Genomic DNA, 55,998 nt, shown 5'->3' on the forward strand with positions numbered 1-55,998 from the left:
CGGTGGTCCGATGATCGCCGCGAACACTGAGGAAGCCACCGCCGATCTCCGCGCCGACGCGCAGTTCCGCACGCTGTTCCAGACCTGGAAGAAGCTCGACGCGACGCAGCAGGGCGTGATCGCGATCCCTTCGGTTCAGCCGGTCCACTCGCTCTCGTTCACCAGCAATTTCGGCATCCGCTCCGATCCGTTCCGCGGCACCGCGGCAATGCATGCCGGCGTTGATATTCCCGGTCCGATCGGCACACCGATCTACGCCACAGCCGACGGCATCATCGCACACGCCGGTCGCCAGGGCGGCTACGGCAACATGGTCGAGATCAGCCACGGCAAGGGCATCGCGACGCGCTACGGCCATCTGTCGAAGATCCTCGTCGGCGATAACGCCCGCGTCGTTCGCGGCCAGCTGATCGCGCTGATGGGCTCGACCGGCCGCTCGACCGGCTCGCATCTTCATTACGAAGTCCGCATCGACGGCCATGCGGTCAACCCGGTACCGTTCTTGACGACCGCGGATTATCTCCTCGCCGCACAGGACCGCTCGGTAAACGCGATCCCGGTTTCGACTAGCGGCCCCGCCGCGCAGGACTGATCAACCCCAAGGTTGCCGCCGCTACTGCAACCTCCTATCTCCAGCGCATGGCAACGCTGGTCCAAGACATCATCCTCACCCCCTCCGCCGCGGCGCGCGTAGCGGCGATCGCCGTCAAGCAGGGGAAGCCGGCGATCCTGCGACTCTCGGTCGACGGCGGTGGCTGTTCCGGGTTCCAGTACAAGTTCGGGTTCGCTGATTCGGTCGAGTCCGACGACGTGATCGCCGAGCATGACGGCGTGAAGCTCGTCGTCGACAGCGTCAGCATCGATCTTGTGCGAGGTTGCGCGGTCGATTACGTCGAGTCGCTTGCCGGTGCCGCATTCAAGGTCGAGAACCCCAATGCCGCATCGGGTTGCGGCTGCGGCTCCAGCTTCTCGGTCTGAGACTGCCATGAAAATCGTCACGTACAACGTCAACGGCATCAAGGCGCGGTTGCCGCGGCTGATCGAGTATCTCACCGAAGACCAGCCCGACATCGTCTGTCTCCAGGAATTGAAGTCGAGCGACGACACCTTCCCGATCGCCGACATCGAGGCCGCCGGCTACGGCGCGGTCTGGCACGGCCAGAAGGCCTGGAACGGTGTCGCGATCCTCGCCAAGAGCGGTACGCCCGTCGTCCGCCAGCGCGGTCTCGAAGGCGAACCCGAGGACGAGCACAGCCGCTACATCGAAGCGGAGATCGACGGCCTGATTGTCGCCGCGCTTTATCTGCCCAACGGCAACCCGCAGCCCGGCCCGAAGTTCGACTACAAGCTCCGCTGGATGGACCGTCTCGCGGCCCGCGCGCGCGTCCTGCTCGCGGAGGAAAAGCCGGCCATCCTCGCGGGCGACTACAACGTCATCGCCAACGACGACGACACCTTCTCGGTCCGCGCGATGCAGGACGACGCGCTGATGCAGCCCGAAAGTCGCGAGCACTACCGCGCGCTCGTCGCACAGGGCTGGACCGATGCGCTGCGGACGCAATTCCCCAAGGGCGGCGTCTGGACGTTCTGGGATTACCAGGCCGGCGCGTGGCAGCGCGACGCCGGGTTCCGAATCGACCATCTGCTGCTCAGCCCGCAGGCGGCCGACCGGATGATCGATGCCGGCGTCGACAAGGCCTATCGCGGGCGCGAAAAGGCGAGCGATCACGCGCCGACCTGGGTCCGCCTGCGATGAGGCGGCTGCTTCTTGGTATCGCGTTGGCGAGCCTGTCCGGCACTGCAATGGCGCAGGACCGCGAATATTGCCCCGATCGTCCTGGCATCGATACGCCCGCCTGCACGATCGCGCCCGGAAAGATTTCGGTCGAGACGTCGATTGCGGACTGGACGCGCGACGACCAGCCGGGCTCGCGCGAGGACAATATCCTGTTCGGCGATACGCTGGTTCGCGTCGGCGTCAGCGACTCGATCGAGGCGCGGATCGGCTGGACGCCGTTCGGGCACGACCGGATGCGTGATTCGACCGGCGTGGATTCGGTCAACGGGGTCGGTGACGTGTCGCTCGGGATGAAGGCGAACCTCCACAATCCCGACGGCGCCGGCTTGTCGGTATCGGTGCTGCCGTTCGTGACGCTGCCGGTCGGGCGCTCGTCGATCGGCGCCGGCGATTGGGGCGCAGGGTTCCTCGTTCCCGTCACGTACGAGATATCCGACACGGTCTCGCTCGATCTGACTCCGGAGATCGATGCGGCGGTCGATCAGGACAGCAATGGTCGGCATCTCGCGTACAGTTCGACGGCTGGCCTCGCGGTGAAGCTCGACAAGGCTTTCACGCTGACCGGCGAGATGCAGGCGCTCCGCGACGACGATCCGCAGGAGCATGAGACGCAGGCGGTCGCGGCGCTGTCGCTGGCATGGATGGCGAACGATAATCTCCAGTTCGACGTATTCGGTGCGGCGGGGTTGAACGCGAACACGCCTGATGCGCGGGTATACGCCGGCATTTCCCGGCGGTTCTAGATGCTGGCCGGTCTGCTCCTGCTCCAAGCGGTAGCCGGGCCGCCGCTTCCACCCGAATTGCGCAAGCGGCCTGTTCGGTCGACGATGCCGTGTCCGGTCCAGACCGACCCCGATGGCGAGATCGTCGTCTGCGCGCGTTCGACCGAGCAGAGGCTGGCGACGCTTCCCGAACCGGTCCAGCCGCCGCGGGGGGACCCGCTGTCGTTCCGGCTGCCGGGTGGCGGCACGGGCAACGTCCACGCGATCCGAACGCAGCTACCCGGTGCGAGCGGGCAGGGGGCTGCGGTCACCCTCAAGCTTCCGTTTGGCAATGGGAAACGGGAGTAGGGCGGCGCGACAATGCCGAGCAGTCCTCGCCTCCTTGTTCTCCCGCAAAGGCGGGAGCCCAGACTGGGCCCCCGCCTTCGCGGGGGAACACGCTATCTCAGGCCGATAACGCTTCCCGCTCTTACCTAAAGCACCCGTTCGTACACCTGGTACACCTTGTTCACCCGGCTCTCGATCGTCTCGGCGATCGACCGCATCCCCTGGTTGTCATCCAGGATCCAGCCGATCTCAGCCCGCTGCGCACCGTAATTCTCGACCGACGCGCGGCGGATATATTCGATCATCATGAAGGCCAGCTGGCTCGCCATCCGCGACGCCTGCAACTCCTTCACCACCCCCATCAGCGGCACGCGCACCGTCCGCACCTTGGGCTTGCGCAACCACCACAACAGCTTCGCCCAACCGAACGGCAGCAGGCTCCCGTTGAGCGGCTTGATCGCCTCGTTGAGGTCCGGCAGCGTGATCATGAACGCGACCGGCTTGCCGTCCAGCTCGGCAATCCGGATCAGGTCGTTGAACACGATCGGCTTCAGCTTCACGCCCACGTCCTTGATCTCCGGCGGGGTCAAAGGCACGAACCCCCAATTGTCGCGCCACGCGTCGTTGAGGATCGACAGGATGATCGCCGCCTCCTCCTCGAACTTGGTCTTGTCGACGTTGCGGACGCTGATCCGCGGGTTCTTCTCGCCGGACTTGATGATGCGCTGGACGATCGGCGGGAACTGCTTCGTGACGTCGACCTCATAGGTCATCAGCTGCTTGATCGGACGGTACTGCGCCCACTCGATCCAGCCGCGATATTCGCGCTTGGCGTGGCCCATCATGATCGTCGGCGGATGGTCGTATCCGTCGATCAGCAGGCCCGGCTCCTCCCAGATCGACATGCTGATCGGCCCCAGCGCGCGCGTCATGCCCTGCTCGCGCAGCCATGCCTCGGCGCGCTCCAGTAGCGCCTGGAACACGTCCTGCCGCTCCGCTTCCATCAGGCCCCATTGGCCGACGCCGGGCCCGAACCCCTGCTCGGGCGGCATCGTCAGCGCGAGCGTATCGATATGCGCCGAAATGCGCCCGACGACGCGGCCGTCCTCCTCGGCCAGGAACAACTGCGCCTTGGCATGGCTGAACCAGCCGTTCTTCTCGGGCGTGATCAGTCCCAGCGCTTCCGACTTCAAAGGCGGTACCCAATTGGGATCGTCGGCATAGAGACGAAACGGCAGATCGATGAAGATCTTGCGGTCCTTCTTGGTCTCGACCGGTCGAATGATGAGCTTTGCCATGTCGGGTTCCCAAATACGCAGTTGCGCGTGTCTACCCAGCGAAGCGAATAAAGGCGAGTGACACGTGCGTCATCGCAAGACCCTGTCAGAGTGATCGGGTTTCCTCCGGCACGGCGGCATCCGTGCGGCCTGTAAATGCCACGGTACCGCCACTATCTTCGGGCAATGGATATGCCCATGGACACATCGCTCAGCCTCGCTCGCGGCACGGCCGCTCCAGCTTCCACTCCCGCGGGTTCGCCCCGTGTCGGAGGGATGGAGCGCGTTGCCGACGACAAGGCGATGCTGCGTGCAGCCGCAGACCTGACGCGCGATCTCGTGAAGCCGCGCCCGGCGATTTACTGGGCCGACCTGATCGCATCGATGGTGGTCGGCTACGGTGCACTGGCAGTGGCGGCCACCTCGACGTCGACGCCAGTGGTGATCGTAGCCGGCATCGTGGCGATGCTAGGGCTCTACCGTGGTTTGAGCTTCATCCACGAAGTCAGCCACATGAAGCATGCGTCCGTCCCGAACTTCCGGCTCGGCTGGAACGTGCTGGTCGGCATTCCGCTGTTGACCCCGTCCTTCATGTACGAGGGCGTCCACAACCTCCATCACGCCAAGACCCGCTACGGCACGGTCGAGGATCCGGAATATCTGCCGCTCGCGCTCATGAAGCCGTGGACGCTGCCGCTGTTCATCGTCGTATCGGCGCTGGCACCGATCGCGCTGCTGATCCGGTTCGCGATCCTGTCGCCGATCTCGCTGCTGTCGCCCAAGCTGCGGACGATGATCGTCGAGCGCTATTCGGCCCTTGCGATCAACCCGCAGTTCCGCCGCCGCGCCCCCGAAGGTGAGGCAAAGGCGTATTGGGACCGCTTGGAGATTGCCGCGAGCCTGTGGGCGATCACGCTGATCGCGATCACCGTGACCGGCGTACTACCGCTCCGTGCGTTCGTGACGATCTTCGCGGTCGCCTCGGCGTTCGCGGTACTCAACCAGGTCCGTACGCTCGTTGCGCATCTGTGGGAGAATGACGGCGAGCCGATGACGGTAACCGCGCAGTACCTTGATACGGTCAACGTCCCGCCGCCGGCGTTGCTGCCCGCGCTCTGGGCACCTGTGGGTCTGCGCTACCACGCGCTGCATCACCTGTTGCCGGGTCTACCCTACCACGCACTGGGCGAGGCTCACCGGCGGATCACCGCCGAACTCGACGCGCTCTCGCCGTATCACAAGGCGAGCTATCCTGGTCTGCCCGGTCTGGTGAGCAAGATCGCACGCAGCACGATGGTTCGACGCTGATATCCCGATCGGGCCGGTCGTTAACGACTGGCCCAGCATTCCGGATTATTTCGCAGCGTCGAACTGCCTGAGCGCCATAACCGCGTTGCGTCCGACATCGGTCGTCGGCGACAATTTCGCAGCCGTTCCCCATGCCTCCCGCGCAGCCGCTTCGTCGCCAGCCGACGCCGCGATGTTCCCCGCTTCCAGCTGAACCGACGCATCGTCGGCCGAGCGCTTCAAGGCCTGTGCGATATCTGCTTTGGCGCGCGGAATGTTGCCCATCCGACGGGCTAGCGTCGCCGACAACAGCCACGCAAGCGGATCGGCGCCGGCGGTGGTCAGCGCTAGATCGAGATCGCTCCGCGCCGCATCTAGCTCTCCCGCCGCGACCAGCGCGCGCGCATGATCCAGTTGCGCTTCACCCAGCGGCAGTCCGGTCAGCGATCCCGCGGTAAGCGCCGAATCGAGCGCGACACGCGCCTTGGCGGGCTGCCCCGAGGCGAGCCATGCATTGCCCGCCTGTGCCCAATAATTGGCTGCTCGCGTGTCCTTCGCGATCTGAGCCTCCCGCGCCGCTTCCTCGAATTCGGCTGCTGCCGACGGCCAGTTCTTTTCGGCGGCGAAGGCGAGCCCGGCGCATTGCCGCGCGAAATACCGTCCCCCGCTAATTCGCCAGCGACCCGCTTCGGCGCGTGCGGCGGCGGGGTCGCTTTGCGTCAGGGCGGCGCAGCGAGCGAACCGACCACCCTGCACATCGACGGGTCCGGCAGCAGGGGCGGCGGCTGGACTGGGGGCGGCGGCCTGCGCAGCGGCAAGCAACACTATCAGGATCATAAAGCGGCGATCACATCCTCCACCGCCCGGATGATGAGGGAGATGTCGCTGTCACGCGACAGGCGGTGGTCGCCGTCCTTGACCAGCCACGTCTGCACGTCGGCTGAACGCAACAGCTCGGCAAGGCGCGCGGTACGATGCCACGGCACGTCCGGATCGCGCTGCCCCTGGACCAGCCGGACCGGGCCGTCGAACGCAATCTCGCCGAACATCAGCCGGTTGGCCTCGCCCGACGACCAGAAGGGACGCGTATAGACCGTCGGCTCGGGGCCATAGGGGTTCTTGCGCTCGATCCGGCCGTTGCTGAGCAGCGCCATCTTCTCGTCGGTGGTAAAGCCCCAGTCGGTGAAGTCGGGCGCCGGCGCGATCCCGACCAGCCCCTTCACCAGATCGGGCCGCATCTTCGCCGCCAGCAGCATCAGCCAGCCGCCCATCGACGATCCGACGAGGATCGCCGAATCCTCCACCAGCGCATCGATCATCGCCAAAGCGTCGTCGCGCCAGTCGACCAAAGTCTGGTCCTCGAACGCGCCTTCGCTCTGCCCGCACCCACCATAGTCGAACCGCAGGAACGCGCGCCCCTCGGACTTCGCCCACGCCTCCAGCGTTACCGCCTTGGTCCCCATCATGTCGGACGCATAGCCCGACAGGAACACGATCGTCGGTCCCGTCACGCCCTCGGCCGCGGGCGTGTGATGATAGGCGAGGCGAGGGCGCTCCTTGGCCGGAGGCGTCGGTGCAGGCGGCGTGGCGGTATCGGTCATGCCGACACCTTAGCCGCGCCTCAGCGCTGGAGAAAGGCGTCGAGTGCAGCCTGGAACGCGGCAGGCTGGTCGAGCATCACGAAATGCGCGGCATCGCCGATGTCGACCAAGGTCACGTGTGGCGCCGTCGCGTAAGCCTTCCGATAGAGCGCGTCGGCAGCGGGCTTGGTCGGCCCCACCGCGTTCCACGGATAGACCAAGGTGATCGGCGCGGCGATCGACGCCATGTCGGGACGCAGGTCGGTCGTCAGGTCCTCGTACATCGCCTGCGCCGAGACTCGCGCATCCGCCTTCGCCGCCCAGCCGGCAACCGCCACGCGTGAGTCCGGCTTCAGTGCCATGCGCGCGGCAAGCGCCTCGTTCGCCGCGGGGTTCGCCGGCTTCCCGTACGCCGCGGCCATCCCGGCGCGCATCGCGCTGGCCTGCGGTTCGAGCGCCGCCACCGTCGCGCCGGGTGCGAAGATCTCGCCGATATACGGCAGCGAATCGACGATCATCAGCTTGCCGACGTCCTCCGGATGCGCCTTCGCCAGCATCAGCGCGACCAGCCCGCCCATCGAATGCCCGACGATCGCCGGCTTGCCGAGTTTCGACTGGGCGATCAGCGTGTGCAGGTCGCCGACGATCCCATCGAGGATGCCGGGCGACAGGTTCGCACGCGGATCGTCGCCGCCGAAGCCGTTGACCTGCACCACGTACACGCGGTGTGACTTGGCGAGCGTGGGCACGACGCCCGCCCACACCGCGCGGGGAGACGACAACCCTGGAACGAGGATCACGGGCGTGCCCTTGCCGATCGTCTGCACCGAGATGTGCGGCATTTGCGTCTCGACCGCATCGACCTTCGGCGCGGCGGCCGTCGCAGCCTGCGAGTGGCCCGCCGCCGGATTCAGGACGATCATCAGCGTTACGGCGGTAGCGGCGAGACGGGCTTTGAACTGCGAAATCATGTCACGACTCCTTCGACGGGCTAGTGAAAATGTCTTCGATGCTGAGGTCGAACAGTTCGGCGATCTTGAACGCGAGCGGCAGCGACGGATCATAGCGCCCCGTCTCGATCGCATTCACGCTCTGCCGCGAGACTCCGAGACGGTCGGCCAGGTCGCCCTGATTCCAGTCCCGCTCGGCACGCAGCACCTTGAGGCGGTTCTTCATGAGCGGCCGGTCCGCACCGCGAAGATATTGACACAACCGCCCAGCATTAGTCCGGCAAACCACAGGATACCGGCCGCATAGGCGGGGATGTGCACAGCCAAGCCGAAGCTTTCTAGAAATCCCCAGATCGTCGTCGCCGAAAGCATGAAGCCAGTCGCGATCAGCGTCTGTCGGATCGTGAGCATTCGGATATATTCGTCCGGCTCGTCAGTGAGATAGCGACCCCAGGCCAGAAAAATTCCGACCAGTGGCAGCGCCGGCAGGATGGCGGCGGCATACGCGAGGGCCCCGTGGGGCGGACGGGTCCTGAACAGAGCAACGATGCCAAACAGCGCGCCCATGTAAGCGAGGCTGAGGCCCAACACAGTGTAATTGTAACGGCGGAGAGCGGGACTCTTATGCATGGTCAAGTGTCCTTTCGAATCAGTAAAGGAAACTTGTCATGTCATGACGAGCGAGTCAACGTCGCTTTACAGGCCACCTCGATCTTTCCCCGCCAGGGGGAGGTGGCACCGAAGGTGACGGAGGGGAAGGACGCGGACCAGCCGTGGCTGCAAACGCGCCCTGGGTGTGACCTTATCCTAACCTTTGGAAGCCGGCGGGCTTCCTAAAGATCGTCAGATGATGAATTCGACCGTTTTCATCTGCGTCTGATCGGCCGCAACCGCGCCGCGCTTCAGCACCATCTGGCGGTGCAGTTCGGCGACCGTGTCGCTCCCGCGGGTCTTGCACAGCGCCGGCACGAACGCGTGGACCAGCGCGCCGAGGCCGCCCTTGATCATCGTCATGCCGAACCGTCCGGCGACGCCGAAATGCTCGGCATAGCTCTCCCCGACGGTGGCGGGGTGGTCGAGGAACAGGCGGCGGAACATGGGCGGTCTCCTGTCTTGCTCTGTATCAGGTAGCGGCCAAGGCGTCGACCATTCCCGCCGCCAGCACGCTCAGCGTGTCGTCGCGCGCGCCCATCACCACGATCCGGTCGCCTGGCCGCGCCTCCGCGACCAGCGCCGCGGCAGCCTCGGCACGGTCGGCGATGTACCGCGCGACCCGACCACCCTCGACGATCTGCCCGACGATGTCGGCGCTGGTGACCTCCCGCGCGACCGTCCCGCCGTAATAGGCGGGGTCGGGCAGGACGAGCACGTCGTCCTCCGCCATTCGCTCGACGAACGTAGCGACCAACTCGCGCCCCATGACCTTCAACGGCCCATAGCCATGCGGCTGGAAGAACAGGAGCAAGCGTCCCGGAAACGCGTGGAGCGTGTCGAGCGTCGCCGCGATCTTATCCGGGTTGTGCCCGAAATCGTCGATCACTGCGACCCCGCGAGCTTCTCCCACGAGGTCGAAGCGACGACGCAGCCCAGTGAACCCAGCAATCGCCTTGACCGCATCGGTCAACGACACGTCCGCCGCCATCGCCGCCCCGATCGCAGCCAGCGCATTCGACACGTTATGCCGCCCCGGCACGGCCAGCTTCACCGGCGTCCGAACGCCACGCGAGACGATATCGAAGCGGATAGCGAACGGCTCCGGCTTGAGGTTCTCGGCACGTAGATCCGCCGACGCATCGATCGCAAAGGTGGTGATCTGACCGCGCGGCAGCCGCGAGGCGAGTGCCGCCGCATCGGGATCGTTCGCGTTCACCACCGCCGTCTCGGCCGTCGCGACGAAGTCCCCGAACAGCACGCGCAGTTCCTCCAACGACTTGTGGTCGAGGCTGACATTGTTGAGCACCGCGATCTTCGGCGCATAGCCGGCAATCGACCCGTCGCTCTCATCCACTTCGCTGACGAAAGCCTCACCCTCTCCGACCAGCGCGCTGGCGAACGGGGAGTCGGGCGTGGCAAAGTTCTTCATCACCGCGCCGTTCATCACCGTCGGATCGCGCCCGACGGCGTGCAGGATCCAGCCGATCATCCCGGTGACGGTCGACTTGCCGCTCGTCCCCGCCACCCCGATCGGTAGCCGGCTATCGTTGAACAGCGACGCCAGCATGGCCGCGCGGGTCGAGCGGGTGCAGCCGAACGCATCCGCCGCGATCATGTCCGGCACGGTCGCCTCGATCGCCGCGGAAGCGATGACAAGCTGGTCCGCCGAGACGATCCCGCTGCCGTCCTGCGGGAACAGCGCGACGCCCTTCGCCGCGAGGTCGTCGAACTTGGCAGGCACGCGGCCTTGGTCGAGGTTGCGGTCCGAGCCGGCAACAGTCGCGCCGCGGCCCGCGAGGATCATCGCGAGCGGCATCATGCCGCTGCCGCCGATGCCGACGAAGAAACAGGGTTTGCTGATATCCATCGGCCCGCGATATGGGCGGTTTGGAAACGGGGCAAGGTCGGGAACACGAACAATGCGCATCGGTGTCCTCGCCGCGTCGAGCCGGACCAATCCCGCGGCGATCGCCAAGATCACCGCCTACGTAGCCACCGCGTTCCCGGGGGTCGAACTCGTCTTCCACCCGCAGTGCCTGGAGACCGACGGCCACTTCGCCGGTTCCGATTTCCGCAGGGCGGCGGCGTTCCTCGAATACGCCAACGATCCGGCGTTCGACGCGATCTGGTTCCTCCGTGGTGGCTATGGCGCGAACCGCATCCTCGCGATGGTCATGCCCGAACTCGGCCGCGCAGCGCGGCACAAGACCTATCTCGGCTATTCCGACGTCGGCTTCCTGCTCGGTGCGCTCTATGCCCGGCGGATCGGGCGGCCGGTGCACGGCCCGATGGTCAGCGACGTCAACCGTCATGACGGAGAAGCGACGGTCGCGCGATCGCTCGGCTGGATGGTGCGCGGCGATCGGGCCGCGCTGGAGCCGGGACTGAACGGGCAACCGTCGGCCGCCTTCAACCTGAGCATCCTCACCTCGCTGATCGGTACGCCGTGGCTGCCCGACCTGACCGACCACGTCTTGATCGTCGAGGAGGTGTCCGAGCCCATGTACGCGATCGACCGCATGCTCTTCAAAGTCGCCAACGCCACGCAGTTGAAGGGCATCGCCGGCCTGCGCCTCGGTGCGGTGACGGCGGTGCAGGAGAACGATCCACCCTGGGGCGAGACACTCGATTACATGATGGTGCGGTGGAGCCGCGACATGGGCGTGCCGTATCTCGGTCGCGCGGAAGTCGGCCACACGCAGGCAAACCATGTCGTCCCGTTCGGGGTGGCGTGACGTTCGACCCCGGCTTGCCTATATAGGGTGTGCGACGGCATAAGCCGCGGCTCTTCCAACACCAGAAAGTCCTCCATGTCCGTCATGTTCCGAATCACGCTGCCCGACGGTTCCGTCCGCGAGGTTGCGCCCGGGACTACCCCCGCGGACGTCGCCGCCGCGATCGGCCCCGGTCTCGCTAAGGCCGCGCTCGCCGCGCGCATCGACGGGCAGGTGCGCGATCTCAACCGGCCGTTCGAGGGCGACACCGCGCTCGCGCTGGTGACCGCGCGCGACGAGGCGGATGCGCTGGAGCTCGTCCGCCACGATCTTGCGCACGTCATGGCCGAAGCGGTGCAGCACCTCTTCCCCGGCACGCAGATCACTTTTGGCCCTGCGACCGACGATGGCTTCTATTACGACTTCGCGCCGAAGGACCGCCCCTTCACCGAGGAGGACCTGCCCGCGATCGAAGCCGAGATGCGCGCGATCATCGCCCGGAACGAGCCGTTCCTGCGCGAGGTTTGGTCGCGCCAGCAGCTGATGGACCGCTGGACGCAGCAGGGCGAGAGCTTCAAGGCCGAATGGGCCGCCGAACTGCCCGAGGGCGAGGAACTGACGATCTACCGCCAGGGCGAGTGGCTCGACATGTGCCGCGGGCCGCACATGGCCTCGACCGGGAAGCTCGACCCCGCCGCGTTCAAGCTCACGCGCGTCAGCGGTGCGTATTGGCGCGGCGACCAGAAGAACGCGATGCTGTCACGCATCTACGGCACCGGCTGGCTCAACAAGAAACAGCTCGACCAGCATCTCTTCCGCCTCGAGGAAGCCGCCAAGCGCGATCACCGCAAGATCGGCGCGGAGATGGACCTGTTCCACCTCCAGTCCGAGGCGCAGGGGTCGGTGTTCTGGCACCCCAACGGCTTCGTGCTCTGGCGCCAGCTGGAAGCGTATATGCGCCGTCGCCTCGACGCTGCCGACTATGCCGAGGTCAAGACCCCGCAGCTGATGGACGCCAAGCAGTGGGAGCAGTCGGGCCACTGGGGCAAGTACCGCGAGAACATGTTCGTCGTCCCCGACGAGATCCCGAACGGCGAGGATGAGGGCGCAGTCCTGTCCGGCAAGGGAGAGCTGATGGCACTCAAGCCGATGAACTGCCCCGCGCACGTGCTGATCTTCAAGCAGGGGATCAAGTCGTATCGCGACCTGCCGATCCGGATGGCCGAGTTCGGCTGCTGCCACCGCAACGAGCCGCACGGCGCACTTCACGGCATCATGCGCGTCCGCCAGTTCACGCAGGACGACGCGCACATCTTCGTCCGCGAGGATCAGCTGGTCGAAGAAGTACGCAAGTTCTGCGAGCTGCTCAACAGCGTCTACAAGGACCTGGGCTTCGAAGACTATGCGGTGAAGCTCGCGCTGCGCCCCGAGAAGCGGTTCGGCGACGACGCGATGTGGGACAAGGCCGAGGCGGAATTGCGCGAGGCGGTGATGCAGTCCGGCCTGAGCGATACGATCAAGGCGAACTTCGAGGAACTGCCGGGTGAGGGCGCCTTCTATGCCCCGAAGCTCGAATTCCATTTGACCGACGCGATCGGCCGGACGTGGCAGGTCGGCACGATCCAGTCGGACCGCGTGCTGCCCGAACGACTCGACGCATCTTATGTCGGCGCGGACGGCGAGCGGCATCGCCCGGTGATGCTCCACCGCGCGATCCTCGGTACGTTCGAGCGTTTCATCGGCATCCTGATTGAGCATCATGCCGGCCGCTTCCCGCTCTGGCTCGCGCCGGTGCAGGCGGTCGTGGCAACGATCGTGTCGGATGCCGACGACTATGCACTTGAGGTTGCGGCTAAGCTGAAGGCGGCGGGCATTCGCGTCGAAACGGATCTGCGCAACGAGAAGATCAACTACAAGGTGCGCGAGCATTCGCTGGCGAAGGTGCCGAACCTGCTGGTCGTCGGCAAGCGCGAGGCCGAGGAGGGCAAGGTCGCGCTGCGCACGCTCGGCAGCCAGGCCCAGACCATCCTGACGCTCGACGAAGCGATCGCGCGTCTTGCAGACGAGGCACGCGCACCCGATATGTGATCCAACGGGGCCGGCTTTCCGAGCGCGGGTTTCTGCGCTATACGCCGGCCCAAATATTGTCAGAAACTTCAGGAGCAAACCCCATACGTCCTCCCACGATGCGCCGGCCGATGCAGACGCCCGCAATGAACGGCCCACGATTCAACGAATTCATCCAGAGCCAGAAGGTCCGCGTGATCGATCACGAGGGCGAGAATCTGGGCGTGATGTACACGCGCGAAGCGATTGAGCAGGCAGCCGAGCATGGCCTCGACCTGGTCGAAGTGTCGCCTAATGCCGATCCGCCCGTCGCCAAGTTCCTCGATGTCGGCAAGTTCAAGTACGAGGCGCAGAAGAAGGCGAACCTCGCACGCAAGTCGCAGAAGACGCAGGAAATCAAGGAGATCAAGATGCGTCCGAACATCGACGACCATGACTACGACACGAAGATGAAGAAGGTGAACGACTTCATCGGCGAGGGCGACAAGGTCAAGATCACGCTGCGCTTTCGCGGTCGCGAGCTCAGTCACGGCCAGCTCGGCATGAACCTGTTGAAGCGCGTTCAGGACGACGTCGCGGAGATCGCCAAGATCGAGGCGTATCCCCGCATGGAAGGCCGCCAGATGCTGATGGTGCTCGCACCGAAGTGATGGCGTAGCGGCTTAGGCCGCTACCACGAGATTTGAGGCTGGTCAGTCCTGATGGACTGGCCAGCCTTTTTTGTTTGTCGGTACTGGGTGTCTGGTTGCTCGCATCTAGCGCCCGACTTCCGGCTCCTGTGAGATTCCGGGGCCGTATGCATTGGTTCAAACGGGATGTGCGGGCTTCCCTCCTACCGGTGAGGCGGGTTGCCGGACGCGCAACCTGAGAAGCCTCGTTCGATAGGCCGGAATTGGTCAGACTCCCTTTCCAAGTAGCCGACGGATAGTTCGTATTCACGGCCGGTGCTCAGAATGCAGCGCAATTTTCTGTCTTGCAGCCGAACCCAGCACTCCCGGGTCGCGCGGCTCCACGGCAACCAAGTTGCAATTTGAAACTAGGGTTTGCTGTTTGTACTATGTGGCGGTTTGGAGACACAATGTTCAAAAATAGATTTCCGTATGCGGAAATCAGTAGACGTGAAGGGTGGAATATCTCTACCTAACGGCCAAACCATAAGTTCGAAAACATTCGAACACGTCAGGGAGAGAATGCCGATGCGTATGACCGCATATCTGTTGTCCGCCGTCGCGACTGCGGCCATCGTCACGCCGGCATTCGCGCAACAGGCGACGTCCACCGTCGAAGCGCAGGCGTCGCCCTCGCAGGGTACCGCCAACGCATCGGTTGCGGGCCAGACCAACGCTGCAACGGACGCCGACACCACGCGCGCGGCAAGTGCCAACGCCGGGATTCAGGGTAACGCCAGCGACATCGTCATCACCGCGACGCGCCGTTCCGAACGTCTGTCGAACGTGCCAATCGCGGTTTCGGCAGTCGGTCAGGAAGCGCTGCAGAATTCGGGCGGCAGCGACATTCGCTCGCTCAACCAGCTTGCGCCGTCGTTGCTGATCTCGTCGACCGGTAACGAATCGAACGCGTCCGCGCGTATTCGCGGAATCGGTACGGTCGGCGACAATCCCGGCCTCGAAAGCTCGGTCGCGGTCTTTATCGACGGTGTCTATCGCAGCCGCACGGGCGTCGGTCTCAACGAACTGGGCGAGATCGACCGCGTCGAGGTTCTGCGCGGCCCGCAGGGCACGCTGTTCGGTCGCAATGCCTCCGCGGGCCTCATCAACATCATCACACGGTCGCCTGAGTTCGACTGGCATGGCAACGCCGAGGCGACCTATGGCAATTACGACCAGAAGCGGCTTGCGGGCGGCGTCACCGGTCCGCTGATCGCCGACAAGCTCGCCTTCCGGGTCGACGGCGTCTACGTGAACCGCAACGGCTTCTACAAGAACGTCACGGCAGCCAACGGCAGCGAGAGCCGCGTCAACGACCGCGATCGGTATTTCGTCCGCGGCCAGTTGCTGTTCAAGCCGACCGATACCTTGAGCTTCCGCCTGATCGGCGACTATTCGCACCGCAAGGAAAGCTGCTGCGGCGCGGTCTATTACAACCAGGTCGAGACGACCGATCCCACCCCGAACGCAGCCGGCGTTGCGCCGTTCTTCGCCACCGTCAACACCGATGGCGCGGTCACGAACAACACGACGAACCGCATCGTCGACATCCTGCGTCGCCAGGGTGCGGTGTTCCCGCTGGCCGGCAACACGCCTGATCCGTTCAGCCGCGACGTCGCGATCACGCCCGGTCAGACCTTCCGGAATACCACCAAGGATTACGGCGGCTCGCTGCAGGCCGACTGGGATCTCGGTGGCGCGACGTTGACGTCGATCACTGCGTATCGCCAGTACAAGTCGGGCAACGCGGGAGATGTCGACTATACCAACATCGATCTCACGCACCGCGCGGCGGACGGCAATGCCTACCGCCAGTTCAAGACCTTCACGCAGGAAGCGCGCCTCCAGGGTTCGCTGTTCAACGACAAGCTCGACTGGCTGGTCGGCGGCTTCTACTCGAACGAGAAGCTCAAGCTGGTCGATAACGTCGTCTTCGGCGCGCAATACGGGCAGTTCGCGGCCTGCCGGCTCGTCGCCACAGTCAGCCCGAACGCCGTGCTGCAGAACCAGAACAACCCAGGCTGCATGAGCGCGGCCGGACGCGCGACAATCGCCGGCGCCTTTGGCCCGGCTGGCGGCCTGATCACGTCGGCGCTCGACCGCCTGACCGGTGGGGTCGGTCTCGGTGGCGGGGTCAACAACGTCGGCGACTCCGGCTCGATCTACCGCCAGAAGAGCGAGAACTACGCGTTCTTCACACACAACATCTTGCATCTGACCGACACGTTGTCGCTGACCGGCGGTCTTCGCTACACGCACGAAACGAAGAAGTTCAACGCGAAGTTCAACAACAACAACACGGTCTGCCCGATCCAGCAGGCGGCACTCGCGCCCCTCACGCAGTCGCAGAGCGGCGCCACGGCGTTCGCGCAGGGCATCGTGACCTTGACCTGCACCGGCAACTCCAGCCCGGCGTTGAACGCGCTGAACCTCAACGACAGCTTCGGCGACGGCGAGTTCACCGGCACGGCGGTCCTGTCGTGGAAGCCGTTCACCAAGCTGCTGACCTACGCGTCGTTCGCCAAGGGCTACAAGGCGGGCGGCTACAACCTCGACCGTTCGGATCTGGGCGGGGTAAACGGCGTGCTGACGCCGCGGACCAATGCCGATGCACCGGGCCTGCGCTTCAACGCCGAGAAGGTGAACAATTACGAACTCGGTGCGAAGTTCAACACGCGTGGCTTCACGTTCAATGTCGCCGCGTTCCGCGAGGAGTTCACCGACTTCCAGCTCAACACCTTCAACGGCTCGATCTTCGTCGTGCAGAACATCGAAGCGTGCAAGGACAGCCTGGGCGGCCTCGATAGCGACAACGGGTTCAATCCGGTCACTGGTGCGCAGACCGGAGGGTGCCCGACCAACCGTTCGAAGAAGCCGGGCGTGATCTCGCAGGGCGTCGAGCTGGAAGCGACGATGTCGCCGATCAAGCAGGTCACGTTCACGGCGGGCTATACCTATGCGGATACCCATTTCCGCAAGAACCTGATCGGCAGCTCGACCACCGGCGAGCCGCTCGACCGCGCACTCTTCCTGCTGCCGGGCAGCCAGTTGTCGAACGCCCCCAAGAACGTCGTCACGACGTCGTTCGCCTGGACGCCGGATCTCGGCTCGAACGGTATGTCGGGGCTGATCTATGTCGATAGCCGCCTGTCGTCGGACTATAATACCGGTTCCGATCTGGCGCCGGAGAAGAAGCAGGACGGCTTCGCCGTGGTGAATGCCCGCGTTGGCCTGCGCGGCAAGGACCAGGCTTGGGCGCTCGAGTTCTGGGCACAGAATGTGTTCAACAAGAACTACATCCAGGTCGCGTTCAACACGCCGTTCCAGGGTGCCGGGTCTTCGGCAAACGTCGCAGCCTATGGTGGCACCGGCAACGCGCTCTACTCGGCATTCCTCGCCGAGCCACGCACCTACGGCCTGACGCTGCGCTCGCGCTTCTGATCGTGTGACTGAATGAAAAGCCGGCGCGCAGTTCGCTGCGGGCCGGCTTTTTCGTGCTCGTGCTCCCTGAAAACCCCGGTTCTCCTGCGAACGCAGGAGCCCAGGATTACAGGCGCTACGCTCTGTTACCCGGGGCTCCCGCCTTCGCGGGAGAACCGGAAGCGCGCTAAGCGGCCAGATCGATCTCTTCGCCTGCCGCCGCCGCCAGCAGGCGCCGCTCCAGCGTCCTCAACCGCGCGGGCTGGGTGATCCGATCGCCGGTCAGGTCGGTGACGTAGAAGGTATCCACGGCCCGCTCGCCGTAGGTCGCGACGTGCGCGGAGTGGATCGTCACTTTCGACTGGAACAGCGCGTTGGCGAGCTGGTTGAGCAATGCCGGCCGATCGCGCGCATTGACCTCGACAACGGTGAACCGGTTCGACGCCTTGTTGTCGACCAGCGCATTCGGCACGATGTCGAACGCCTCTGCACGCGTGCGGGGGAGCGGTTTCGCGACGAGGCGGTCGGCAAGCTTGCCGCGGTTGGCAAGCGCGTCCTCGATTGCGGTCTTTAGGCGCGAGAGCTGACCGGACTCGTCGAACGGCCGCCCGAACGGATCTTGCACGAGGAAGTTGTCGACGGCCATTCCATCCCGCGTTGTATGAATGCGCGCGTCGATGATGTTGCCGCCGGCGACGTGGATCGCGCCTGCGATGCGGTAGAACAACCCGGGATGATCGGCGGCGTAGATCGTCACCAATGTCGCCCCGCGCCCGGGATAGACATGCGCGTCGATGGCGAGCTGCGCGTCGCCCGTGGTCGCCAGGAAGCGGGCGTTGTGCGCCAGCACGTCTTCGGGTTCGGCAATCCAATAGGCTTCGGGGAGCCGGTGAACGAGTGTCGCGAACGACTCCTCGCTCCAGCCTAGCGCGTCCCGCAGATGCTGCTGCTTGGCCGCAATCCGCTCGGCGCGACCCTTTTGCTTATGGCCCAACCGCAGGACTTCCTCGGCCGATTCGTAGAGGTCGCCGAGCAACTGGCGCTTCCAGCCGTTCCACACGCCCGGCCCGACCGCGCGGATGTCGACGATCGTTAGCGTGAGCAGCAGGCGGAGGCGCTCGGGGCTCTGCACCACGTCGCAGAAATCGAGGATCGTCTTGAAATCGCTGAGGTCGCGCTTGAACGCGGTGGCGGACATCAGCAGGTGCCAGCGCACCAGCCAGGCGACGGTCTCGGTTTCGGCGGGCGTCAGGCCGAAGCGTGGGCACAGGCGCTGCGCCACCTCCGCCCCGAGGATCGAATGATCGCCGCCGCGGCCCTTGGCGATGTCGTGAAGCAAGACCGCAACGTACAGCGCGCGCCGCGACACGATCTGTTCGAAGATCGCACTGGCGAGCGGATGGTCCTCCTTGAGCGTGCCGTTCTCGATCCGCGCGAGCAGGCCAATGGCGCGGATGGTGTGTTCGTCGACGGTGTAATGGTGATACATGTCGAACTGCATCTGCGCGACGACGCGCGCGAAATCGGGCACGAAGCGGCCGAACACGCCCGCCTCATTCATCCAGCGCAGCACCAGTTCGGGATCGCGGGGCGAGGTCAGCACGTCGAGGAACAGCGCGTTCGCCGTCGGGCTGGTGCGGACGTCGTCGACCAGCTTGGCGTCCCGCGCCGCGGCGCGCATCGCGAGCGGGTGGATCTCGACGCCGTGCTTGTCGGCGAGCTGGAAGATCTCGATCAGTCGTTCGGGATCGAGCCGGAAGAAGTCATCGCTGGGCAGTGCCAGCCGACCGCGATCGAGCACGAACCCGTTGAGCTTGCGCGGAGAGCGTCGGATCGTCGGCAGGCCGAAACGCCGGCCGCGCGCCGCGAACTTCTCGTCGAGATGCGCGAGGAAGACGCCGCTGAGCGTGCCGACGGTCTTTGCCTGCAGGAAATAGAACTGCATGAACCGCTCGACCTTCGACTTGCCGGGGCGGTCGGAGAACCGCATCCGGTCGGCGATCTCGCGTTGCAGGTCGAAGGTGAGGCGGTCCTCGGCGCGGCCGGTGATGCTGTGAAGGTGGCAGCGCACCGCCTGGAAGAAATTGTCGGCGCGGTGGAACAGGCGGTATTCGGCCTTGGTGAACAGCCCGACCTCGACCAGTTCGGCGGCGCGCTGAACGTCGTAGATGTATTTGCCGATCCAGAACAACGCGTGGAGATCGCGCAGGCCGCCCTTGCCCTCCTTGACGTTGGGTTCGACGACATAGCGCGTGTCGCCCATCTTCCGATGTCGCGCGTCGCGTTCGGCGAGCTTGTCGGCGATGAAGGTGCGCGCGGTGTCGGCCTGGACTTCCGTCTTGAAGCGGTGTGAGGCCTGTTCGTAAAGTTCGGTATCGCCGCACACGTAGCGCGCCTCGAGCAACGCGGTGCGGACGGTGACGTCGCTCTTGGCCTGGCGGACCATTTCGTCGAGCGAGCGGCTGGACTGGCCGAGCTTCAGCCCGAGATCCCACAGCGCGTAGAGCATCGATTCGATCACGCGCTCGGCCCAGGGCGTCTGCTTGCCGGGGGTCAGGAAGCCGATATCGACGTCCGAATGCGGCGCCATTTCCGCGCGGCCGTAACCGCCGACGGCGATCAGCGTGAGGCGCTCGCCCGCGGTGGGATTGGGCAGGGGGTAGAGCCGCTGCGTCGTGAAATCGAACAGGATGCGGAGCAGCGCGTCGATCAGATATGCCTGCGCACTCGATGCTTCCAATCCGCGCGATGGGTGTTCGACGAGGCGACGTTCGACCTCGACGCGACCCTTTTCCAGCGCCGCCTTCAGCAACGCGGTCGCGTCGCGGCGGAGCGCGGTCGGGTCGACGCCCTCCAACGCGGCGATGGTTTCGGCGACGGCGCGGCGATCGATGATCGTGCGACGGTTGGGGAGGTGATCGAAGCGGCCGGACATTGCGCCCAGATAGGGCGCGCAACCCCGTGCGTCATCAGGATTGCGCAAAACGTCCGCGAAACGTAACCGGACGCGTGAGTGGAGGACGAAAATGAGCGAACCATTGCGCGTGGCCCTTGCGGGCCTGGGGACCGTTGGCGGCGGGGTTATCCGATTGCTGGATGCGAACCGCGAGTTGATTGCGCGGCGGGCCGGGCGCGCGATCGAGGTCGTCGCGGTTTCGGCACGTGATCGGGGCAAGGATCGCGGCGTCGATCTGTCGCGGTTCGCGTGGGTCGACGATACGACCGCGCTGGCAAAGCAGCCGGGGGCGGATGTCGTGGTCGAGTTGATCGGGGGTTCCGATGGTCCGGCGCTGACGCTCGCGCGGAGCACGCTGGGGGCGGGGCGGAGTTTCGTCACGGCGAACAAGGCGATGATCGCGCATCACGGGCTGGAACTCGCGCGGGCGGCCGAAGGGGCAGGCGTTGCCCTGAAGTTCGAGGCGGCGGTCGCGGGCGGCATTCCGGTCATCAAGGGGCTGCGGGAAGGTGCTGCGGCGAACGAGATCGCGCGTGTTTATGGGATCCTGAACGGTACCTGCAATTTCATACTTTCGAAGATGGAATCCGAAGGTCGCGACTTTGCCGAGGTGCTGGCGGAAGCGCAGGCGCTTGGGTTTGCCGAGTCCGATCCGAGCTTCGACATCGACGGCGTCGATGCAGCGCACAAGCTGTCGATCCTGGCGGCGGTCGCGTTCGGGACGCAGCCGGCGTTCGACGACGTCGCGATCAGCGGCATCCGGCATCTGCTGGGGGCGGACATCGCCGAGGCAGCGGCTTTGGGGTATCGCGTGCGGCTGCTCGGGCTGGCGGAAGCTGGGGCGGACGGACTGTTCCAGCGCGTCCATCCGCATCTGGTGCCGATCGATCACCCGTTGGCGCACGTCACCGGCTCGCTGAACGCGGTGGTGGCGGAAGGTAATTTCGTCGGCCGCCTGTTGTTCCAGGGTGCGGGTGCGGGCGATGGTCCGACCGCGAGCGCGGTGGTGGCCGACCTGATCGACATCGCGCGCGGCGAGTTCGGGCCGCCGTTCGCGATGCCGGTGGTGTCGCTTACGGCAGCGCCCAAGGCGGACAGCGGCGAGCGGCGGGGGCGTGCGTATCTGCGCTTCACCGTTGCGGACCGGGTCGGGGTGCTGGCGGAGATCGCGGCGGCGATGCGCGACGCGGGCGTCTCGATCGAGAGCCTGATCCAGCGCGGCGCGATCGCGGATGGCAGCGTGCTGGTGGCGATCGTGACGCATGAAAGCCCGGAACGCTCGATTGCGCAGGCGCTGGAGAAACTGCGGGGGTCGCAAAGTCTCGTGGGGCAGCCGATGTGGATGCATATTCTGGATTGATGGTCCGCCAGTCCTTGAGCACCACCACCCCGACGGAGGCCGGGCCCAATTGGAGAGGTTGCAGTAACGATATGCGCGCTTCGTTAGCGCCATCCCCCAATTGGGCCCCGGCCTTCGCCGGGGTGGTGGACAGCAAAGCTACCTCCCCCTTGTTCTCCCGCGAAGGCGGGAGCCCAGACTGGGTCCCCGCCTTCGCGGGGAAACATGTACGGGCGATGACCTCGAAGTTACGTACTAAACTGTTTTACTTCACCGGCTCATGCCGTCTAGTTCACTGAGCCGACGGGGCCATCGAGATCGATCGGTACGCGGCTGCGCTTGTCGGGTTTCTTCGCCAGCGCGCTCTTGATCAATCCTACTGCAGCCTTGGCGATCGGGGCGATCGGTGGGCCGAAGCCGACCTGGCATCCTCCCTGTCGCGCCGCACACGGTGTATCCGACAATTCCAGAGCGCGGACGGCGCTGAGGTTGGGGTTGGAGGCAATCGCGTGATCGGACGGGCCGCGATCGTCGCGCATCGGCAGGCGTGGGGTGGTCGTCGCGGATTTGCCGCAGACGACGACTTCGTTTCCGTCCTTCGTCTGCGTGGCGCAGGGGTCGACGAGGATCGAGAAGCGCTCCGGCACCGGCGGTGCCGCAGGCGCAGAGGTAGTGGCGGACGCCTGGAGCAGCGCGGACAGGATTATGGCAAACATGATCAGGTCCTTACGGCGCGGGCTTGCGGAACGACGTGCCGCCTTCGCCGCCGACCGTCATGGTGACGCCCGCCATCCCGCCGCCGACCTGGAACGGGCTGAGATCAGCCAGCGGGGAGGTGCGATTGAGCAGGCGGGTACGCTCGTTGCGGACGCTCTCGTGCTTTGGGTCGCCCGCTTCATGGAGGACGAGCGGCACGCGGAACCGATCGGCGGTGCGCATACCGCAGACGGTAATGTCGGTCTCGTCCGCGCTCTGGATACAGGGTTGCTCGGCGGCCATGCGGGCCCTGGCGGTTGCCATCAGCGGGTCTTCGATCAGTATCGACAGCAGCATCGCGAGCATCGGCGCCTCCCGGACAGACACGCAGACTGGCCGCGATCGCCGGGGAGGGCAAGCGTCATTGCTCGATCTTGGCGACCCCGAGCCGGGGAATGTCGATCGCCGGGCAGCGGTCCATCACGACTTGGAGGCCGGCGGCTTCGGCGCGTGCCGCGGCCTCTTCGTTGACCACGCCTAGCTGCATCCAGACGGCCTTCGCCCCTGCTGCGATCGCCTGATCGACCGCTTCGCCAGCAGCAGCCGAGTTGCGGAAGATGTCGACGATGTCGATCGGGTCGCCGAGTTGCGACAGGTCTCGGAAGACGAACTCGCCGTGGACGTGCTCACCGGTGATCTGAGGGTTTACCGGGATCACGCGGTAGCCGTGTGCCTGAAGCTTCGCCATCACGCCGTAGGAAGGACGATCGGGGCGGTCCGAGGCGCCGATCATCGCGATCGTGCGGGCGTTTTCGAGCAAAGACTTGATGTCGGCATCGGCGGTCAACGGCATCGATGCCTCCTGCAAGAAGAAACCTGGTCCGCTCGTACCGCGACTCTACGCGTCGGGTACGACCGGTAATAACACAACGTGGATCAGGCCTGCGGGTTTCACAGTTTTCCGAGCCATGCGACGACCTGAGCCGCGATCGGCATGAAAATCGTATCGTCCGGGTTCGAGGCGGGCGGCGTGCCGGCATCGGACGCGGTGCGGATCGAGATCGTCAGCGGCACGCGACCGAGGAACGGGATGCCGAGCTCGCGCGCGGCCGCCTCCGCGCCGCCGTTGCCGAACGGGTCAGATGCCTCGCCGCAATGCGGGCAGATATAGCCCGCCATGTTCTCGACCAGACCAATTATCGGGATGCCCGCTTTCTCGAACAGGTCGATCGCGCGGCGGGCGTCGATCAGCGCGAGATCCTGCGGGGTCGAGACGATCACCGCGCCCGCGGGGCGGTATTTCTGGACCATCGTCAGCTGGACGTCGCCGGTCCCGGGCGGCAGGTCGAGCACCAGCGTATCGGTCACGCCCCAGTCCGCCTCGACCAGCTGGCCGAGTGCGCCCGCTGCCATCGGCCCACGCCAAGCGATCGCCTTGCCGGGCTCGACCAGCTGCCCCATCGACAGCAGCGGCACGCCGTACGGGGTCGGGACGGGGTCGAGCACCTTGTCCTTGGCGGTCGGGCGGGTACCCTCGACGTTCATGAGACGCGGCTGCGACGGTCCGTAGATATCGGCGTCGACCAGCCCGACGCGGCGGCCCGCACGCGACATCGCAATAGCGAGATTGGCGGCGAGCGTCGACTTGCCGACACCGCCCTTGCCGCTGGCGACCGCGATCAGCCGGCGGGTCGAGCGTTCCGCGGTGACCGCGATCCGCACCTCGGTCACGCCGGGCTGGGTCGCGGCCATCCGCACGGTCGCTTCCAGCGCATCGCGCGCCTGCGGGTCGAGCCCGGTCGCATCGATGATGATGCCCGCTCGGGTCCCTTCGAGCCGGACGGTCGCCCGCTTGCCCGCTACCGCAGCAACCGCCGCCTTTACGCCTTCGATGTCGATCATCCGCGCCAGATAGGACCGCTAAGGCCGCTTGGCACTGTTTTTCCGCCAGCGCACACCTATAAAGGTTGGTATGACGATCTTCTCGCGCTGGTTCCGGCGCCCCGATATCCTCGCCACCGAAACACCGAAAGGCCCTTGGGGCGGCTCGGGCGACGACGGTAACAGCGGCCCGCGTAATCCCTGGGCGCAACCTCCAGGTGGCCGCAAGCCTGCCGCCAAGCCGACCGCGCTCGACGAGTTCCTGCGTAAAGCGCGCGGCTCGGGCGGCGGCGGTGGCGGCACGGGCGGCTTCGGCGGCCTGCCCTCGGGCGCTAACGCCCGCGCACTCTGGGCGATCGGCGTCGCGATCATCGCGGTCGTCTGGATCCTGTTCACCTCGGTCCACCAGATCGGTCCGCAGCAGCGCGGCGTCGTCACCTATTTCGGCAAATACGCCGGTACGCTCGATCCGGGCGTTCGCCTGACGATGCCCGCGCCGATCGCCGACGTGACGGTGGTCGACGTGCAGAAGATCCGTACCGACAATTTTCCCGTCGGTGACGGCGAGAACCTGACGCTGACGGGCGACCAGAACATCATCGACCTGGCGTATTCGGTCCGTTGGGACATCTCGGATCCTCGCGATTACGTGTTCCAGCTCGCCGAGCCGAACGACACCGTCCGCGCTGCTGCCGAGAGCGCGATGCGCGCGGTGGTCGCCACGACGACGCTAGACCAGGCGATCGGCACTGGCCGTACCGTCATCGAGCAGCGCGTCGCCGAACTTACGCAGCAGATTCTCAACGACTATAAGTCGGGTGTCCGCATCCAAGGCGTTGCGATCAAGCAGGCTGCCGCGCCTGCGCGGATCGTCGAGGACTTCAACGCGGTCACCGCCGCGCAGCAGGAGGCGATCGCCAACCTCAACCAGTCGCGCTCGTACGCGCAGCAGGTCGTGGCCCGCGCGCAGGGTGAGGCCGCGTCGTTCGACAAGGTGTACGAGCAGTACAAGCTCGCGCCTGAAGTGACGCGTCGCCGGATGTATTACGAGACAATGGAGGCGGTGCTCGCCAAGAGCGATAAGACGATCGTCGAGACGCCGGGCGGGGTGGTGCCGTATCTGCCGCTGTCCAACGCCAAGCGTCTGCCGAACCCGGAGGCTGTCCAGTCGACCCCAGCGCCAGCCGCGGCAGCGGCTGCCCCCCAGCCTGGAGCTGCCCAGTGAACGCCGTGAGTTTCCGCAACCCGATCGTCGCCGGCATCATCGCGCTGCTGCTGGTGATCCTCGCGGCATCGACCTTCGCGATCGTCCCCGAGACCAAGCAGGCGGTGATCCTGCGCTTCGGCCAGCCGATCCGCACCGTCAACGCATGGCAGCCCAATACGCCGTTCGGCCAGACCGGCGCGGGCTTGATCGCCCGCATCCCGTTCGTCGATCGGATCGTCTGGATCGATAAGCGCGTGCAGGATCTGGAGCTGGACAACACGCTGGTGCTGTCGACCGACCAGCTTCGGCTCGAGGTCGATGCCTATGCGCGTTACCGGATCGTCGATCCGCGCAAGATGCGCAATGCGGTCGGCAGCGAGGACCGGATCCCCGATCAGCTTCGTCCGATCCTCGGTTCGGCATTGCGTAACGAACTTGGCAAGCGGCGCTTCGTCGAACTGCTCAGCCCCGAGCGCTCGGAGTTGATGGACAACATTCAGAAGGGTCTCCAGCGCGTCGCCAGCCAGTACGGCGTCGAGATCGTTGACGTCCGTATCAAGCAGGCGAACCTCCCAGTCGGCCTGCCACTCGAAAGCGCGCTCAAGCGTATGTCGAGCGCGCGCCAGCAGGAGGCGATCACGATCCGCGCCGAAGGTCAGAAGCAGGCGCAGATCGTCCGTGCGCAGGCGGATGCGGATTCCGCGAAAATCTACGCCGAGAGCTTCGGCAAGGACGCCGATTTCTACGACTTCTACCGCGCGATGCAGTCGTATCGGCACACGTTTGGTGCCGACGGTGGCCCGGCACCGGAAGGATCGACCTCGATCATTCTGTCGCCGAACAACAGTTATCTGAGGGAATTCGAGGGCCGCGGGCGTTGAGCCTGCGGAACCTTTGAACCCCCGTTCATATTCAAGCATCATTCAGGACGGCGTCCCTACGGGGTACCTGTTTCGATTGATGAAACGAGAGGACAACATCTAGTGCGTTACGCCTACGCCATTACCAGTGCTCTTCTCCTCGGCGGTGCGACCGCGACGCTCGCGCTCCAGCCGAGCGGCGCGCAGGTCGCGCAGAACGAACCCGGCGCGATCCAAGCCGTCTCGCCAAAACCCGGCGCGCCGATGAGCTTCGCCGACATGGTCGCTCGGCTCCAGCCTGCGGTCGTCAACATCTCGACTAAGCAGACGATCGTCCAGAAGCAGCAGGCCAATCCGTTCGCGGGCACGCCGTTCGGCGACCTGTTCGGCGGCATGGGCGGCGGCGGCCAGGGTGGCGCGCCGGTGAAGCGCGAAGGCGCCTCGCTCGGCTCGGGCTTCCTGATCTCGCCGGACGGCTATGTCGTCACGAACAACCACGTGATCTCGCCAGGTGCGCAGGGTGCGACGGTCGATTCGATCACCGTGACGCTCAGCGACAAGAAGGAATATGTCGCCAAGGTCATCGGCAAGGATCAGGAATCCGATCTCGCGCTGCTGAAGATCGATGCGGCAAACCTGCCGTTCGTGAAGTTCGGCGATTCGAACGGCGCGCGCGTCGGCGACTGGGTCGTCGCGATCGGCGAGCCGTTCGGTCTCGGCGGCACCGTCACCGCGGGCATCGTTTCGGCGATCAACCGCGTCACCGGCCAAGGCGGCGCGTATGACCGCTTCATCCAGACCGACGCGTCGATCAACCAGGGCAATTCCGGCGGCCCGATGTTCGATCTCAACGGCAACGTGATCGGCGTGAACTCGCAGATCTTCAGCCAGTCGGGCGGCAACATCGGCATCGGCTTCGCGATCCCCGCGGCCGTAGCCAAGCCGATCATCGCTACCTTCATGAAGGGCGGTACGATCGAGCGCGGCTATATCGGCGTCCAGCTCCAGCCGGGCGGCACGATCAACGAGGATACCGCCGCGGCACTCGGCATCGCCAAGAACCAGGGTGAGCTGATCAACGACGTGACGGCCGGCGGCCCGGCGGCGAAGGCCGGCGTGCGCGCGGGCGACGTCGTGACCAAGGTGAACGGTCAGGCCGTGACGGTCGACCAGTCGCTGTCCTACCTCGTCTCGAACGTGAAGCCGGGTGCGACGGCTCGCCTCGACATCCTGCGCAACGGCAAGCCGGTAGTCGCCAATGTGGTCGTTGTGCCGCGTCCAAGTGCGGACAAGCTGGCGGCGGTGGTCGGCGGTGATGCCCAGGGCTTCGGCAGCGACGACGGCGATGACGGCGACGATTCGGCTACTCCCGCTGCACCGACCGCGGGCGCGGCGCTCGGCATCGGCGTGCAGCCGCTGACCCCGGCGATCGCGCAGGCGGTCGGCGTCGAGGCCAGCACGCAGGGCGTCGTCATCGCCGTGGTCGCGCAGACCAGCGATGCGTATGGCAAGCTCAAGCGCGGCGACGTCATCATCTCGGTCAACGGCACGCCCGTCCGCACCGCGGTCGACGTCCAGAACGCGGTCAATGTCGCCAAGGCAGCCGGTCGCCCTCAGGTCCTGTTGCAGGTCAAGCGCGGCCGCAGCCCGGCGACGTTCCTGCCGGTCAAGATCAAGTAATCCACGACCGACACGACTGACTTTCAAGGATCGTCGCTCCCCCGAGCGGCGGTCCTTTTTCTTTGCGGCGCGCGGGGTTAGGGTCGGCGCCGGATACAGAGGACGAGACCCATGACCGACGGCATCTTCATTGGCGCGAGCGTGGACGGCAAGCCGCGGACGCTCGAACTGAAGCGCGCCAACCGCCACGGCCTGATCGCGGGCGCGACCGGCACCGGCAAGACGGTGACGTTGCAGGGGATCATCGAGGGCTTCTCCGCGAACGGCGTGCCGTGCTTCGTCGCCGACGTTAAGGGCGACCTGTCGGGCCTGGCGATGGCTGGGTCGCCGACCACGAAGACGCACGCGACGTTTGCCGAGCGCGCCAAGGCGATCGGTGACGATAGCTGGGCCTATGCAGACAATCCGGTGCAGTTCTGGGACTTGTTCGGCGAACAGGGGCATCCGATCCGCACCACGATCAGCGAGATGGGGCCGCTGCTGCTGTCGCGGCTGATGGATCTGAACGAGGTCCAGGAAGGCGTACTGACGATCGCCTTCCACGTCGCCGACAAGGAAGGGCTGCTGCTGATAGACCTCGACGATCTCCAGGCGATGCTGACCGAATGCGCCGGCCGCGCGGACGAGTTGACGGTCACGTACGGCAACGTCTCGAAGCAGTCGATCGGCGCGATCCAGCGGTCGCTGCTCCAGTTGCGCACGCAGGGTGCGGAGAATTTCTTCGGTGAGCCGGCGCTTGAGATGAACGACTTCATCGGCGTCGACGACAAGGGGCGGGGGATCGTCAACATCCTCGCCGCGGACAAGCTGATGTCCTCGCCGAAACTGTATGCGACGTTCCTGCTGTGGCTGATGAGCGAACTGTTCGAGCACCTTCCCGAGGTCGGCGATCCCGACAAGCCGGTGCTGTGCTTCTTTTTCGACGAGGCGCATCTGCTGTTCGACGAAGCCCCGAAAGCGCTGTTGGAAAAGATCGAACAGGTCGTCCGCCTGATCCGCTCGAAGGGCGTCGGCGTGTATTTCATCACGCAGAACCCGATCGACATTCCCGACACGGTCGCGGGACAGCTTGGCAACCGGGTGCAGCATGCGCTGCGCGCGTTCACCCCGCGGGATCAGGCGGCGGTGCGCTCGGCGGCGGAGACGTTCCGGGCGAACCCGGGCGTCGACGTCGCGACGATCATTACCGAGTTGAAGGTCGGCGAGGCGCTGGTGTCGCTGCTTCAGGCGGATGGCGCGCCGACCCCGGTCGAACGCACGCTGATCAAGCCGCCCGCCTCGCGGGTTGGCCCGATCACGCTGGCCGAGCGCAAGGTGATGATCGAGACCGATGCGGTAGGCGCGAAATACGACACGCTCGTCGACCGCGAGTCGGCGGAGGAGTTGCTGGCGGCAAAGACGCTGGAGGCGAGCGCTGCTGCCGCCGAGGCGAAGGCGACGACCGAGGCGGAGAAGGCCGCGGCGGCGCAGGCGAAGCTTGATGCCAAGGCCGCGAAAGAAGCGGAACGCTCTCGCATTGCGGACCAACGCGAGGCGGACCGCCAGCAGCGCGAGGCTGACCGCGAGACGGCGAACTCGCCCTGGACGAATATGGCATCGTCGGCGACACGCGCGGCAAGTTCGTCGATCGGCCGGCAGGTGGCGAACGAGATCGGCAAGCAGGTGTTCGGGACGAAGTCGCGGCGGTCGTCGTCGAGCGGCGGTCTGGTCGGTACGGTGCTGCGCGGGGTTTTAGGCGGCCTCTTCCGGGGGTAGACTGCCCACATGATAAGGGGCCGAGCCGCCCCCAAACCAACATGCCACCCCGGCGAAGGCCGGGGCCCAATTGGGGAACGGAGGTAACGTCGGACGGCGCTCCGTTACATCGACCTTTCCAATTGGGCCCCGGCCTCCGCCGGGCTGGAAGCTAGTTTTCAAGGAGTCAGACATGTCCCTCGATTTCGAATCTGTCACCGACTGGACCGCCGTAGGCGAAGACAGTCTCGACGACGCGATCACACTCCGGCGCGCGATCCACGCCGATCCCGAGGTCGGGCTCCATTGCCCGCGCACCTCGGACAAGGTGAAGGCTGCGCTCGCCGGCCTCCCTCTGGAAATCCGCGAAGGCACCTCGACCACCGGCTTCGTCGCGATCCTCCGCGGCGGTCGCGCAGGCAATGCCGGCGGGAACGGTCGCACCGTGCTGCTGCGCGGCGACATGGACGCGCTGCCGATGCAGGAGGAAACCGGTCTGCCGTTCGCGTCGAAGATCGACGGCGCTATGCATGCTTGCGGGCATGACTCGCATACCGCGATGCTGGTCGGTGCGGCCAAGGCGTTGTGCGCACGGCGTGACGAACTGCCTGGCACGGTCGTCTTCATGTTCCAGCCGGGCGAGGAGGGGCATCACGGCGCGCGTCACATGATCGCCGACGGCCTGCTCGATGCGCCGCTGCCCGAGGCCGGGTTCGCGCTCCACATCTCGCCCAACATGCCGATGGGCCATGTCGTCAGCCGCGCGGGCACGCTGATGGCCTCGACCGACACGCTCCGCGCGACGATCACCGGCCGCGGCGGCCACGCGGCGATGCCGCACGACTGCCTCGATCCGTTGCCGATCGCCTGCGAGATCGTCACGGCGCTCCAGACTTATGTCGCTCGTCAGGTGGCGGTCACCGACCCCGCGGTGCTGTCGATCACCAAGCTCAACGCCGGCAGCGCGCACAACGTCATCCCGTCGACCGTCGAGATGCTCGGCACGATGCGGACGCTGTCGGAGCGGACGCGCGAGCAGGTCCGCGCGGCGTTCATCCGCATGGTCGAGGGCATCGCGGCCGCGCACGGCGCGGTCGGGACGCCGACGATCGAGGAAGGCTATCCGGTCACCGTCAACGACGAGCGCGCGACCGAGCTGATGAAGGCTTGCGCGACCGCGATCGGTGGCGAGGGCGCGTACCAGGTGATGCCGCCGATGATGGGCGCGGAGGATTTCTCGTACGTGCTGCAGAAGCTTCCCGGTGCGATGGCGTTCATCGGCGCGGCGCCCGAGGGTAGCGATCCGCGTACCAACCCGCCGCTCCACAACACGAAGATGACGATCGACGAACGCGTGATGGCGCACGGGATAGCGATGCACTGCGCGGTGGCGGAGCGGTTTCTGGCGAACGGGTTCGACTAAGAGCGCCTGTTGCTCCCCTCCCTGGAAGGGAGGGGCAAGGGGTGGGTCGGCGTCTGCAGATCCAGACGTTGATGGCTCGAACCGGCCGACCCACCCCCGACCCCTCCCTTTCAGGGAGGGGAGCAGAAGCTCAGTCTCTCGGCCGCGTTGTCTCGGCGTAGTTCGCCACCGCCGCCGCGGCCGCCTGGATCAATTTCTGGCGTTCGGGCATCGGTCGGATGGTATCGCCGATCATCACCGCGATCCCATATCGATGTCCATCGGGGGCGGTGAGGAGGCCGACGTCGTTGAAGCCGGCGTTGCGGCGGCCGAGGTCTTGGCCGGTGCCGGTCTTGTGCGCGATCTCCCAGCCGCCGGGCAGCGCCGCGCGCAAGCGAGCGCGGCCGGTTACCGAACGACCCATCGTGTCGAGCAGGATCTTGGTCGAGGTCTCCGACAACAGGTCGCCCTTCGCCAGCCGGGCAATCGCGTCCGCGATCGCGATCGGCGCGGCGCCGTCGGGTGGATTGCGGACATACGCGTTCAGCGCAGCCTCGCGCACCGCGGGCGACAGCCGGTTGCGCGCTGTCATGAAGCCACCATTGACCGCATAGGACGGCTGCCAGACCAGCCCCGCCGTGCCGCTTTGCAGCAGCCGCTCGCCCGGCCCGAACCGGATCGCGCCGAGTTGTTTGCGCGCGATCATCGACCGCACCGCGGATGGCCCACCGACACGCGTGAGCAACCGGTCGTTCGCCGTATTGTCGCTGTGCGTCAGCGCGCGCGTCAGCAATTCGCCGACCGTCGTCCGGTAGCCATCACCCTTGACCAGCATCGCGATCGGCTGGTGGAACAGCGTCAGATCCTGCGGCCGCACGACGATCGGTTCGTCGAGGCGGATCTTGCCCTGGTCGCGCAGGTCCATCACTGTCATCGCGACCCAGAGCTTGCTGACCGACTGCTGCGGCAGCAACTGACGACCGCCGGCCTCGACCGTCCAGCCATCGTCGACCGCGCGTATCGCAATGCCAGCCTTGCCCTGGAACCCGCTTTGCAATTCCGAGATCGCGTTGACGAGACCGGCGGGCGCGGGGCGCGGCGTACGGGGCAGGGGCGGCGGCACCGGGATCGACACGAACCCCTCGGACTGATGCACCGGCGATACGGCGGGCGGGGTCGGCCGCGACGCCGATCCGCATCCGGCGAGCGCCGTGCCGAACAGGGCGGTTGCCAGAAGACGCTTGAACGCACTCGCCGATGTCATGATGGATTGAACGCCCTGCACTGAAGCATCGATCCTTATCCGTTGATCGGCCACGCGAAACTGCGGCGGCACGTCGCTGCGACGAAGCGCGCCGACGATGCGCCGAGCCGCCGTCATGCTAGGGAACGAGAACCGTATCGACCGCCTCGGGCAGCGTCTCGGGGTAGTCGAGCGTGAAATGCAGTCCGCGGCTTTCGTGCCGGTGCAGCGCGGATCGCACGATCAGTTCGGCTGTCTGGAGCAGGTTGCGCAGTTCGATCAGGTCGGGCGTGACGCGGAAATGCTGATAATATTCGGCGACCTCGTCGTTGAGCAGTTCGATACGGTGCTTGGCGCGTTCGAGCCGCTTGGTCGTGCGGACGATGCCGACGTAATTCCACATGAATCGGCGTATTTCGGTCCACGTCTGCTTGATCACGACCTCTTCGTCGGAGTCTGTGACGCGGCTTTCGTCCCACGGGCGGATCGGCGGGGGCGGGGGCAGCGAGTCCCACGCGGCTGCGATGCTGTCCGCCGCCGCTTCGCCGAACACGAAGCATTCGAGCAGCGAATTTGACGCGAGCCGGTTGGCGCCGTGCAGGCCGGACTCGGTGCACTCGCCTGCCGCATACAGGCCGGGCAGATCGGTCTTGCCGTGTTCATCGATTACGATGCCGCCGCACGTGTAATGTTGCGCGGGGACGACCGGGATCGGCTGCGTCGTCATGTCGATGCCGAGGCCGAGCAGCTTCTCGTGGATGTTCGGGAAGTGATGGCGGATGAACTCGGCGGGCATGTGGCTGATGTCGAGATGGACGTAGTCGAGCCCGTAGCGCTTAATCTCGGCATCGATCGCCCGCGCGACGATATCGCGCGGGGCGAGCTCCATCCGCGCAGGATCGTAATAGGTCATGAAACGCTTGCCGGTCGACGGGTTGATCAACCGCCCGCCTTCGCCGCGGACCGCCTCGGTGATCAGGAAATTCTTGACCTCCAGATTGTAGAGGCAGGTCGGGTGGAACTGCATCATCTCCATGTTCGAGACGCGCGCCCCCGCGCGCCACGCCATCGCAATGCCGTCGCCGGTCGCACCGCGGGGGGCGGTCGAGAACAGGTACGTGCGGCCCGCGCCGCCGGTCGCGAGGATCGTCGCGCGCGCGGTGTAGAGAGCGACGCGTTCGGTCTTGCGGTCGACCGCGTAGACGCCCCAGACGTTCCCCGCGCCCGAATACCGCTCCTCATGGCGGCCGGTGGCAAGATCGATCGCGATCTGGTCGGGCACCAGCGTGATGTTCGGGTGTGCTTCGGCGGCTTTCTGCAACGCTTCCTGCACCGCCCAGCCGGTCGCGTCGGCGACGTGGACGATGCGGCGATGGCTGTGGCCGCCCTCACGCGTGAGGTGGAGCGCGTTGCCTTCGGTCTCGAAGGGGACACCGAGGTGGGTAAGTCGCTCAATCGCGGCTGGGGCACCCTCGACGACCATCTCGACGATCGCGCGGTCGTTGAGGCCGGCGCCGGCGACCATCGTGTCCTCGACATGGTTCTCGAACGTATCGCCGGGTTCGAGCACCGCGGCGATCCCGCCTTGCGCCCAGGCGGTCGACCCTTCGTTGAGCGCACCCTTCGCTAACACCGTGACCTTGAAGCGGTCGGCGAGGTTGAGCGCCGCGGTTAGACCTGCGGCGCCCGAGCCGACGATCAGGATGTCGCTCGTCATGCGTTGGCGGCGCGGGTCAGGCTGAGGAAGACGTCCTCGAGATCGGGTTCCTTGGTCGAGACGTCGACGATGCCGAAGCCGCTGCCTTGGATCGCGGCGAGGACTTCGCCGGCGTTCACGCGGTCCTTCTTGTAGGTGATCTCGAGCGTCCGCGTGCCCTTGAGCGCGATCTTCTGGAAGCAGGCGTTGGCGGGGATGTCGGTCACGTCGCGATCGACGGTGACGGCGACGATCTTCTCCTGCGCCTTGCCGACCAGTTCGCGCGTCGGTTCGTTCGCGATCAGCCGGCCGTTGTTGATGATCGCGATCCGGTCGCAGAGTTCTTCGGCTTCCTCGAGGTAATGCGTGGTGAGAACCACCGTGACGCCGGCCTGGTTGAGGCTGCGGACATAGGTCCAGAGCTGTTGGCGCAGTTCGATGTCGACGCCAGCGGTCGGCTCGTCGAGGACGAGGACGGGGGGCGAGTGGACCATCGCTTTCGCCACCATCAGGCGGCGCTTCATGCCGCCGGACAGCGTGCGGGCATAAGCGTGCGCCTTGTCGTCCAGATGGACCGCGCGGAGCAGTTCCATCGTGCGGCGCTTCGCCTTGGGCACGCCGTAGAGTCCGGCCTGGATCTCGAGCGTCTCGAATGGCGAGAAGAACGGGTCGAACAGGATCTCCTGGTTGACGATCCCGATCGATGCCTTGGCGTTGCGCGGGTGTTCGTCGATGTCGAACCCCCAGATCGCGGCGCTGCCGTCGGTTTTATTGACCAGCCCGGCGAGGATGTTGATCAGCGTGGACTTGCCTGCGCCGTTGGGGCCGAGCAATCCGAAGATCTGCCCACGCGGCACGTCGAACGTCACGTCGTCGAGCGCGCGCTTGGGCGGCGCCGTGCCGACGGGCGCGTAGGTCTTGCTAAGGTTCTTGATGGCGATCGCGGCTTCGGTCATGCCAGCGGCATAGCGGCGGCGGCAAGGCGGGTCATCCCCTGACGATCAAAGAAGATCGGTTCGCGCAGAGGCGCAGAGAGCGCGGAGGAGTTGTATCGAGCCTGTCGGTCGGGAGACGCCACTATCTGCTTTGCGGTGGGTGATATGAAAGGTCGCTTCGCGACAAGCGGGACATCTCCGCGCCCTCTGCGCCTCTGCGCGAACCCATTCTTCCTTCTATCTCGCCGGCGCGCGCGGAAGAAGCAATTGCCCGGCTCGCGCGCGCTTGCTATCGCGCCCTGATGCATCCGCCGCTCGAAACCACCCGCGTCACCCACGCCCGCGTCGCCTGCGATGGCGCCACCGACATTCCCGGCGGCGCAGCGCTCGGCCACCCGCGCGTCTGGTTGCAGATCGACGAGACCGGTTATGTCGATTGCGGTTACTGCGACCGCCGCTTCATCCTCGTTGGCGGTGTCGCCGATGGCGCGGACCAGGCGACTTTGCGCGATCACGGGGATGGCGCAGGGCGCTAAGCCTCTTATATCTATCGGATGACGATAGCAGCAGACCCCCGTTCGTTCCTCTACCGCGATACCCTGGACCCCGAACAGGCGCAGGCGCTGACCGCCAAGGCGCTCGGCAAGGCCGATGACGGCGAGCTGTATCTTCAGTACCGCAAGGCCGAGGCATTCGGGTTCGACGACGGCCGGCTGAAGACCGCCTCGTATGATACAAGCTCGGGCTTCGGCCTGCGCGCCGTATCGGGCGAGATGACAGCTTTCGCGCATTCGAACGAGATGACCCCCGCCGCGATCCGCCGCGCCGCCGAGACGATGGCGCTAATCGAACCGGGTGTCGCCGCGAAGGCCGGCCCGCCGCAGGGCACCAACCAGCGCCGCTACACCGCCGCCGATCCGCTCGACCTCGTGCCGTTCGCGGATAAGGTGAACCTGTGCCAGACAATCGACGCTGCGGCGCGCGCGCGTGATCCTCGCGTCGCGCAGGTCTCGGTCAGCTTGTCGGGAACGTGGTCGGTCGTCGAGATCGTCCGCGCGGATGGTTTCGTAGCGACCGACGTGCGGCCGTTGGTGCGGCTCAACGTATCGATCGTCGCCGAACAGAATGGTCGTCGCGAGACGGGCAGCTACGGGATCGGAGGACGTTATCTCTACAACGACCTGTTCGAACCCGCGACGTACAACTGTGCGATCGATGAGGCGTTGTCGCAGGCGCTGGTCAACCTCGACTCGATCGCGGCACCGGCAGGCGAGATGACCGTGTTGCTCGGCAATGGCTGGCCCGGGATCCTGTTGCACGAGGCGATCGGTCACGGGCTCGAGGGCGATTTCAACCGCAAGGGGACGTCGGCCTTTTCGGGTCGCATCGGCGAGCGCGTTGCGGCAGAGGGCGTCACCGTAGTCGACGACGGCTCGCTCCAAGATCGCCGCGGGTCGCTGACGATCGACGACGAAGGCACGCCGACACGCGAGACCGTGCTGATCGAGGACGGCATCCTCAAGGGCTATATGCAGGATCGCCTCAACGCGCGGCTGATGGGCGTCGAGGCGACCGGTAACGGCCGCCGCGAAAGTTATGCGCACGCACCGATGCCGCGGATGACCAACACCTTCATGAAGGCCGGTAACGACGATCCCGCCGAACTACTGAGCCGGGTGAAGAAGGGCATCTTCGCCAAAGCATTCGGCGGCGGGCAGGTCGACATCGTGTCCGGAAAATTCGTGTTCAGCTGCACCGAGGCGTATCTGATCGAGGACGGCAAGCTGGGCGCACCGATCAAGGGCGCGACGCTGATCGGCGACGGCCCAAGTTCGCTGACCAAGGTGCGTGGTATCGGCAACGACTTTGCGCTCGACGAGGGCATCGGGATCTGCGGCAAGGGCGGGCAGTCGGTACCGGCTGGCGTTGGGCAGCCGACGTTGCTGGTCGATGGGCTTACGGTCGGCGGGACGGCGGCTTAAAGTCCGCCGATGACCATGTCGATTGCGGCCTTCAGATCATATTCGTAGTCGAGAAGCGAACCGATCTTTTCACCGAGTTGTCGGCTGTCGACGGCGCGTAGAAACTGGACAGCGACCCGATATTCCGTCTGATGCACCGTCACGAGTGGGTTGAGCCTCGACTGCGAAACCGACGGTTCGTCAGGCTGGCGTAATGGGGCAACGACCCGCGAGCGTAAGTCGCTTAAAAGATCGCTCTGGCAATTCACGACAAGCCCGTGACCGTCGATCGAATGGACGTCGAATTGCGCCATTTAGAGCGGCTCGAGGCCGGAAAGCGGAATTCCGTTCTCGTCGATCCATCGATTCTGCGCTTCGATCCATTGTCGATTCTCCTCCCTCCACCGCCGTTCGCGCTCGGTCTTGATTGCGCCGCGGAGTGCGGCTTCCGTGACGCGCGACAGGTTGACGCCCGCTTCCTTGGCAGCGGCGACAATGCCGGTATCAACGGACATATTTACCGATTTGCGCTTGCCGGTAGCGATAGGATCATGTTTCATGCGCACAAAGTATGCGCGTTGACGACGCGCGTCAATTCGGAGCCGAACGATGGACTTCTTCCCCGCGCTCACCGACGATCATCGCAGGTTCGTTGCCCGGCAGCCGGTATTTTTCGTCGCAACGGCCGCGGAAGGTGCGCGGATCAATCTCAGTCCCAAGGGCATGGACAGCTTTCGCGTACTCGATCCAAAGACGGTCGCGTATCTCGACCTCGGCGGGTCGGGGAACGAGACAAACGCACATCTGGGCGCGGACGGGCGCATCACGATCATGTTCTGCGCGTTCGACCAGCCCGCGCTGATCTTCCGCATCTATGGTAAGGGGCGTGCGGTGTTGCCGCAGGATGATGGCTGGGCTGACCTCTACGCGCAGTTCACGCCGTTGCCGGGCACGCGGCAGATCTTCGTGATCGATGTCGACGAGGTGCAGACGAGTTGTGGTTGGGGCGTGCCGTTCATGACGCTGGACCGTGAGCGGCAGACCTTGTCAAAATATTACGCCAGGCAGACTGACGCCGAGCGGATCGAGGAACTGGCGGGGCCGACGGCGAGCATCGACGGGTTACCGGTTCGGCTCGGCACAGTCTTGCCGGACCGCGTCGGCGCATGAGCTTGGTAGAACTGGGGCGGTACGGGCGCAACGAGGCGCACATCATCGTCGGGCGGCTGGAGAGTGAAGGCATCCCCGCGATCGCGTTCGATGGCGGGATGTCGATCATGGAGGGGAGCTGGCTGCTGATCCCGGTTCGCGTGATGGTCGACGAGGATGATCTCGACGAGGCTCGGGGGATTTTGGCGGGGTGAGCGGGTGCGTTAGGCGCTGATAGAAAGCCACCTGCCTAACCCCCGGATCGTCATTCCCGCGCAGGCGGGAACCCATACTGGCCAAGCTGGCGCGTCAATCGATAGCCCTTGAGCATATAGGTCCCGGCCTCCGCGGGGATGACGGCAAGTTGGGACCGCCGCGCCAATTACCAACGTATCGGAGGGCGGAGTCTCGGCCGCCCTCCGCCGAGATCAGCCCCCCGCGGTGACCCGCCAGATCGCGTTGCCGACGTCGTCCGCGACCAGCAGGCCACCGGTCTTGTCGGTGATGACGCCGACCGGGCGACCCTGCGCGTCGCCGTCCTTGTCTAGGAAACCGCCGAGCACATCGACCGGCTTCGCGTTCGCAGCCGGGAAGCCGGTGTCGCCGAAGGGCACGTAGACGACCTTGTAGCCCGAGACCGGCTTGCGGTTCCACGAGCCGTGCTCGCCGACGAACGCGCCGTTGGCGAACTTCGCGCCTAGCTTTGCATCCGCGGAGAAGGTCAGGCCGAGCGCGGCGACGTGCGGTCCGAGCGCATAGTCGGGGCGCTTGGCATATTGCTGGAGCGCGGGGTTCTTCGGTTCGACGCGGGTGTCGGGATAGCCGCCCCAATAATACCAGGGCCAGCCGAAATTGTCGCCAAACTCGACCTGCGTCAGGTAATCCGGCGCGAGGTCGGAGCCGAGCATGTCGCGCTCGTTGACGACGGTCCACAGTCCGCCCGACTTGGGGTTGATCGCCATGCCGTTGGGGTTGCGCAGGCCGGCGGCGTAGATCCGCCAGTTCTTGTCCTTGGGCCAGACCTGCAGGATGTTGGCGCGGTATTTCTCCGCGTCCATGCCGTTCTCGGCGATATTGGTCGAGGAGCCGACGCCGACATAGAGCGTCTTGCCGTCGGCCGCGGCGATCACGTTGCGCGCCCAGTGGTTGCCGCCGGGGTTGAGCTTGATGACGAGCTCGGGCTTGGCGGTGATCTTCGTCGCGCCGTCGGTGTACGGCACGCGGACCAGCGCGTCGGTGTTGCCGATATACAGCTGACCGTCGAGCAGCGTCATGCCGAACGGCGAGTTGAGACCGGTCATGAAAACCGACTTCGTTTCCGCCACGCCGTCGCCGTTCGCGTCGCGAAGCAGCGTTATGCGGTTCGCGGACGGCACGCCGGCGCCGGCGCGGCCCATCAGAACCTTCATCACCCAGCCGGTGATCCCGCCGCCTTCGCGCGGGGGCGAATTCGTCTCCGCGACCAGCACGTCGCCATTAGGGAGGCGGTACATCCAGCGCGGATGGTCGAGCCCGGTCGCGAACGGCTGGATCTTGAGGCCCGCGGCAGGCGTCGGCATCGCGCCGTTCTGCCAACCGACGACCTTTGCGACCTTGACGGTCGGGATCGTCTGGATGCGGGGATCGGTGATCTTGGGCAGCTTGCCGGCGACCTGGTCGACCGACAATTCCGCCGTGTCGGGCCAGGCGAGATAGGTGACGCCCGCGGCGATCACGAGCAGGATCAACCCAAGGACGATGAGGATATGTTTGCGCATGGAGGGAAGTTAGAACGGAGGCAGGGCCGGGGCAATGGATCATGGGCAAAAGGCCCTTCGATCCATTGCAGACGCAGCATCAGTCGTCGTCCTCAACCGGCACCACCGGCGGATGGAGGCGCAGGCGATTGATCCGCCGCTCGTCGGCGTCGATGATTTCGAGCTTCCAGCCACTTGGATGATCGACGCATTCGCCGATTTGCGGGACATGCCCCGCCAGAAGCGCCGCCAAGCCGCCCAGCGTGTCGATATCGCCGTCGACCTCCGCCAGACGCGGATCGATCAGTTCCGCGGCGTCCTCCAGCTCGGCGCGCGCGTCCGCATCCCACGCACCGCCTTCGATCGGCGTCATCAGTACCTGGGGTGCCTCGTCATGCTCGTCCTCGACCTCGCCGACGATCTCCTCGATCAAGTCTTCGAACGTCACGAGGCCTTCGGTGCCCGAATATTCGTCGAGCACGATCGTCAGGTGGACGTGCTTCTGCCGCATGTCCGCGAGGAGATCGAGCGCACCGCGCGACATCGGCGCGTAGAGCGGTTCGCGGATCAGCCCGGCGATCGAGGTCGGATGCTCGGCGCCGGTCGCGAGGATGTTGAAGACGTCCTTGATGTGGACCATGCCGATGATCGTATCGAGGTTGTCGCGGTACACCGGCAGGCGGCTATGGCCCGCTTCGGCGAACAGCTTGACGAGGTCGGCGAACGGCGTGTCCTCCTCGACCGCGATGATGTCCGCGCGCGGCACGCCGACGTCGCCGGCATCGCGCTCGCTGAAGTGGAGCAGGTTGCGGACCATCTGGCGCTCGAGCGGGGTGAGATCGCCCTTCGCATCGGGGCCGGGATCGCCCTCATGCCGGTCGATCGCATCCTCGAGCTGGTCGCGGAGGGATTCGTCTTGAGCACCGAAGATCAGGCCCTTGAGCCCGCGCCAGATACTGTCGCTACTATCGCCGTTACCGGCATTGGGGCCATCGGCCATCGTGGTCGTCAGTCCTCTGTTATCAGATAGGGGTCGTGGAGGCCCAAGGCGGCGAGCGCGGCGCGTTCGATCTGCTCCATGCCCTCGGCCTCGTCGTCGTCGATATGGTCATAGCCTAGCAGATGCAGCGTGCCGTGCACCATCAGATGCATCGCATGATCCTCGACCGAGATACCGCGCTCGGCCGCTTCCGCGACGCAGACGCCGTGCGCGAGAATGATGTCGCCAAGCAGGACTTCGCCATCGTCCGAATTCTGGCTGACCGTGTCGAGCAGGTCGGGCTGGACCATCGGGAAGGACAGGACGTTGGTCGGCTTGTCCTTCTGGCGGTACTGCTTGTTAAGGGTGTGAACCTCGTCGTCCGACGCGAGGCGGATCGAGATTTCGACGGTAGCTGCGCTCGTCAGCAGTTCGCCGTGCGGGGTCCGCTCGATCGCCGCGGTTGCTGCGCGCAGGGCGAGCGCGTCCCAATCCTGCTCGGGCCAGGGGGCGTCGGAAGAGAGCGCGATTTCGAGCATGCAGGTCCTTCAGGCGAGATCGGTCAGGGCGAAATCATTACCCTTGTAGAGAAGTTCCGCACCATGGGTTTTCGCGCAGGCATAGGCGAAACAATCGCCCATATTGAGCTTCGCGGGGTGGTTCCCTTTGCCATAGCGTTCATGCGCCATGATGGCCTCCCGGGTCTCGCTCTCGCCGATCGCAACGAGGCGGAGTGCAAAGTCGACTATGAACGTCTCGACTTCAGCATGCGCGACGGCAACGCCGACTTTGCGCTTGCGTGCCACGGCGCGGACCGTTTCCCATATCGACATCGCCGAGCACAATACCGCTTCAGCCTGACCGTACCGCTTCTCGAGGGAGAAGGCTTCAGGCTCGCCCGTCATGATCGCGACCATTGCGGAGGCGTCCATGAACGCGATCAATCGTCATCCTCGTCGTTGAGGGAATCGTAGAATGCCTTGTCCGCTTCCAACCCCGTCGGTTCGCCCAGCGGATGAGCCGCGCGCCAAGCTGCGAACCGGTCATGGATACTCGTGCGCTTTTCCGTCTCGAGCATACGCTTGCGGTGCAGGAGAGCGTCGTGGACGGCGGCTGTCTTGCTGGTGCCGAGCAGGCCAGCAACCTCACGCGCGAGATCGGCGGTATCGGCGTTCTTGATATAGAGCGATGCCATCGTTCGACTCCGGGGATATCCTGAAGATATACTTCAGGATATCCCGAGCATCAACCATCGGTTCCTTCATAGGCCTCGACCACGCGGCCGACGATCGGGTGGCGGACGACGTCGCCGACGGTGAAGCGGCACATCGAGATGCTCTCGACACCTTCCAGCCGCCGGACCGCATCCGCCAGGCCGGACGCCGCGACGCCGCCGGGAATGTCGACCTGCTTCGGATCGCCGCAGATCACCATGCGACTGTTCTGGCCGAAGCGGGTGAGGAACATCTTCATTTGTGCGGGCGTGGTGTTCTGCGCTTCGTCGAGGATGACGAAAGCATCGGCGAGCGTGCGACCGCGCATGAAGGCGATCGGGGCGACCTCGATTTCGCCCGATGCGATTCGGCGTTCGACCTGTTCCGCGGGGAGGCAGTCGTAGAGTGCGTCGTAGAGCGGGCGGAGGTACGGATCGACCTTTTCCTTCATGTCGCCGGGGAGGAAGCCGAGGCGTTCACCGGCTTCGACTGCGGGACGCGACAGGATGAGGCGCTGGACGCTGCCGTTGATGAGCTGCTGCACGGCTTGCGCGACCGCGACATAGGTCTTGCCCGTACCTGCCGGCCCGAGCGCGAAGATCATGTCGTTGTTGGCGAGCTCGCGCATGTAATGCGCCTGCGCCGGCGTGCGCGGGACGATCGTCTTTTTTCGGGTGCGGATCATGATCGGCGGGGCACCGCCGCCACCGGCATCGGCGCGGATGATGCCTTCGAGAACGGGTTCGTCCGCCATCGCGATCGACGCGTCGACCAAGCCCGCGTCGACGTCCTCGCCGCGCTGGATGCGGGCGTAGAGATCGTGGAGCACGTCACGCGCCTTGGCGACCTGTTCGGCGGTGCCCTCCAGGCCGATCTTATTCCCTCGTGCGGTGATGTAGACGCCGAGGCGATTTTCGAGCGCTACCAGGTTCTGGTCGTACTGGCCGAAGAGCCGGACGAGCAATTGGGGCTTGTCGAACAGCAGCTCGACTCGGGCGCGGTCACCGGACTGGGCGGGAACGGGTTTACGGCTCATACGGTCCTTTCAGGGTGTCAAAGGTTACGCCTGGAAGCGTCGAACCGTAACCTTTGAAAGGAAGATGAGCACGCCAAGCGACGCGTTCAAGCCGCGCCGGGGCGCTGGCCGAGAGACGATTCGAGTCGCGTGGGCGAAGCTGCATCGGGGGCGAGTGTGACAGGCGATCCGTAGGTAGGACAGCGAAATCGCGGGGGGGGGGGGGGGACGCCGTTGCGATCCTCCCCCGCAAGGGGGAGGTGGCGCCGAAGGTGTCGGAGGGGGAGGACACGGATCCATGCGTTGGCGCTTGCCTCCCCCTCCGTCAGGCAAGCGCCTGCCACCTCCCCCTTGCGGGGGAGGATCAGATTGGGGCTCAGGCTGCTTCTGCGATCCGTTCGATCCCGGTGAGGGAGTTCGGGCCGGCCGCCGCCAGCGTGACTTCCACCAAGTCGCCGATCGCGTGGTCGCCGATCAGGTGGACCGATTGCAGCCAGGGGGACTTGCCGATCAATTGGCCGGGGAGCTTGCCGGCGCGTTCGAGCAACACAGAGCAGGTTCGGCCGACGGTGGCGGCGTTGAAGGCGTGCTGGTCGCGGTTGAGCGCGGCCTGGAGGCGCTGGAGGCGTTCGTCCATGACCGATTCTGGTACTTGCTCGACGATCGACGCGGCGGGGGTGCCGGGGCGGGGGCTGTATTTGAAGCTGTAGGCCTGCGCGTAGCCTACCGCGTCGACGAGGCTGAGCGTGTCCTCGAACTCGGCGTCGGTCTCGCCAGGGAAGCCGACGATGAAGTCGCCCGAGAGTGCGATGTCGGGGCGGACTTCGCGGACGCGGTCGAGCAGGCGGAGGTAGGAATCGCGGGTGTGGCTGCGGTTCATCGCCTTCAAGACGCGATCGCTGCCGGCCTGCACGGGGAGGTGGAGGAACGGCATCAGGCTCTCGATGTCGCGGTGCGCGTCGATCAGGCCTTGGGTCATGTCGTTGGGGTGGCTGGTGGTGTAGCGGATGCGCGCGAGGCCGGGGATGCGGTCGAGATCGCGGATCAGGTCGTGCAGACCGCGCTCGTTTTCGCTCCACGCGTTGACGTTCTGGCCGAGCAGCGTGATCTCGCGCGCGCCGGCGTCGACCAGCGCCTTGGCTTCGTCCACGATCGCCGCGAACGGGCGGCTGATTTCCGCACCGCGAGTGTAGGGGACGACGCAGTAGGTGCAGAATTTGTCGCAGCCTTCCTGCACGGTGAGGAACGCCGAGGGGGCGACCTTCCGACGCGAGGGGAGCGCGCCGAACTTCGACAGCAGCGGCATATCGGTGTCGAGCGACGGCGTACCGGCGGCGGCCTTCGCGACGAGATCGGGGAGGTTGTGATAGGCTTGCGGGCCTACGACGATATCGACCTTGGCTCGGGTGAAGATTTCCTCGCCCTCGGCTTGTGCGACGCAGCCGGCGACCGCGATCATGGGCGTCTTGCCGGACTTGCGGCGCTGGTCCTTCCGCAGGCGGCCGATGTCCGAATAGACCTTTTCGGTGGCGCGTTCGCGGATGTGGCAGGTGTTCAGGACGACTACGTCGGCGTCGACTGCGTCGGCTTGCGTGAGGCCCTGGGCGGCCATGAGTTCGGCCATGCGCTCGCCGTCGTAGACGTTCATCTGGCAGCCGAAGGATTTTACGTGGAAGGTTTTGGGAGGGGACATAGCCGCGTCCTACCAAATTTCCGCGCGCGGGGGGAGGGGGCGTTGCTCCTGCCTGTCACACGGCGCCAACCATGGAAAGGGGCGCCACCCCGGCGGAGGCCGGGGCCCAGTTGGGGGACGTTGCTGACTAAAGTCTGCCGTCCGTTACAGCGACCTTTCCAACTGGGCCCCGGCCTTCGCCGGGGTGGTGTTCTTCTGTCGGGAAGCGGTCGCGCTTCCTTGTTCTCCCGCGAAGGCGGGAGTCCAGTCTGGGTCCCCGCCTTCGCGGGGAAACATTCTTTGGCCGTGGCTTACAGCGCTTCCATGCGGCGGCGGGCTTCGGCGGCTATGGCTTTTCGGTCGCCGTATTCTGCCGGGTCGAACGGTTCGGCGAAGTTCAGTGTGGCGACGAATGTGCCCCGACGCTTGAGCACGCGGGCGGCGTGGTGTTGGCCGGGCTCTTCGCCGACCCAGGCGAGTTCGTCGGTGGCCGCGCCATAATCGATGCGGACGGGTTGCACGTGGACGCTGGGTGGGGGCGGGTCGAGGGCTGCCAGCAACGCGGCCTTGAAGGGAAGGAGCGTGGTGCCATCTCCGGTCGTGCCCTCGGGGAAGAGGGTCACCGGCCAGTCTGCCGCCAACGCGTCGCGGATCTGGGCGATCTGGGCGGTTACGGCCATGCGGTCGGCGCGGCTCACGAAGATGGTGTGGTTTAGCGTGCAGAGCCAGCCGACCAGCGGTGCGCTGCGGAGTTCCGATTTCGCCACGAACGCAGTGCCGGTGGCACCGGACAGAAGCAGGATGTCGATCCAGCTCAGGTGGTTCGAGACGAAGACGACGTCGTGGCGTAACGGGGTGCCGGCGACGTGCGCCCTGGCGCCGACGATACGCGCGACCAATCCGAGAAAGCGGGGCGGCCATGGCGACTTCCGCCCGAACAGCCGCCACGTCCCGTGCACCGCCAGCGCGAGAATCAGCGCCAGCAACAGCGCCGCCAACCGCGCGCCAAGGCGGATCCGGCCGATCGCGTCAGTCCTTGCGAGTAAGTGCGACGCCGTAGAGTTCCATGCGGTGATCGACCAAGCGGAAGCCGAGCTTCTCCGCGATCGCCTTCTGCAACTGCTCGAGTTCGGGATCGACGAATTCGATCACCTTGCCGCTCTCGACGTCGATCAGGTGATCGTGATGCGCTTCGGGCGCAGGCTCGTAGCGCGCGCGGCCGTCGCCGAAATCGTGGCGGTCGAGGATGCCGGCTTCTTCGAACAGGCGGACGGTGCGGTAGACCGTCGCGATCGAGATGCCGGGGTCGATCTGCGACGCGCGCTCGTAGACCTTCTCGACGTCGGGATGGTCGTCAGCCTCGGACAGCACGCGCGCGATGACGCGGCGCTGCTCGGTGATGCGCAGGCCCTTCTCGTTGCAGAGTGCTTCCAGATCGATTTTGCGCGGCATGTGTCGTTCCCTCGTTGAGTGCCATGTAGGGCCTCCGCGCTGTTGCGAAAAGGGATAGTGACTCGCAATAAGCCTTAGCTGTTGATATCTTTCGAATATGTATGTGCGTCGTAGGCGACACCGGTCTTGCCGCGGTAATACGCGCGGCGTTCGCCGACCTTGGTGAAGCCGTGCGCGTCGTACATCTTGACCGCGTCGTTGCCCGCCCGGACCTCGAGATGGAGCTTTGCGATGCTACCGACCGAGCAATCGGCGATCGCCGCGCGGATGAGCGCCGTGCCGACGCCGCGGCGTCGATGGTCGGGGGCGACCGCGATCAGGAGGAGTTCGGCTTCGTCGGCGACTGACCGGGTCATCGTGAAACCGGCGGGGAAATCGTCGACGAACGCGAGCGTGAGGTGGACGCCGGTCAGCGCGAGCACGCCGAGGCACTGGCTGCGCGTCCAGGCCTCACCGTAGCTCGGGTCGAACGCGTCGGTCATCAACGCGTCGACGATCGCGAGATCGCGCGCGTCGCCGGTGCGGAGCGTGACGGTGCGCGTGGCGGCCTGGCGGGTGGCCATTATCTCGGGACCGACGGCTTGGCGTCGGGCGCGCGGCCGTAGATCGGACTTGGCGGGAGCGCAGTTAGTTCCGAGGGGAGCAGGATCGCGGAGGCTGCGTCGGGAAGCGCTTCGGTGAGGTCCAAGCCGTCGTCGAGTGCGGCGAGCCAGCGGATGCCGTTGCCGACTGCGCGCCGCCCTGCCAGCGCGGCGAGCGCGGCGTCGGGCTTCAGCGATACCATGTCGGATCGCGGCGACAGATCGGCGGAGAAGGCTTGCATGAAGACCTCGCCATGCCCGCCTTCCATGATCACCGCAATATCGTGGGTTGGTCGCGCGGCGAAACCGGCAGCGGCGATAAGCGGGAGAGAGGAAAATCCTGCGATTTCCACGCCCCAGCCGAGCGCGAGGCCACGCGCGGCGGCGATGCCTACGCGGACGCCCGTGAAGCTGCCGGGGCCGCAATCGACGATGATGCGGTCGGCTCGGCCACCGTTAGGGAGTTCGGCGATCATTGGGATGAGGCGCTCGGCGTGGCCGCGGCCGACGACTTCGTGCGCGCGGGCGATGACGGCGCCGTCTTTGATGAGGGCGACCGAGCAGGCGGTGGTGGATGTTTCGATGACTAAAGTGCGCACGTCTTATTCCCTCTCCCCCTCGGGGAGAGGGCTAGGGTGAGGGGCAGCCAAGCAGTGCGTCGCCTGGAACAGCCCCTCACCCAACCCTCTCCCCGAGGGGGAGAGGGCTATTTATCAAGCGATGCTGTTGAACTTCGCGAAATCGGGGCGGGGCGAGCGGGCGTAGATCGTCGCGGGGTCGCCGTGGCCGAGCGTCGAGATGAAGTTGGTCCGCACCGCAGGCGTGTCGTGGAAGAACGCCGCATCGACCTTGCCCGCGTCGAAGCCCGACATCGGCCCGGTATCGAGCCCGAGCATCCGCGCCGCTATGATGAAATACGCGCCCTGCAACGTCGAGTTGCGGAACGCGGACGCCTCGCGCAGTTCGGCGTTGCCGTCGAACCACGACTTGGCGTCAGCGTGCGGGAACAGCTCGGGCAGGTGTTCGTGGAAATTGGTGTCCATGCCGATGATCACCGACACGGGGGCATTGAGGATCTTCGGCTGGTTCTGCGCGCTACACGCGTCGGCCAGCTTCTGCTTGGCCTCGTCGCTGGTCACCCAGATCAGGCGCGCGGGGAGCTGGTTGGCCGATGTCGGGCCCCACTTCATGAGGTCCCAGATCGCGTGCAGTTCGGACTCGGCGACCGGCTGGTCGGTGTAGCCGTTATAGCTGCGGGCATCGCGGAAGACGGCGTCGAGGACGGTGTCGTCGAGTTTCTGACGCATCAGACGGCTCTCACTTCGGTGACTTCGGGGACGTAGTATTTTAACAGCTGCTCGATGCCGTTCTTCAGCGTCGCGCTCGAAGACGGGCAGCCGGCGCAGGCGCCCTGGAGCTGGAGGAACACCTTGCCCTTGTCGAAGCCGCGATAGACGATGTCGCCGCCGTCGTTTGCCACTGCAGGCCGCACGCGCGTGTCGATCAGTTCGCGGATCTGCGCGACGATGTCGGCGTCTGCGGGGTCGTCACATAGCGCCGGCTCGTCCGACGGCACCGAGAAGCCGGCGCGCGCGGGCTTGAACAGCGGCATCGCGGCGGAGAAGTGATCGAGCAGGATCGCTAGCACGTCGGGCTTCAGGTCAGACCAGGCGGTGCCGGGCGCGGCGGTGACCGAGACGAAATCGCGGCCGAAGAACACGCCGGTGACGTCGCCGAGACCGAAGATCGCGTCGGCGAGCGAACTCACCTCGGCTTCCTCTGGGGTGGCGAAGTCGCGCGTGCCGGCTTCCATGACGGTGCGTCCCGGGAGGAACTTCAGCGTCGACGGGTTGGGAGTGGATTCCGTTTCGATGAGCATGAGGGGCATGTGGCCCGAAGGGCGCGGGGGATCAAGCGCGGAACGGGAAACGGTTTCTTTCGGGGGGTGAGGGCATTCCGGCTACCTCATTCGCGCCGGTACTGCGCTCCGGCTGTCCGACAGCGCGATCCATGGAAATTGCGTCAAGGGCTTACGCTGCGAGCGGTAGCGGCGGACCTCACCGCTTGGTCCGTAGCTTCTCGGCCCAGCGGGTGAGCATTGCATCGTTGGCGACGATCCAGTCCTCGGCCAGCGTGGTGAGAGCGGCGAGATACGCGGCACTCGAATTGTCCAGTCCGCCATCACCAGGGGGCAGCGCAAAATCGGCGCGGTCATACGCGGCGATGTCCAGCCGTCGGGCCTGATAGGAGATCGTGCTGGAGCTCGCCTGCATCAGGATCGAGAAGATCGGCACGCCCCGGAACGGGTTCACCCAGCCGAGGAACGACCAGTTCCGCGCGGAGGGATAGGGGCGATCGGACCGGCCCGTACCCAGCGACAGGATCTCGATGTCGCCGAGATGCCAGCCGAGCTTGCGCCCCTCGATGATCGCCGCGATCGTCGGATCATTGGCGAACACGCCGCCATCGACCATCAACAGATCCGGTTCCACCTTGGTGGGATCGTCGATCGCCGCCGGTTTGAAGAACGTGGGCGCCGCCGATGTCGCGCGTGCGGCGATATGTAGCAGGAAAACCCGCTCGGGGATGCCGGGCTTCCGGTTATAGTCGGGGCCGCCGGCCATAAACACTGCCTTGCGCGCCAGCAGGTCATACGCCGGAATGACGATATTCGTCAGCGCGTCGCGCGTCGTCACGCGTGTGCCGATCCGCGCCGCCAGGATCCGCTCGAGCGGCCGGGCGCTATAGGGCCAGCCCGGTACGCGAAGGGGTATGCCGAAGATGTGCGGGAATATCCGCTTGCTCTCGTTGCGGTAGAGATCGACGAGGTCGCTTGCAGTGCAGGCGGCCTTTTTCGGATCCGCATCGCTGGGGGCGGTGAGGCCGGCGGCGATGATTCCACCGGTCGACGTGCCGGCGATCAGATCGAAACAGTCGTGCAGTGGCCGGCCGATCCGGCGCTCCAGCTCGGCAAGGATCAGCGCGGGGATCAGTCCGCGCGTCCCGCCGCCATCGATCGTCAGGATGAATCTCGGTCTCGCACGATCACTGTCCACGACGCCTTCTCCCACTGCTGGGCCGAGCGTATCAGTAGACGACCGCAACGACGTCCGGAGATCGGTCCGGATCGGTGCAACCTCTCACGCGGGATCGCTCAGACGTCGAGCTGTTTCACCGCGGCGTTCCAGCTGCCGATGTTGCGGACCGCGTCCTGGACAAAGGCGGAGCGGCGAACGACGCCCAGGAACAGGTCGGCGATCCACTTGCCGGGGTTGCGCAGGGGGCGCTCGAACTGGATCAGCAACACGACGCGGGTGCCGGTCGTGTCGTTCCAGACCTCGTGCTGGTAGGTGTCGTCGAATACGAGCGTCTCGCCTTCCGCCCAGCGGACCGTGCGGTCGTGGACGCGCATGCGGACGTCGCCGTCGCGCGGCACGATCAGGCCGAGGTGGCAGGTGATGAGGCCCTTGGTCACGCCGCGGTGCTCGGGGATGTGCGTGCCCGGCGCGAGGATCGAGAAGAACGCGCTGTTGAGGCCGGGAATGCGCGCAACGGCTGCTGCGGTATGTGGGCAGCGCGCGAGGCTCTCCACGATCGGGTAGCCGTAGCCATACAGGAAGAATGAGCGCCATTTGTCGACCTCGGCGATCGAGCGGTGGTCTGGCGAGATCGTCGCGAGGCTGGGTGATGCTTCGCCTTGCAGCGCGACGCGGACGGCCTCGTCGCGGATCGCGGCCCAGTTCTCGCGCAGGCCCGCCGTCCAGGCGAAGTCGCGGACGTCGAGCACCGGATCATTGGCGACCAGCGAGGACGAGGCGATCATGCGATCGAACACGCCACGCAAGTGCTTGCCGACGCGGATGATCAGTGGGCGGTTGGCTTCGGCGACCATCGGCACGCCGGGTTTGGGCGCGCCGGATATGATTTTCAGATCGGGCACCCGGGCGCCGCGGTGTGCTGCCGGCCCGCCCGAATCCCGCCACAATGAACACTGTCCCAGTTCGTGGCCCAGTTCGTGCCCCAGTTCGGCTTCGACCGTCATCTCTACCCTGCATCCAGGCGCGCGGTGGCGCCGATCCCCTTGTTCGGACACGATATACCGGCAGTGTTGGACGAAATGATGGCACCGCGAGCCCGGCGCCGAGGCAGGGCACTGGCGAGCGACGCCCGCGACCGCTACAGGTGAACCATGGTGTCCTTTTCGCGCTTGTACCGCGCTCCCGTCCTCCTCCCGGTCATCCTCGGCCTCGCCATTCCGGCGAGCGGCCAGATGGCGACGCAGCAGGCCGTATCCACCCCTGCAAAGGAAGCGCCGACGCTTCCCGAGCTGCCGGGGATCGATACGACCGCGTGGCTGTACAAGGGCAGCGATCTCACGCGGGATCCGGAGTGGAAGTTCGGCGCGTTGCCCAACGGCATGCGCTTTGCGGTGCGCAAGAACGGCGTGCCGCCGGGCCAGGTGTCGGTGCGCGTGCGGATCGATGCGGGGTCGCTGAACGAGACCGACAGCGAGCGGGGCTTCGCGCATTTCATCGAACATCTGTCGTTCCGCGGTTCGGAATACGTGCCGGATGGTGAGGCGAAGCGCGTGTGGCAGCGGTTCGGGGCGACCTTCGGGTCTGATACCAACGCGCAGACGACGCCGACTTCGACCACCTTCAAGCTCGACCTTCCGTCGGCGACCGAAGCGGGCCTCGACGAGAGCCTGAAGATCATGTCTGGCATGATGGAGAAGCCGGTCATCACCGACGCCTCCGTTACCGCCGAGCGGCCGGTCGTGCTGGCCGAACAGCGCGAGCAGCCGGGGCCGCAGGTGCGGTTCGGCGATGCGATCCGCGCGACGTTCTTCGCCGGGCAGCCGCTCGCGGATCGCTCGCCGATCGGCAACATCAAGACGCTCGAGGCGGCTACTGGTGCGACCGTGAAGGCGTTTCACGATCGCTGGTATCGGCCGGAAAACACCGTCGTCATCATCTCGGGCGACATGGATCCGGCGCTGTTCGGGCGGCTGATCGTCAAGAACTTCGCGGACTGGAAGGGCATCGGGCCGTTCGTGCCGGCGCCCAGCTTCGGCAAGCCCGATCCGAAGGCGCCGGTCTCCGCGACGATCGCCGAGCCGGCTATTCCTGCGGTGGTGACACTCGGCGTGGTGCGGCCTTGGGAGTATAAGGACGACACCGCGATCATGAACCAGAAGCGGCTGGTCGACGTGCTCGCGACGCGGCTGATCAGTCGTCGTCTGGAAACGCGGGCGCGTGCGGGCGGGAGTTTCCTGCAGGCGGGCGTGTCGATCGACGACGTGTCGCGATCGGCGAACCTGACCAGCGTCAACATCGTGCCGATCGGCACCGACTGGGAAGCGGCGTTGAAGGACGTCCGCGCGGTGATCGCCGATGCGCAGACCAACGCGCCGAGCCAGGCCGAAGTCGACCGCGAATATGCCGATTTCGACACGATCATGCGGACCAGCGTCGAGACCGCCAAGGTCGAGGCGGGCTCGAAGCAGGCGGACGACATGGTCGGTGCGCTCGACATCCGCGAGACCGTGGCCGGGCCCGAGACGTCGTACAAGATTTTGCAGGACGCCAAGGCGAAGGGCATGTTCACGCCTGCCACGCTGCTCGCATCGAGCAAGGCGATTTTCGAGGGCACGGCTACGCGCGCCCTCGTGAATACGCAGACGCCCGATGCCGGGGCTGCGAACAAATTGGCGACCGCTTTGAAGGCTGACGTATCGGGGCTTGCCGGCAAGCGTCGTGCGCAGGCTGCGGTCGACTTCTCGAAGCTGCCGTCGCTCGGCAAGCCGGGTGTCGTCGCGAGCCGCGAGAAGATTACGGCGTTCGACATGGAGCAGGTGAACTTGGCCAACGGGACGCGCGTGCTGCTGTTCCCGAACGCGGGCGAGACCGGGCGCGTGTATGTGCGCGTGCGGTTCGGTGGCGGTTATACGGCGATCCCGTCGAACCGGCCGACGCCGGCGTGGGCGGGTGATCTCGCTCTGGTGGCGGGGGGTATCGGCAAGCTCGACCAGGGCGATCTCGACCAGCTGACGGCGGGGCGGCGGATCGGGCTCGACTTCGGGATCGACGACGATGCCTTCACGCTGAGCGCGATCACGTCGCCGGCGGATTATGCCGATCAGTTGCGACTGATGGCGGCGAAACTCGCGTTCCCGGCGTGGGATCCGGCACCGGTGGCGCGTGCACGCGTGGCAGCGCTGGCGGGGTTTGCGGGGTATGATTCGTCACCTGATGGCGTGTTGTCGCGGGACCTCGAAGGTCTGCTGCGGGCAGGCGATCCGCGTTGGGGTACGCCGTCGAAACCGACCGTCGAGGCGCTGAATGCGAAGGACTTTCGCGCGTTCTGGGAGCCGATCCTGAAGACCGGACCGATCGAGGTCTCGATCTTCGGCGACGTGAAGACCGAGGATGCGATCGCTGCAGTGGCGAAGTCGTTCGGGGCGATGAAGCCGCGGACGGCGGTGTCGACGGTCGGGGCGCCGGTTGGCTTCCCGGCGCATAACGCGACGCCGGTGATGCGGGCGCATACCGGGCCTGAGAACCAGGCGGCGGCTGTGATCGCGTGGCCGACGGGTGGCGGGATCGACAACATCGTCGAGGCGCGGCGTCTCGACGTGCTGGCGCAGGTGTTCAGCGACCGCCTATTCGAACGGTTGCGGCAGGCGGCGGGCGCGAGCTACAGCCCGAACGTGTCGAGGCAGTGGCCTGTCGGGATGAACACCGGCGGGCGGATGGTCGCGATCGGGCAGGTGGCGCCGGACAAGGTGTCGTTCTTCTTCCAGATCGCGCGGCAGATTGCGGCGGAGCTGGTGTCGACGCCGATCGCGGCGGACGAGCTGGACCGGATTAAGAAGCCGATGGGGCAGTATATCCTGCGCGCCTCGACCGGGAACCAGTTCTGGTTGCAGCAGCTCGGCGGGGCGACGTTCGATCCGCGGCGGATCGCGGCTACGCAGCGGATCGCGAGCGATCTGGTGGCGACCACGCCGGTGGAGTTGCAGGCGACGGCGGCGAAGTATCTGCGGCCGGAGAAGGATTGGACCATGGCCGTGGTGCCGGCTGCGACTTCGGCGAAGAAGTAGCCGGACCTTCCTTCTGCTCCCCTCCCTGAAAGGGAGGGGTCGGGGGTGGGTTGCCGTCCGTAACACGATCGGCCAGCCTGTCGCGTATGGCCCGCGTTGTACCTTTGATGACTATCCGCGCTCGCTCGTTGCGGACGCATGCGACGGAGACCGAGCGTCTGATTTGGCACAGGCTGAGCGGTGTCCGCCCCCGCTTCACGCGGCAGTTCGTGGTCGGGCACTGCATCATCGATCTCGCCTGTCGCAGTGTGAAGCTGGCAATCGAGTTCGATGGAAGCCAGCATATTGGCTCGCAGTCAGATATCGAGCGAACTGCTTTCCTTGAAGGACTCGGGTGGCGCGTGATCCGGTTCTGGAATTCTGACGTTGCTATAAACCCGGACGGCGTCGCCGAGGTGATCTTGGCGAAGGTCGGTGGGACTCACGGGCCTACCCACCCCCGACCCCTCCCTTTCAGGGAGGGGAGCAGATAGGCAGCCGGGCGCTCAGCTTTTGTACAGCGCGTCCAGCCTCTCGCCGTAGGCCTGTTTCAGGACGTGGCGGCGGATCTTCAAACTCGGCGTCAGTTGCTCGTTCTCGATCGTGAACGGACCATCCGCAAGCACGAACCGCCGCACCCGCTCTGTCACCGTCAGGTCCTTGTTCACCCGCTCGACCGCGTGGCCGATCGCCGTGCGGAACTCGCTGTTCTCCGCCAGTCGCGCGAAGCTGCACGCGTCGCCGTTCTTGGCGCACCATTCCTGCGTCCATTCCGGATCGGGCACGATCAGCGCCACCATGTAGGGCCGCTTGTCGCCGGCGATCATCGCCTGCGCGATCTCGGGCTGGAGCGTGAGCATCCCCTCGACCTTCTGCGGGGCGACGTTCTCGCCCTTGTCGTTGATGATCAGGTCTTTCTTGCGATCGGTGATGCGGATCCGGCCGCGGTCGTCGATCTCGCCGATGTCGCCGGTGTGAAGCCAGCCGTCCTTGAGCACTTTCGCGGTCTCGGCGTCGTTGCGCCAATAGCCGTGCATGACGAGTTCGCCGCGGACCAGGATCTCGCCGTCCTCGGCGATGCGGACCTCGGTGTCCTTGAGCGCGGGGCCGACCGAGTCCATGCGGACGCCGGCGTTGGGGCGGTTGCAGGAGATGACGGGCGCGGCCTCGGTCTGGCCATAGCCTTGCAGGAAGGTGAGGCCGAGTGCCTCGAAGAACAGGCCTACCTCGGGGTTGAGCGGCGCGCCGCCGGAGATCATCGCTTTCAACCGGCCGCCGAACTTTTTCGAGATCTTCGGCTTGAAGAGGGTGGCGACGGCAGCCTGCATCGGGCGGTCGATCAGCCGCAGGCGGCCGGCGTAGCGCTTGCCGCCGATGTCGAGCGCTTGGCGCAGGAGGTAGGCCGAGGCGCCGCCCTGTTTCTCGATCGTCTTCGAGATGCGCGTGCGGAGGACTTCGAACAGGCGGGGGACGACGAACATGATCGTCGGGCGCGTCTCTTCGATGTTGGCGGCGAGCTTCTCCAGGCCTTCCGCGTAGTAGATCTGGCCGCCGAGCGAGATCGGGAAATGCTGGCCGCCGGTGTGTTCGTAGGCATGGCTTAGGGGCAGGAAAGACAGGAAGACCTCGTCGTCCCAGCCGAAATCCTCGGAGATCACTGAGGCGCAACCGGCGCAATTGTGGAGGATCGCGCCGTGGTGCTGCATCACGCCGCGTGGCGCGCCGCCGGTGCCCGAGGTGTAGATGATGCACGCGAGGTCCTCGCGTTCGAAGTCAGCGCGGGCGGCGGCGGTCTCGGGGGCGGTCTGGTGCGCGGCGATCAGTGCGTGCCAGTTGTGGAAGTCGATCGAGGCGGGGACCTTCATGTCCTCGAGCCCGATCACCGTGTGCGCCTGGTTCGAACGGAGGACCGCGGGGAGGAGCGTCTTCGCGAGCTTCGCGGTCGAGACGATGATCGCGCAGGCACCGGCATTCTCGATGATGTGGAGGTGATCGCGCTCGGTGTTGGTGACGTAGGTCGGCACCGTGATGCAGCCGGCGGCCATGATCGCGAGGTCGCTGAGGC

The 55,998-nt window shown here is 65.7% G+C and carries 56 protein-coding genes (2 of these 56 only partly in view); 22 read left to right on the forward strand and 34 right to left on the reverse strand.

Annotated features, from left to right (window positions below):
• The 5 genes in view from ASE82_RS00525 to ASE82_RS00545 are tightly spaced (at most 47 nt apart) and all read left to right on the forward strand, a layout consistent with a single transcriptional unit that may run on beyond the window.
• Positions 1–592: the 3' portion of a M23 family metallopeptidase gene (locus ASE82_RS00525; RefSeq protein ID WP_235524311.1), read on the forward strand. Its footprint begins 179 nt before the window's first position; only the last 592 of its 771 coding nucleotides appear in the window; its start codon lies beyond the left edge, outside the window; the stop codon is at positions 590–592.
• A 47-nt stretch (positions 593–639) separates the two neighbouring features.
• Entirely contained in the window at positions 640–978 is a 339-nt protein-coding gene (gene erpA, locus ASE82_RS00530) for an iron-sulfur cluster insertion protein ErpA (protein WP_056057508.1), read from the forward strand.
• 7 nt (positions 979–985) lie between these two features.
• Positions 986–1,756 (forward strand): exodeoxyribonuclease III, encoded by a 771-nt coding sequence (xth, locus tag ASE82_RS00535; RefSeq protein WP_056057510.1) that lies wholly within the window; start codon positions 986–988, stop codon positions 1,754–1,756.
• Positions 1,753–2,541 carry a transporter gene (locus tag ASE82_RS00540; RefSeq protein ID WP_056057512.1) on the forward strand — a complete coding sequence of 263 codons (789 nt, stop codon included), beginning with the start codon at positions 1,753–1,755 and terminating at the stop codon, positions 2,539–2,541. The genes xth and ASE82_RS00540 overlap by 4 nt, the downstream gene beginning before the upstream one ends.
• A complete protein-coding gene (locus tag ASE82_RS00545) occupies positions 2,542–2,868 on the forward strand; it encodes a hypothetical protein (protein WP_056057515.1) in 327 nt (108 codons plus the stop codon).
• Between the two features lie 125 nt (positions 2,869–2,993).
• On the opposite strand, the gene ASE82_RS00550 is transcribed toward ASE82_RS00545, so the two are convergent.
• Entirely contained in the window at positions 2,994–4,145 is a 1,152-nt protein-coding gene (locus ASE82_RS00550) for an N-acetyltransferase (RefSeq protein ID WP_056057518.1), read from the reverse strand.
• Between the two features lie 177 nt (positions 4,146–4,322).
• Here ASE82_RS00550 and ASE82_RS00555 point away from each other — a divergent pair, with 177 nt between their 5' ends.
• Entirely contained in the window at positions 4,323–5,432 is a 1,110-nt protein-coding gene (locus tag ASE82_RS00555) for a fatty acid desaturase family protein (RefSeq protein WP_056057521.1), read from the forward strand.
• 45 nt (positions 5,433–5,477) lie between these two features.
• On the opposite strand, the gene ASE82_RS00560 is transcribed toward ASE82_RS00555, so the two are convergent.
• The 7 genes from ASE82_RS00560 to ASE82_RS00590 form a co-directional block, all read right to left on the reverse strand.
• Positions 5,478–6,248, reverse strand: coding sequence for a hypothetical protein (locus ASE82_RS00560; protein ID WP_156348713.1), 771 nt, complete (start codon positions 6,246–6,248; stop codon positions 5,478–5,480).
• On the reverse strand, positions 6,245–7,012 hold the full coding sequence (locus tag ASE82_RS00565) for an alpha/beta hydrolase family protein (protein WP_056057524.1): 768 nt from the start codon (positions 7,010–7,012) through the stop codon (positions 6,245–6,247). Before ASE82_RS00565 ends, ASE82_RS00560 begins: the two co-directional genes overlap by 4 nt.
• A gap of 20 nt (positions 7,013–7,032) precedes the next feature.
• A complete protein-coding gene (locus ASE82_RS00570; RefSeq protein WP_056057527.1) occupies positions 7,033–7,962 on the reverse strand; it encodes an alpha/beta fold hydrolase in 930 nt (309 codons plus the stop codon).
• A gap of 1 nt (position 7,963) precedes the next feature.
• Complete coding sequence (locus tag ASE82_RS00575; protein WP_056057530.1) at positions 7,964–8,167, reverse strand: helix-turn-helix transcriptional regulator; 204 nt, start codon at positions 8,165–8,167, stop codon at positions 7,964–7,966.
• Complete coding sequence (locus ASE82_RS00580; RefSeq protein ID WP_056057533.1) at positions 8,164–8,571, reverse strand: hypothetical protein; 408 nt, start codon at positions 8,569–8,571, stop codon at positions 8,164–8,166. Before ASE82_RS00580 ends, ASE82_RS00575 begins: the two co-directional genes overlap by 4 nt.
• 213 nt (positions 8,572–8,784) lie before the next feature.
• Positions 8,785–9,039 (reverse strand): DUF6356 family protein, encoded by a 255-nt coding sequence (locus ASE82_RS00585; RefSeq protein ID WP_056057537.1) that lies wholly within the window; start codon positions 9,037–9,039, stop codon positions 8,785–8,787.
• A 25-nt stretch (positions 9,040–9,064) separates the two neighbouring features.
• Positions 9,065–10,462: a glutamate ligase domain-containing protein gene (locus ASE82_RS00590; protein WP_056057540.1), complete on the reverse strand. Its 1,398-nt coding sequence runs from the start codon at positions 10,460–10,462 to the stop codon at positions 9,065–9,067.
• 52 nt (positions 10,463–10,514) lie between these two features.
• Between ASE82_RS00590 and ASE82_RS00595 the strand changes: the two genes are divergently transcribed.
• The 4 genes from ASE82_RS00595 (at position 10,515) to ASE82_RS00610 (ending at position 17,485) form a co-directional block, all read left to right on the forward strand.
• Positions 10,515–11,330 (forward strand): LD-carboxypeptidase, encoded by an 816-nt coding sequence (locus ASE82_RS00595; protein ID WP_056057543.1) that lies wholly within the window; start codon positions 10,515–10,517, stop codon positions 11,328–11,330.
• A 75-nt stretch (positions 11,331–11,405) separates the two neighbouring features.
• A complete protein-coding gene (gene thrS / locus ASE82_RS00600) occupies positions 11,406–13,397 on the forward strand; it encodes a threonine--tRNA ligase (protein ID WP_056057546.1) in 1,992 nt (663 codons plus the stop codon).
• A gap of 98 nt (positions 13,398–13,495) precedes the next feature.
• The gene (gene infC / locus ASE82_RS00605; protein ID WP_031396176.1) at positions 13,496–14,026 is read left to right on the forward strand and encodes a translation initiation factor IF-3; all 531 of its coding nucleotides are present in this window, start codon (positions 13,496–13,498) and stop codon (positions 14,024–14,026) included.
• A gap of 546 nt (positions 14,027–14,572) precedes the next feature.
• Positions 14,573–17,485 (forward strand): TonB-dependent receptor, encoded by a 2,913-nt coding sequence (locus ASE82_RS00610; protein ID WP_056059466.1) that lies wholly within the window; start codon positions 14,573–14,575, stop codon positions 17,483–17,485.
• Between the two features lie 166 nt (positions 17,486–17,651).
• Here the strand turns inward: ASE82_RS00610 and ASE82_RS00615 are convergent, their stop codons facing one another.
• Entirely contained in the window at positions 17,652–20,399 is a 2,748-nt protein-coding gene (locus tag ASE82_RS00615) for a [protein-PII] uridylyltransferase (RefSeq protein ID WP_056057549.1), read from the reverse strand.
• A gap of 91 nt (positions 20,400–20,490) precedes the next feature.
• Here ASE82_RS00615 and ASE82_RS00620 point away from each other — a divergent pair, with 91 nt between their 5' ends.
• Positions 20,491–21,780, forward strand: coding sequence for a homoserine dehydrogenase (locus ASE82_RS00620; RefSeq protein ID WP_056057552.1), 1,290 nt, complete (start codon positions 20,491–20,493; stop codon positions 21,778–21,780).
• Positions 21,781–22,046: 266 nt separating this feature from the next.
• Here the strand turns inward: ASE82_RS00620 and ASE82_RS00625 are convergent, their stop codons facing one another.
• From ASE82_RS00625 to ASE82_RS00640, 4 genes are all read right to left on the reverse strand, one after another.
• Positions 22,047–22,475: a hypothetical protein gene (locus tag ASE82_RS00625; protein WP_056057554.1), complete on the reverse strand. Its 429-nt coding sequence runs from the start codon at positions 22,473–22,475 to the stop codon at positions 22,047–22,049.
• 10 nt (positions 22,476–22,485) lie between these two features.
• Entirely contained in the window at positions 22,486–22,821 is a 336-nt protein-coding gene (locus tag ASE82_RS00630; RefSeq protein ID WP_056057557.1) for a hypothetical protein, read from the reverse strand.
• Between the two features lie 55 nt (positions 22,822–22,876).
• A complete protein-coding gene (locus ASE82_RS00635; RefSeq protein WP_056057560.1) occupies positions 22,877–23,308 on the reverse strand; it encodes a CoA-binding protein in 432 nt (143 codons plus the stop codon).
• A gap of 98 nt (positions 23,309–23,406) precedes the next feature.
• Positions 23,407–24,357: an Mrp/NBP35 family ATP-binding protein gene (locus ASE82_RS00640; protein WP_056057561.1), complete on the reverse strand. Its 951-nt coding sequence runs from the start codon at positions 24,355–24,357 to the stop codon at positions 23,407–23,409.
• Between the two features lie 70 nt (positions 24,358–24,427).
• Between ASE82_RS00640 and hflK the strand changes: the two genes are divergently transcribed.
• The 5 genes from hflK (at position 24,428) to ASE82_RS00665 (ending at position 31,240) form a co-directional block, all read left to right on the forward strand.
• The gene (hflK, locus tag ASE82_RS00645) at positions 24,428–25,561 is read left to right on the forward strand and encodes a protease modulator HflK (RefSeq protein WP_056057565.1); all 1,134 of its coding nucleotides are present in this window, start codon (positions 24,428–24,430) and stop codon (positions 25,559–25,561) included.
• Positions 25,558–26,424, forward strand: coding sequence for a protease modulator HflC (gene hflC / locus ASE82_RS00650; protein ID WP_235518904.1), 867 nt, complete (start codon positions 25,558–25,560; stop codon positions 26,422–26,424). The genes hflK and hflC overlap by 4 nt, the downstream gene beginning before the upstream one ends.
• Before the next feature lie 102 nt (positions 26,425–26,526).
• Positions 26,527–28,083 carry a Do family serine endopeptidase gene (locus tag ASE82_RS00655; RefSeq protein ID WP_056057567.1) on the forward strand — a complete coding sequence of 519 codons (1,557 nt, stop codon included), beginning with the start codon at positions 26,527–26,529 and terminating at the stop codon, positions 28,081–28,083.
• Between the two features lie 111 nt (positions 28,084–28,194).
• The gene (locus ASE82_RS00660) at positions 28,195–29,838 is read left to right on the forward strand and encodes a helicase HerA-like domain-containing protein (protein WP_056057569.1); all 1,644 of its coding nucleotides are present in this window, start codon (positions 28,195–28,197) and stop codon (positions 29,836–29,838) included.
• Positions 29,839–30,010: 172 nt separating this feature from the next.
• Positions 30,011–31,240, forward strand: a complete 1,230-nt coding sequence (locus ASE82_RS00665) for a M20 metallopeptidase family protein (RefSeq protein WP_056057572.1) — start codon at positions 30,011–30,013, stop codon at positions 31,238–31,240.
• A gap of 130 nt (positions 31,241–31,370) precedes the next feature.
• On the opposite strand, the gene ASE82_RS00670 is transcribed toward ASE82_RS00665, so the two are convergent.
• The 3 genes from ASE82_RS00670 to ASE82_RS00680 all read right to left on the reverse strand — a co-directional run bounded on the left by ASE82_RS00670 (position 31,371) and on the right by ASE82_RS00680 (position 35,114).
• Positions 31,371–32,483 (reverse strand): serine hydrolase, encoded by a 1,113-nt coding sequence (locus ASE82_RS00670; protein WP_056059471.1) that lies wholly within the window; start codon positions 32,481–32,483, stop codon positions 31,371–31,373.
• A gap of 118 nt (positions 32,484–32,601) precedes the next feature.
• Positions 32,602–34,179 carry an L-aspartate oxidase gene (nadB, locus tag ASE82_RS00675; RefSeq protein WP_056057575.1) on the reverse strand — a complete coding sequence of 526 codons (1,578 nt, stop codon included), beginning with the start codon at positions 34,177–34,179 and terminating at the stop codon, positions 32,602–32,604.
• Positions 34,176–35,114, reverse strand: a complete 939-nt coding sequence (locus ASE82_RS00680; protein WP_056057578.1) for an ABC transporter ATP-binding protein — start codon at positions 35,112–35,114, stop codon at positions 34,176–34,178. The genes nadB and ASE82_RS00680 overlap by 4 nt, the downstream gene beginning before the upstream one ends.
• 281 nt (positions 35,115–35,395) lie before the next feature.
• On the opposite strand from ASE82_RS00680, the gene ASE82_RS00685 reads away from it, so the two are divergent.
• Both ASE82_RS00685 and tldD read left to right on the forward strand, forming a co-directional pair.
• Positions 35,396–35,629 carry a zinc-finger domain-containing protein gene (locus ASE82_RS00685; RefSeq protein WP_056057581.1) on the forward strand — a complete coding sequence of 78 codons (234 nt, stop codon included), beginning with the start codon at positions 35,396–35,398 and terminating at the stop codon, positions 35,627–35,629.
• Between the two features lie 18 nt (positions 35,630–35,647).
• On the forward strand, positions 35,648–37,075 hold the full coding sequence (gene tldD / locus ASE82_RS00690; protein ID WP_056057583.1) for a metalloprotease TldD: 1,428 nt from the start codon (positions 35,648–35,650) through the stop codon (positions 37,073–37,075).
• On the opposite strand, the gene ASE82_RS00695 is transcribed toward tldD, so the two are convergent.
• Positions 37,072–37,368, reverse strand: coding sequence for a CcdB family protein (locus ASE82_RS00695; RefSeq protein WP_056057586.1), 297 nt, complete (start codon positions 37,366–37,368; stop codon positions 37,072–37,074). The genes tldD and ASE82_RS00695 overlap by 4 nt on opposite strands.
• Positions 37,369–37,614: a type II toxin-antitoxin system CcdA family antitoxin gene (locus tag ASE82_RS00700; RefSeq protein WP_056057589.1), complete on the reverse strand. Its 246-nt coding sequence runs from the start codon at positions 37,612–37,614 to the stop codon at positions 37,369–37,371.
• A gap of 49 nt (positions 37,615–37,663) precedes the next feature.
• On the opposite strand from ASE82_RS00700, the gene ASE82_RS00705 reads away from it, so the two are divergent.
• Together ASE82_RS00705 and ASE82_RS00710 are read left to right on the forward strand one after the other, a co-directional pair.
• Positions 37,664–38,224, forward strand: coding sequence for a pyridoxamine 5'-phosphate oxidase family protein (locus ASE82_RS00705; RefSeq protein WP_056057592.1), 561 nt, complete (start codon positions 37,664–37,666; stop codon positions 38,222–38,224).
• Positions 38,221–38,418 (forward strand): putative signal transducing protein, encoded by a 198-nt coding sequence (locus tag ASE82_RS00710; protein ID WP_056057596.1) that lies wholly within the window; start codon positions 38,221–38,223, stop codon positions 38,416–38,418. Before ASE82_RS00705 ends, ASE82_RS00710 begins: the two co-directional genes overlap by 4 nt.
• Positions 38,419–38,631: 213 nt before the next feature.
• On the opposite strand, the gene ASE82_RS00715 is transcribed toward ASE82_RS00710, so the two are convergent.
• The 15 genes from ASE82_RS00715 to ASE82_RS00785 form a co-directional block, all read right to left on the reverse strand.
• Positions 38,632–39,960: a PQQ-dependent sugar dehydrogenase gene (locus ASE82_RS00715; RefSeq protein WP_056057599.1), complete on the reverse strand. Its 1,329-nt coding sequence runs from the start codon at positions 39,958–39,960 to the stop codon at positions 38,632–38,634.
• Positions 39,961–40,039: 79 nt separating this feature from the next.
• Positions 40,040–40,939 (reverse strand): hemolysin family protein, encoded by a 900-nt coding sequence (locus ASE82_RS00720; RefSeq protein WP_056057602.1) that lies wholly within the window; start codon positions 40,937–40,939, stop codon positions 40,040–40,042.
• A gap of 8 nt (positions 40,940–40,947) precedes the next feature.
• Positions 40,948–41,457, reverse strand: a complete 510-nt coding sequence (ybeY, locus tag ASE82_RS00725; RefSeq protein ID WP_056057605.1) for an rRNA maturation RNase YbeY — start codon at positions 41,455–41,457, stop codon at positions 40,948–40,950.
• A 9-nt stretch (positions 41,458–41,466) separates the two neighbouring features.
• Positions 41,467–41,862: a type II toxin-antitoxin system VapC family toxin gene (locus ASE82_RS00730; protein WP_056057608.1), complete on the reverse strand. Its 396-nt coding sequence runs from the start codon at positions 41,860–41,862 to the stop codon at positions 41,467–41,469.
• Entirely contained in the window at positions 41,859–42,113 is a 255-nt protein-coding gene (locus tag ASE82_RS00735; protein WP_056057611.1) for a type II toxin-antitoxin system VapB family antitoxin, read from the reverse strand. The genes ASE82_RS00730 and ASE82_RS00735 overlap by 4 nt, the downstream gene beginning before the upstream one ends.
• A 50-nt stretch (positions 42,114–42,163) precedes the next feature.
• Complete coding sequence (locus ASE82_RS00740) at positions 42,164–43,168, reverse strand: PhoH family protein (RefSeq protein WP_056057614.1); 1,005 nt, start codon at positions 43,166–43,168, stop codon at positions 42,164–42,166.
• Positions 43,169–43,523: 355 nt separating this feature from the next.
• Positions 43,524–44,840: a tRNA (N6-isopentenyl adenosine(37)-C2)-methylthiotransferase MiaB gene (miaB, locus tag ASE82_RS00745; protein WP_082440955.1), complete on the reverse strand. Its 1,317-nt coding sequence runs from the start codon at positions 44,838–44,840 to the stop codon at positions 43,524–43,526.
• 290 nt (positions 44,841–45,130) lie between these two features.
• On the reverse strand, positions 45,131–45,817 hold the full coding sequence (locus ASE82_RS00750) for a lysophospholipid acyltransferase family protein (protein ID WP_235524314.1): 687 nt from the start codon (positions 45,815–45,817) through the stop codon (positions 45,131–45,133).
• Between the two features lie 31 nt (positions 45,818–45,848).
• Positions 45,849–46,271 carry a Fur family transcriptional regulator gene (locus ASE82_RS00755; RefSeq protein WP_056047123.1) on the reverse strand — a complete coding sequence of 141 codons (423 nt, stop codon included), beginning with the start codon at positions 46,269–46,271 and terminating at the stop codon, positions 45,849–45,851.
• Between the two features lie 74 nt (positions 46,272–46,345).
• Positions 46,346–46,834: a GNAT family N-acetyltransferase gene (locus tag ASE82_RS00760; protein ID WP_056057623.1), complete on the reverse strand. Its 489-nt coding sequence runs from the start codon at positions 46,832–46,834 to the stop codon at positions 46,346–46,348.
• Entirely contained in the window at positions 46,834–47,451 is a 618-nt protein-coding gene (gene tsaB / locus ASE82_RS00765; protein ID WP_056057625.1) for a tRNA (adenosine(37)-N6)-threonylcarbamoyltransferase complex dimerization subunit type 1 TsaB, read from the reverse strand. Before tsaB ends, ASE82_RS00760 begins: the two co-directional genes overlap by 1 nt.
• A 114-nt stretch (positions 47,452–47,565) precedes the next feature.
• Positions 47,566–48,159, reverse strand: a complete 594-nt coding sequence (locus ASE82_RS00770; protein ID WP_056057630.1) for a malonic semialdehyde reductase — start codon at positions 48,157–48,159, stop codon at positions 47,566–47,568.
• Positions 48,159–48,731: a NifU family protein gene (locus ASE82_RS00775; RefSeq protein WP_056057635.1), complete on the reverse strand. Its 573-nt coding sequence runs from the start codon at positions 48,729–48,731 to the stop codon at positions 48,159–48,161. The genes ASE82_RS00770 and ASE82_RS00775 overlap by 1 nt, the downstream gene beginning before the upstream one ends.
• A gap of 178 nt (positions 48,732–48,909) precedes the next feature.
• Positions 48,910–49,908 (reverse strand): patatin-like phospholipase family protein, encoded by a 999-nt coding sequence (locus ASE82_RS00780; RefSeq protein WP_056057637.1) that lies wholly within the window; start codon positions 49,906–49,908, stop codon positions 48,910–48,912.
• 98 nt (positions 49,909–50,006) lie between these two features.
• Complete coding sequence (locus ASE82_RS00785) at positions 50,007–50,744, reverse strand: aspartyl/asparaginyl beta-hydroxylase domain-containing protein (RefSeq protein ID WP_056059472.1); 738 nt, start codon at positions 50,742–50,744, stop codon at positions 50,007–50,009.
• 297 nt (positions 50,745–51,041) lie between these two features.
• On the opposite strand from ASE82_RS00785, the gene ASE82_RS00790 reads away from it, so the two are divergent.
• The gene (locus tag ASE82_RS00790; RefSeq protein WP_056057640.1) at positions 51,042–53,954 is read left to right on the forward strand and encodes a M16 family metallopeptidase; all 2,913 of its coding nucleotides are present in this window, start codon (positions 51,042–51,044) and stop codon (positions 53,952–53,954) included.
• Between the two features lie 107 nt (positions 53,955–54,061).
• Positions 54,062–54,427, forward strand: coding sequence for an endonuclease domain-containing protein (locus ASE82_RS00795; protein ID WP_335337792.1), 366 nt, complete (start codon positions 54,062–54,064; stop codon positions 54,425–54,427).
• A gap of 12 nt (positions 54,428–54,439) precedes the next feature.
• On the opposite strand, the gene ASE82_RS00800 is transcribed toward ASE82_RS00795, so the two are convergent.
• Positions 54,440–55,998 carry the 3' portion of an AMP-dependent synthetase/ligase gene (locus tag ASE82_RS00800; RefSeq protein WP_056057648.1) on the reverse strand. Its footprint extends 229 nt past the window's final position, so 1,559 of the gene's 1,788 nt are visible here — the last part of the coding sequence; the start codon falls outside the window, past its right edge; its stop codon occupies positions 54,440–54,442.

The sequence above is a fragment of the Sphingomonas sp. Leaf230 genome, from assembly GCF_001421745.1.
In the GTDB taxonomy this organism is placed as follows: Bacteria; Pseudomonadota; Alphaproteobacteria; order Sphingomonadales; family Sphingomonadaceae; genus Sphingomonas.

Bases quoted from the DNA above. Each gene is read 5' to 3' on its own strand.
- erpA (WP_056057508.1), top strand. From the start codon at position 640: ATGGCAACGCTGGTCCAAGACATCATCCTCACCCCCTCCGCCGCGGCG.
- xth (WP_056057510.1), top strand. From the start codon at position 986: ATGAAAATCGTCACGTACAACGTCAACGGCATCAAGGCGCGGTTGCCG.
- ASE82_RS00540 (WP_056057512.1), top strand. From the start codon at position 1,753: ATGAGGCGGCTGCTTCTTGGTATCGCGTTGGCGAGCCTGTCCGGCACT.
- ASE82_RS00545 (WP_056057515.1), top strand. From the start codon at position 2,542: ATGCTGGCCGGTCTGCTCCTGCTCCAAGCGGTAGCCGGGCCGCCGCTT.
- ASE82_RS00550 (WP_056057518.1), bottom strand. From the start codon at position 4,145: ATGGCAAAGCTCATCATTCGACCGGTCGAGACCAAGAAGGACCGCAAG.
- ASE82_RS00555 (WP_056057521.1), top strand. From the start codon at position 4,323: ATGGACACATCGCTCAGCCTCGCTCGCGGCACGGCCGCTCCAGCTTCC.
- ASE82_RS00560 (WP_156348713.1), bottom strand. From the start codon at position 6,248: ATGATCCTGATAGTGTTGCTTGCCGCTGCGCAGGCCGCCGCCCCCAGT.
- ASE82_RS00565 (WP_056057524.1), bottom strand. From the start codon at position 7,012: ATGACCGATACCGCCACGCCGCCTGCACCGACGCCTCCGGCCAAGGAG.
- ASE82_RS00570 (WP_056057527.1), bottom strand. From the start codon at position 7,962: ATGATTTCGCAGTTCAAAGCCCGTCTCGCCGCTACCGCCGTAACGCTG.
- ASE82_RS00575 (WP_056057530.1), bottom strand. From the start codon at position 8,167: ATGAAGAACCGCCTCAAGGTGCTGCGTGCCGAGCGGGACTGGAATCAG.
- ASE82_RS00580 (WP_056057533.1), bottom strand. From the start codon at position 8,571: ATGCATAAGAGTCCCGCTCTCCGCCGTTACAATTACACTGTGTTGGGC.
- ASE82_RS00585 (WP_056057537.1), bottom strand. From the start codon at position 9,039: ATGTTCCGCCGCCTGTTCCTCGACCACCCCGCCACCGTCGGGGAGAGC.
- ASE82_RS00590 (WP_056057540.1), bottom strand. From the start codon at position 10,462: ATGGATATCAGCAAACCCTGTTTCTTCGTCGGCATCGGCGGCAGCGGC.
- ASE82_RS00595 (WP_056057543.1), top strand. From the start codon at position 10,515: ATGCGCATCGGTGTCCTCGCCGCGTCGAGCCGGACCAATCCCGCGGCG.
- thrS (WP_056057546.1), top strand. From the start codon at position 11,406: ATGTCCGTCATGTTCCGAATCACGCTGCCCGACGGTTCCGTCCGCGAG.
- infC (WP_031396176.1), top strand. From the start codon at position 13,496: ATGCGCCGGCCGATGCAGACGCCCGCAATGAACGGCCCACGATTCAAC.
- ASE82_RS00610 (WP_056059466.1), top strand. From the start codon at position 14,573: ATGCGTATGACCGCATATCTGTTGTCCGCCGTCGCGACTGCGGCCATC.
- ASE82_RS00615 (WP_056057549.1), bottom strand. From the start codon at position 20,399: ATGTCCGGCCGCTTCGATCACCTCCCCAACCGTCGCACGATCATCGAT.
- ASE82_RS00620 (WP_056057552.1), top strand. From the start codon at position 20,491: ATGAGCGAACCATTGCGCGTGGCCCTTGCGGGCCTGGGGACCGTTGGC.
- ASE82_RS00625 (WP_056057554.1), bottom strand. From the start codon at position 22,475: ATGTTTGCCATAATCCTGTCCGCGCTGCTCCAGGCGTCCGCCACTACC.
- ASE82_RS00630 (WP_056057557.1), bottom strand. From the start codon at position 22,821: ATGCTCGCGATGCTGCTGTCGATACTGATCGAAGACCCGCTGATGGCA.
- ASE82_RS00635 (WP_056057560.1), bottom strand. From the start codon at position 23,308: ATGCCGTTGACCGCCGATGCCGACATCAAGTCTTTGCTCGAAAACGCC.
- ASE82_RS00640 (WP_056057561.1), bottom strand. From the start codon at position 24,357: ATGATCGACATCGAAGGCGTAAAGGCGGCGGTTGCTGCGGTAGCGGGC.
- hflK (WP_056057565.1), top strand. From the start codon at position 24,428: ATGACGATCTTCTCGCGCTGGTTCCGGCGCCCCGATATCCTCGCCACC.
- ASE82_RS00660 (WP_056057569.1), top strand. From the start codon at position 28,195: ATGACCGACGGCATCTTCATTGGCGCGAGCGTGGACGGCAAGCCGCGG.
- ASE82_RS00665 (WP_056057572.1), top strand. From the start codon at position 30,011: ATGTCCCTCGATTTCGAATCTGTCACCGACTGGACCGCCGTAGGCGAA.
- ASE82_RS00670 (WP_056059471.1), bottom strand. From the start codon at position 32,483: ATGACATCGGCGAGTGCGTTCAAGCGTCTTCTGGCAACCGCCCTGTTC.
- nadB (WP_056057575.1), bottom strand. From the start codon at position 34,179: ATGACGAGCGACATCCTGATCGTCGGCTCGGGCGCCGCAGGTCTAACC.
- ASE82_RS00680 (WP_056057578.1), bottom strand. From the start codon at position 35,114: ATGACCGAAGCCGCGATCGCCATCAAGAACCTTAGCAAGACCTACGCG.
- ASE82_RS00685 (WP_056057581.1), top strand. From the start codon at position 35,396: ATGCATCCGCCGCTCGAAACCACCCGCGTCACCCACGCCCGCGTCGCC.
- tldD (WP_056057583.1), top strand. From the start codon at position 35,648: ATGACGATAGCAGCAGACCCCCGTTCGTTCCTCTACCGCGATACCCTG.
- ASE82_RS00695 (WP_056057586.1), bottom strand. From the start codon at position 37,368: ATGGCGCAATTCGACGTCCATTCGATCGACGGTCACGGGCTTGTCGTG.
- ASE82_RS00700 (WP_056057589.1), bottom strand. From the start codon at position 37,614: ATGAAACATGATCCTATCGCTACCGGCAAGCGCAAATCGGTAAATATG.
- ASE82_RS00705 (WP_056057592.1), top strand. From the start codon at position 37,664: ATGGACTTCTTCCCCGCGCTCACCGACGATCATCGCAGGTTCGTTGCC.
- ASE82_RS00710 (WP_056057596.1), top strand. From the start codon at position 38,221: ATGAGCTTGGTAGAACTGGGGCGGTACGGGCGCAACGAGGCGCACATC.
- ASE82_RS00715 (WP_056057599.1), bottom strand. From the start codon at position 39,960: ATGCGCAAACATATCCTCATCGTCCTTGGGTTGATCCTGCTCGTGATC.
- ASE82_RS00720 (WP_056057602.1), bottom strand. From the start codon at position 40,939: ATGGCCGATGGCCCCAATGCCGGTAACGGCGATAGTAGCGACAGTATC.
- ybeY (WP_056057605.1), bottom strand. From the start codon at position 41,457: ATGCTCGAAATCGCGCTCTCTTCCGACGCCCCCTGGCCCGAGCAGGAT.
- ASE82_RS00735 (WP_056057611.1), bottom strand. From the start codon at position 42,113: ATGGCATCGCTCTATATCAAGAACGCCGATACCGCCGATCTCGCGCGT.
- ASE82_RS00740 (WP_056057614.1), bottom strand. From the start codon at position 43,168: ATGAGCCGTAAACCCGTTCCCGCCCAGTCCGGTGACCGCGCCCGAGTC.
- miaB (WP_082440955.1), bottom strand. From the start codon at position 44,840: ATGTCCCCTCCCAAAACCTTCCACGTAAAATCCTTCGGCTGCCAGATG.
- ASE82_RS00755 (WP_056047123.1), bottom strand. From the start codon at position 46,271: ATGCCGCGCAAAATCGATCTGGAAGCACTCTGCAACGAGAAGGGCCTG.
- ASE82_RS00760 (WP_056057623.1), bottom strand. From the start codon at position 46,834: ATGGCCACCCGCCAGGCCGCCACGCGCACCGTCACGCTCCGCACCGGC.
- ASE82_RS00770 (WP_056057630.1), bottom strand. From the start codon at position 48,159: ATGCGTCAGAAACTCGACGACACCGTCCTCGACGCCGTCTTCCGCGAT.
- ASE82_RS00775 (WP_056057635.1), bottom strand. From the start codon at position 48,731: ATGCTCATCGAAACGGAATCCACTCCCAACCCGTCGACGCTGAAGTTC.
- ASE82_RS00785 (WP_056059472.1), bottom strand. From the start codon at position 50,744: ATGGTCGCCGAAGCCAACCGCCCACTGATCATCCGCGTCGGCAAGCAC.
- ASE82_RS00790 (WP_056057640.1), top strand. From the start codon at position 51,042: ATGGTGTCCTTTTCGCGCTTGTACCGCGCTCCCGTCCTCCTCCCGGTC.
- ASE82_RS00795 (WP_335337792.1), top strand. From the start codon at position 54,062: ATGACTATCCGCGCTCGCTCGTTGCGGACGCATGCGACGGAGACCGAG.